The sequence below is a fragment of the Promicromonospora sp. Marseille-Q5078 genome, from assembly GCF_050315395.1.
Taxonomy (GTDB): domain Bacteria; phylum Actinomycetota; class Actinomycetes; order Actinomycetales; family Cellulomonadaceae; genus Isoptericola.
Genome location: NZ_JBNPQG010000001.1, coordinates 1,862,800 through 1,919,697, shown reverse-complemented (window position 1 = coordinate 1,919,697; position 56,898 = coordinate 1,862,800). Strand labels below are relative to the sequence as shown.

48 protein-coding genes and 1 pseudogene (2 of these 49 cut by a window edge) are annotated in these 56,898 nt (G+C 75.7%); 22 read left to right on the top strand and 27 right to left on the bottom strand.

Annotation, left to right across the window (positions count from 1 at the left end):
• Positions 1-1,032, top strand: the 3' portion of a protein-coding gene (locus ACQFYA_RS08885) for a hypothetical protein (protein ID WP_499123175.1). 954 nt of this gene lie to the left of the window's left edge; only the last 1,032 of its 1,986 coding nucleotides appear in the window; its start codon lies off the left edge, out of view; the stop codon is at positions 1,030-1,032.
• Between the two features lie 75 nt (positions 1,033-1,107).
• Here the strand turns inward: ACQFYA_RS08885 and ACQFYA_RS08880 are convergent, their stop codons facing one another.
• Positions 1,108-1,911 carry a hypothetical protein gene (locus ACQFYA_RS08880; protein WP_499123173.1) on the bottom strand — a complete coding sequence of 268 codons (804 nt, stop codon included), beginning with the start codon at positions 1,909-1,911 and terminating at the stop codon, positions 1,108-1,110.
• 129 nt (positions 1,912-2,040) lie between these two features.
• Here ACQFYA_RS08880 and ACQFYA_RS08875 point away from each other — a divergent pair, with 129 nt between their 5' ends.
• Both ACQFYA_RS08875 and ACQFYA_RS08870 read left to right on the top strand, forming a co-directional pair.
• Positions 2,041-2,619 (top strand): YbjN domain-containing protein, encoded by a 579-nt coding sequence (locus ACQFYA_RS08875; RefSeq protein WP_499123171.1) that lies wholly within the window; start codon positions 2,041-2,043, stop codon positions 2,617-2,619.
• The gene (locus tag ACQFYA_RS08870) at positions 2,616-3,209 is read left to right on the top strand and encodes a type III secretion system chaperone family protein (RefSeq protein ID WP_499123169.1); all 594 of its coding nucleotides are present in this window, start codon (positions 2,616-2,618) and stop codon (positions 3,207-3,209) included. Before ACQFYA_RS08875 ends, ACQFYA_RS08870 begins: the two co-directional genes overlap by 4 nt.
• A 60-nt stretch (positions 3,210-3,269) precedes the next feature.
• Here ACQFYA_RS08870 and miaB read toward each other — a convergent pair whose 3' ends face one another.
• Positions 3,270-4,913 carry a tRNA (N6-isopentenyl adenosine(37)-C2)-methylthiotransferase MiaB gene (miaB, locus tag ACQFYA_RS08865; RefSeq protein ID WP_499123167.1) on the bottom strand — a complete coding sequence of 548 codons (1,644 nt, stop codon included), beginning with the start codon at positions 4,911-4,913 and terminating at the stop codon, positions 3,270-3,272.
• Between the two features lie 180 nt (positions 4,914-5,093).
• On the opposite strand from miaB, the gene ACQFYA_RS08860 reads away from it, so the two are divergent.
• The 4 genes from ACQFYA_RS08860 to ACQFYA_RS08845 all read left to right on the top strand — a co-directional run bounded on the left by ACQFYA_RS08860 (position 5,094) and on the right by ACQFYA_RS08845 (position 8,565).
• Positions 5,094-5,888 carry an amino acid ABC transporter ATP-binding protein gene (locus ACQFYA_RS08860; RefSeq protein WP_499123165.1) on the top strand — a complete coding sequence of 265 codons (795 nt, stop codon included), beginning with the start codon at positions 5,094-5,096 and terminating at the stop codon, positions 5,886-5,888.
• Positions 5,889-6,008: 120 nt separating this feature from the next.
• Positions 6,009-6,863, top strand: coding sequence for a glutamate ABC transporter substrate-binding protein (locus ACQFYA_RS08855; protein ID WP_499123163.1), 855 nt, complete (start codon positions 6,009-6,011; stop codon positions 6,861-6,863).
• A 98-nt stretch (positions 6,864-6,961) separates the two neighbouring features.
• Positions 6,962-7,651, top strand: a complete 690-nt coding sequence (locus tag ACQFYA_RS08850) for an amino acid ABC transporter permease (RefSeq protein ID WP_499123161.1) — start codon at positions 6,962-6,964, stop codon at positions 7,649-7,651.
• The gene (locus tag ACQFYA_RS08845) at positions 7,648-8,565 is read left to right on the top strand and encodes an amino acid ABC transporter permease (protein WP_499123160.1); all 918 of its coding nucleotides are present in this window, start codon (positions 7,648-7,650) and stop codon (positions 8,563-8,565) included. Before ACQFYA_RS08850 ends, ACQFYA_RS08845 begins: the two co-directional genes overlap by 4 nt.
• 155 nt (positions 8,566-8,720) lie before the next feature.
• On the opposite strand, the gene ACQFYA_RS08840 is transcribed toward ACQFYA_RS08845, so the two are convergent.
• The 5 genes from ACQFYA_RS08840 to ACQFYA_RS08820 form a co-directional block, all read right to left on the bottom strand.
• A complete protein-coding gene (locus ACQFYA_RS08840; RefSeq protein ID WP_499123159.1) occupies positions 8,721-9,263 on the bottom strand; it encodes a regulatory protein RecX in 543 nt (180 codons plus the stop codon).
• Positions 9,264-9,453: 190 nt separating this feature from the next.
• Positions 9,454-10,575 (bottom strand): recombinase RecA, encoded by a 1,122-nt coding sequence (gene recA / locus ACQFYA_RS08835; RefSeq protein WP_499123156.1) that lies wholly within the window; start codon positions 10,573-10,575, stop codon positions 9,454-9,456.
• 157 nt (positions 10,576-10,732) lie between these two features.
• Positions 10,733-11,704, bottom strand: a complete 972-nt coding sequence (locus tag ACQFYA_RS08830) for an MBL fold metallo-hydrolase (protein ID WP_499123155.1) — start codon at positions 11,702-11,704, stop codon at positions 10,733-10,735.
• On the bottom strand, positions 11,701-13,806 hold the full coding sequence (locus ACQFYA_RS08825; protein ID WP_499123153.1) for an alkaline phosphatase family protein: 2,106 nt from the start codon (positions 13,804-13,806) through the stop codon (positions 11,701-11,703). The genes ACQFYA_RS08830 and ACQFYA_RS08825 overlap by 4 nt, the downstream gene beginning before the upstream one ends.
• Positions 13,807-13,848: 42 nt before the next feature.
• On the bottom strand, positions 13,849-14,082 hold the full coding sequence (locus ACQFYA_RS08820) for a DUF3046 domain-containing protein (RefSeq protein WP_499123152.1): 234 nt from the start codon (positions 14,080-14,082) through the stop codon (positions 13,849-13,851).
• A gap of 148 nt (positions 14,083-14,230) precedes the next feature.
• Here ACQFYA_RS08820 and ACQFYA_RS08815 point away from each other — a divergent pair, with 148 nt between their 5' ends.
• The gene (locus tag ACQFYA_RS08815) at positions 14,231-19,225 is read left to right on the top strand and encodes an Lhr family helicase (protein WP_499127485.1); all 4,995 of its coding nucleotides are present in this window, start codon (positions 14,231-14,233) and stop codon (positions 19,223-19,225) included.
• Between the two features lie 9 nt (positions 19,226-19,234).
• Positions 19,235-20,038 (top strand): DNA-formamidopyrimidine glycosylase family protein, encoded by an 804-nt coding sequence (locus tag ACQFYA_RS08810; protein WP_499123149.1) that lies wholly within the window; start codon positions 19,235-19,237, stop codon positions 20,036-20,038.
• 107 nt (positions 20,039-20,145) lie between these two features.
• On the opposite strand, the gene ACQFYA_RS08805 is transcribed toward ACQFYA_RS08810, so the two are convergent.
• From ACQFYA_RS08805 to pgsA, 3 genes are all read right to left on the bottom strand, one after another.
• Positions 20,146-20,502, bottom strand: a complete 357-nt coding sequence (locus ACQFYA_RS08805; RefSeq protein ID WP_499123147.1) for a helix-turn-helix domain-containing protein — start codon at positions 20,500-20,502, stop codon at positions 20,146-20,148.
• Positions 20,503-20,737: 235 nt separating this feature from the next.
• Entirely contained in the window at positions 20,738-21,322 is a 585-nt protein-coding gene (locus ACQFYA_RS08800; RefSeq protein ID WP_499123144.1) for a CinA family protein, read from the bottom strand.
• Positions 21,319-21,921 carry a CDP-diacylglycerol--glycerol-3-phosphate 3-phosphatidyltransferase gene (gene pgsA, locus ACQFYA_RS08795; RefSeq protein ID WP_499123142.1) on the bottom strand — a complete coding sequence of 201 codons (603 nt, stop codon included), beginning with the start codon at positions 21,919-21,921 and terminating at the stop codon, positions 21,319-21,321. The genes ACQFYA_RS08800 and pgsA overlap by 4 nt, the downstream gene beginning before the upstream one ends.
• Positions 21,922-22,048: 127 nt before the next feature.
• Here pgsA and ACQFYA_RS08790 point away from each other — a divergent pair, with 127 nt between their 5' ends.
• Positions 22,049-23,356 carry a CapA family protein gene (locus tag ACQFYA_RS08790; protein ID WP_499123139.1) on the top strand — a complete coding sequence of 436 codons (1,308 nt, stop codon included), beginning with the start codon at positions 22,049-22,051 and terminating at the stop codon, positions 23,354-23,356.
• Positions 23,357-23,387: 31 nt separating this feature from the next.
• Here ACQFYA_RS08790 and ACQFYA_RS08785 read toward each other — a convergent pair whose 3' ends face one another.
• Together ACQFYA_RS08785 and ACQFYA_RS08780 are read right to left on the bottom strand one after the other, a co-directional pair.
• Positions 23,388-25,970: an FtsK/SpoIIIE family DNA translocase gene (locus ACQFYA_RS08785; protein WP_499123138.1), complete on the bottom strand. Its 2,583-nt coding sequence runs from the start codon at positions 25,968-25,970 to the stop codon at positions 23,388-23,390.
• Between the two features lie 304 nt (positions 25,971-26,274).
• On the bottom strand, positions 26,275-26,688 hold the full coding sequence (locus tag ACQFYA_RS08780) for a hypothetical protein (RefSeq protein ID WP_499123135.1): 414 nt from the start codon (positions 26,686-26,688) through the stop codon (positions 26,275-26,277).
• A gap of 85 nt (positions 26,689-26,773) precedes the next feature.
• Between ACQFYA_RS08780 and ACQFYA_RS08775 the strand changes: the two genes are divergently transcribed.
• Complete coding sequence (locus ACQFYA_RS08775) at positions 26,774-27,355, top strand: TetR/AcrR family transcriptional regulator (protein ID WP_499123133.1); 582 nt, start codon at positions 26,774-26,776, stop codon at positions 27,353-27,355.
• 44 nt (positions 27,356-27,399) lie between these two features.
• On the opposite strand, the gene add is transcribed toward ACQFYA_RS08775, so the two are convergent.
• From add to ACQFYA_RS08750, 5 genes and pseudogenes are all read right to left on the bottom strand, one after another.
• Entirely contained in the window at positions 27,400-28,413 is a 1,014-nt protein-coding gene (gene add / locus ACQFYA_RS08770; RefSeq protein ID WP_499123130.1) for an adenosine deaminase, read from the bottom strand.
• Positions 28,414-28,444: 31 nt separating this feature from the next.
• On the bottom strand, positions 28,445-29,266 hold the full coding sequence (locus ACQFYA_RS08765; RefSeq protein ID WP_499123128.1) for a DUF4328 domain-containing protein: 822 nt from the start codon (positions 29,264-29,266) through the stop codon (positions 28,445-28,447).
• Positions 29,267-29,358: 92 nt separating this feature from the next.
• A pseudogene (locus ACQFYA_RS08760) lies at positions 29,359-31,043 on the bottom strand (ribonuclease J).
• A 22-nt stretch (positions 31,044-31,065) separates the two neighbouring features.
• On the bottom strand, positions 31,066-32,004 hold the full coding sequence (gene dapA, locus ACQFYA_RS08755; protein WP_499123126.1) for a 4-hydroxy-tetrahydrodipicolinate synthase: 939 nt from the start codon (positions 32,002-32,004) through the stop codon (positions 31,066-31,068).
• 42 nt (positions 32,005-32,046) lie between these two features.
• Complete coding sequence (locus tag ACQFYA_RS08750) at positions 32,047-32,574, bottom strand: AAA family ATPase (RefSeq protein WP_499123124.1); 528 nt, start codon at positions 32,572-32,574, stop codon at positions 32,047-32,049.
• Between the two features lie 83 nt (positions 32,575-32,657).
• Here ACQFYA_RS08750 and ACQFYA_RS08745 point away from each other — a divergent pair, with 83 nt between their 5' ends.
• The 5 genes from ACQFYA_RS08745 (at position 32,658) to ACQFYA_RS08725 (ending at position 38,234) form a co-directional block, all read left to right on the top strand.
• Positions 32,658-34,124, top strand: coding sequence for an NAD-dependent succinate-semialdehyde dehydrogenase (locus ACQFYA_RS08745; RefSeq protein ID WP_499123123.1), 1,467 nt, complete (start codon positions 32,658-32,660; stop codon positions 34,122-34,124).
• A gap of 81 nt (positions 34,125-34,205) precedes the next feature.
• Positions 34,206-34,907, top strand: a complete 702-nt coding sequence (locus ACQFYA_RS08740; protein ID WP_499123120.1) for an AzlC family ABC transporter permease — start codon at positions 34,206-34,208, stop codon at positions 34,905-34,907.
• Complete coding sequence (locus ACQFYA_RS08735) at positions 34,904-35,224, top strand: AzlD domain-containing protein (protein ID WP_499123118.1); 321 nt, start codon at positions 34,904-34,906, stop codon at positions 35,222-35,224. The genes ACQFYA_RS08740 and ACQFYA_RS08735 overlap by 4 nt, the downstream gene beginning before the upstream one ends.
• Positions 35,225-35,270: 46 nt before the next feature.
• Positions 35,271-35,780 (top strand): GNAT family N-acetyltransferase, encoded by a 510-nt coding sequence (locus ACQFYA_RS08730; RefSeq protein ID WP_499123116.1) that lies wholly within the window; start codon positions 35,271-35,273, stop codon positions 35,778-35,780.
• Between the two features lie 120 nt (positions 35,781-35,900).
• Positions 35,901-38,234 carry an aryl-beta-d-glycosidase gene (locus ACQFYA_RS08725; RefSeq protein WP_499123113.1) on the top strand — a complete coding sequence of 778 codons (2,334 nt, stop codon included), beginning with the start codon at positions 35,901-35,903 and terminating at the stop codon, positions 38,232-38,234.
• Positions 38,235-38,349: 115 nt separating this feature from the next.
• Here ACQFYA_RS08725 and ACQFYA_RS08720 read toward each other — a convergent pair whose 3' ends face one another.
• Positions 38,350-39,000 (bottom strand): TetR/AcrR family transcriptional regulator, encoded by a 651-nt coding sequence (locus ACQFYA_RS08720; protein WP_499123112.1) that lies wholly within the window; start codon positions 38,998-39,000, stop codon positions 38,350-38,352.
• A gap of 145 nt (positions 39,001-39,145) precedes the next feature.
• On the opposite strand from ACQFYA_RS08720, the gene ACQFYA_RS08715 reads away from it, so the two are divergent.
• Both ACQFYA_RS08715 and ACQFYA_RS08710 read left to right on the top strand, forming a co-directional pair.
• The gene (locus tag ACQFYA_RS08715; RefSeq protein ID WP_499123110.1) at positions 39,146-40,486 is read left to right on the top strand and encodes an MFS transporter; all 1,341 of its coding nucleotides are present in this window, start codon (positions 39,146-39,148) and stop codon (positions 40,484-40,486) included.
• Positions 40,486-42,360: a glycoside hydrolase family 3 protein gene (locus ACQFYA_RS08710; RefSeq protein ID WP_499123107.1), complete on the top strand. Its 1,875-nt coding sequence runs from the start codon at positions 40,486-40,488 to the stop codon at positions 42,358-42,360. Before ACQFYA_RS08715 ends, ACQFYA_RS08710 begins: the two co-directional genes overlap by 1 nt.
• 19 nt (positions 42,361-42,379) lie before the next feature.
• Here ACQFYA_RS08710 and ACQFYA_RS08705 read toward each other — a convergent pair whose 3' ends face one another.
• Together ACQFYA_RS08705 and ACQFYA_RS08700 are read right to left on the bottom strand one after the other, a co-directional pair.
• On the bottom strand, positions 42,380-43,003 hold the full coding sequence (locus ACQFYA_RS08705; RefSeq protein WP_499123106.1) for a response regulator transcription factor: 624 nt from the start codon (positions 43,001-43,003) through the stop codon (positions 42,380-42,382).
• Positions 43,000-44,319 (bottom strand): sensor histidine kinase, encoded by a 1,320-nt coding sequence (locus ACQFYA_RS08700; protein WP_499123103.1) that lies wholly within the window; start codon positions 44,317-44,319, stop codon positions 43,000-43,002. Before ACQFYA_RS08700 ends, ACQFYA_RS08705 begins: the two co-directional genes overlap by 4 nt.
• Before the next feature lie 158 nt (positions 44,320-44,477).
• Here ACQFYA_RS08700 and ACQFYA_RS08695 point away from each other — a divergent pair, with 158 nt between their 5' ends.
• From ACQFYA_RS08695 to ACQFYA_RS08680, 4 genes are all read left to right on the top strand, one after another.
• Positions 44,478-45,560, top strand: a complete 1,083-nt coding sequence (locus ACQFYA_RS08695; RefSeq protein WP_499123100.1) for an ABC transporter permease — start codon at positions 44,478-44,480, stop codon at positions 45,558-45,560.
• Positions 45,561-45,614: 54 nt separating this feature from the next.
• Complete coding sequence (locus ACQFYA_RS08690) at positions 45,615-46,349, top strand: ABC transporter ATP-binding protein (RefSeq protein ID WP_499123098.1); 735 nt, start codon at positions 45,615-45,617, stop codon at positions 46,347-46,349.
• Positions 46,350-46,353: 4 nt separating this feature from the next.
• Positions 46,354-47,562 (top strand): MFS transporter, encoded by a 1,209-nt coding sequence (locus ACQFYA_RS08685; RefSeq protein WP_499123096.1) that lies wholly within the window; start codon positions 46,354-46,356, stop codon positions 47,560-47,562.
• A 113-nt stretch (positions 47,563-47,675) separates the two neighbouring features.
• The gene (locus tag ACQFYA_RS08680; RefSeq protein ID WP_499123093.1) at positions 47,676-48,215 is read left to right on the top strand and encodes a hypothetical protein; all 540 of its coding nucleotides are present in this window, start codon (positions 47,676-47,678) and stop codon (positions 48,213-48,215) included.
• On the opposite strand, the gene ACQFYA_RS08675 is transcribed toward ACQFYA_RS08680, so the two are convergent.
• The 7 genes from ACQFYA_RS08675 to ACQFYA_RS08645 form a co-directional block, all read right to left on the bottom strand.
• Positions 48,193-48,669, bottom strand: coding sequence for a tetratricopeptide repeat protein (locus tag ACQFYA_RS08675; RefSeq protein ID WP_499123090.1), 477 nt, complete (start codon positions 48,667-48,669; stop codon positions 48,193-48,195). The two genes, ACQFYA_RS08680 and ACQFYA_RS08675, sit on opposite strands and share 23 nt — an antisense overlap.
• Complete coding sequence (gene dapB, locus ACQFYA_RS08670; protein ID WP_499123088.1) at positions 48,666-49,433, bottom strand: 4-hydroxy-tetrahydrodipicolinate reductase; 768 nt, start codon at positions 49,431-49,433, stop codon at positions 48,666-48,668. Before dapB ends, ACQFYA_RS08675 begins: the two co-directional genes overlap by 4 nt.
• A gap of 94 nt (positions 49,434-49,527) precedes the next feature.
• The gene (locus ACQFYA_RS08665) at positions 49,528-50,856 is read right to left on the bottom strand and encodes a M16 family metallopeptidase (RefSeq protein WP_499123085.1); all 1,329 of its coding nucleotides are present in this window, start codon (positions 50,854-50,856) and stop codon (positions 49,528-49,530) included.
• A gap of 7 nt (positions 50,857-50,863) precedes the next feature.
• Positions 50,864-53,110, bottom strand: coding sequence for a polyribonucleotide nucleotidyltransferase (locus ACQFYA_RS08660; protein WP_499123082.1), 2,247 nt, complete (start codon positions 53,108-53,110; stop codon positions 50,864-50,866).
• A gap of 236 nt (positions 53,111-53,346) precedes the next feature.
• Positions 53,347-53,616 (bottom strand): 30S ribosomal protein S15, encoded by a 270-nt coding sequence (gene rpsO, locus ACQFYA_RS08655; RefSeq protein ID WP_499123080.1) that lies wholly within the window; start codon positions 53,614-53,616, stop codon positions 53,347-53,349.
• Positions 53,617-53,787: 171 nt separating this feature from the next.
• Positions 53,788-55,764, bottom strand: coding sequence for a peroxidase family protein (locus ACQFYA_RS08650; RefSeq protein ID WP_499123077.1), 1,977 nt, complete (start codon positions 55,762-55,764; stop codon positions 53,788-53,790).
• A gap of 298 nt (positions 55,765-56,062) precedes the next feature.
• Positions 56,063-56,898 carry the 3' portion of a bifunctional riboflavin kinase/FAD synthetase gene (locus tag ACQFYA_RS08645; protein WP_499123074.1) on the bottom strand. The gene runs 139 nt beyond the window's last position, so only the last 836 of its 975 coding nucleotides appear in the window; its start codon lies off the right edge, out of view; the stop codon is at positions 56,063-56,065.

The window sequence follows — 56,898 nt, the reverse complement described above, 5'->3', positions numbered from 1 at the left end:
CTCGACGACTGGGCCCGCGCCGAGGTCGCGCCGATCGCCCGCGCCTTCGACGCGCGCAACGGCACCGACAGGCACGAGCGTCTGCTCGACGCCGCGTGGCAGCGGCGGTCCCGTCGCCTGCCCGTGGAGCTGAGCGTCCTGGCCGCGGCCGAGCGGGCCGCCGGCGCCCGCGACGACCCGGCCGCGGCTGCGGCGACGACCGCCCCGTCGGCCCCCGCGGGCGTGGACGCGCAGTCCCCCGCCGGCGTCGACGTCGACCTCGCCGCCGGGCCGGCGGCCGACCCTGTCGCCGCCGCCCTGGCGCGCGCCGAGGGGTCCCCCGACCCCGTCGAGGCGTCGGGGGCCTACCTCGAGGCCGCACGCCTCGCCGAGGAGGCCGGCCGGCTCGAGGACGCCGGTTTCGCGCTGGCCGAGGCCGCGCAGGTCGCCGCCACGCTCGGCGACGACGAGGGCGCCGCGCCCGCCTTCGCCCGCGCCACGAGCCTGCTCCGGGCGGCGGGGACCGACCCCGTGCACGTCGGCCCCGTCGTGCGCGCCGCCGCGGCGGTCGGGGCGCGCGTCGGCGACCTCGCCCCCGCGCGGGCCGCCGTCGAGCGGACCCTCGACGACCTCGGCCTGCCGGCCGGCGTCCCCGAGGCGCCCACGCCCGCCCTCGCCGAGGAGCTGGCCGGCCGCCGGGCCGCGCAGGTCGCCGCCGAGGCACGGCAGCTGCGCGACGTCCTGGCGCGGCTCGCGGCGACCGCCGGGCGGTACGCCGAGGCGGCGGCGGACGCCGAGACGGTGGCCGAGGAGTTCGGCCGGGCCGGGGAGCCCCTCGACGCCGCGCACGCGTTCTGGCTGGCCGGGAGCGCCCGCCGGGCGGGCGGCGACGCCGCCGCGGCGGTGGACCCGCTGCGGGCGGCCCTCGAGGGGCTCGCGGCGGTCGGCGCGCGCGACGCGTGGGCGGCGGTGGCGGACGAGCTCGTCGCCACCCTGCGCGGGCTCGGCCGGGGCGAGGAAGCCGACGCCCTGGCGGCGTCGCTCGTGTCCTGACGGGCCGGGCGGCCGACCCCGGCCGTCGCACCGGTCGGCCCGTTCCTGCGTCCGGGTCCGGGTCCGGGTCCGGTGTCAGGGTCCGGCGACCCCGGTGGCGACGACGTAGGCGCCCGGCAGGTGCTCGTGCCCGCCGGGGACGGCCGTCACCCTCCAGGTCCACGAGCCCGGCGCGGCGACGCCGTCCAGCGCGGCCGCCACCGCCGGGTCCAGGTCCGGGTCCTGGCCCAGGTCCTGGCCCGGGTCCTGGTCCGGGTCCTGGCCCAGGTCCGGCCGCCCCTCGGCCGTCGCGCCCGGGGTACCGGGGGCGACGCCGCCCGCCACGACGATCCCGCGCGCGTCGCGGAGGGCGGCGGCGCCGTCCGCGGCCACCGCCTCACCCCGGGCCACCTCGACCACGAGGACGTCGGGCCGTCCGGGGTGTTCCACGAGGTCGTCGACGCCACGTTCCAGGGCGGCCCGTTCCAGGGCGGCGCGGTCCAGGGCGGAGCGGTCCAGGGCGGAGCGGTCCAGGGCGGAGCGGTCCGTGACGGCCCGGTCGAGCGCCGCACGCAGGGCGACGAGCGCCACCGACGCGGGCACGTGCGCCGCGGGGTCGTCCGGGACCGGCCAGGCCGCGACGGCCGGGACCCAGCGGTCCCGGACCCCCGCACCGGCGAGCGACGGCCGCAGACGCGCCGTGCGACCTGCCGCGCCACGCGGGACCGGGGCGAGCACGACGAGAGGTCCGTCACCACCGTCACCGGGCCGGCGGCCGCGCAGCAGCCGGTCGAGCGCGTCGTCCACGACGCGACGGACCTCCCCGAGCCGGTCGGCCCCGCCGCCGGCACCGGGGACGAGCAGGGGCGTTGCGGGCAGGACGACGGCACGGGCTGGCACCCGACCAACCTACCCGCGCCCCTCCTCGCCCGTTCCTCGCCACAGCCGGGGACCCCGGCGCTCGCGCCGCGCCGCCCGCCCCGTGGCGGGTCCCGCCGCCGCCCGGGCGGCGGCGTGTAGCGTGGACGGGTGAGGTTCTTCGGTTCACGCCGGGCAAGCAGGATCCGGCCGACCACCGTCGGCCGGGAGGACGGGCTCGTCGACGACCTGCGCGACGACGAGCTCCACGACCGGATCGAGGGGCTGCTGACCGACGAGGTCGGCGGCTCGCAGGACGCGCTGTCGCCCCTGTCGCGCGACCGCGTCACCGACTGGCTCGAACGGTCCGGTTTCTCCTACTTCGTCGACTCCGACGGCGACGTCGGCGGCCTGTGGCACGGCTGGTTGTTCTACTTCCTCGTCCTCGGCGAGCGCGCCGAGGTGCTGCAGGTCCGCGGGCAGTGGCACCGCGACCTCACCATCGAGCGGCTCGGGGACATCCTCGAGCTCTGCAACGAGTGGAACGCCGAGCGCATCTGGCCCAAGACGTACGTGCGGGTGCGCGACGACGGCTCCGTCGTCGTCTGCGCCGAGGTCACGGTGGACGTGGGCAGCGTGGTCGGCGAGGCGCAGCTCGACCAGCTGCTGCAGTGCGGCCTCAGCACGGGGTCGATGTTCTTCGAGCACCTCGACACCACGTTCCGCGACCCGCTGCGGGACGCGTCGTGACGCGGGAGGACCGCGCGGGGGGCGCCGCCCGCCGCGCGCTGAAGGGCGCCCGCCGCGCGGCCGGGGCGGTCGGCCGGGCGGTGCAGGACGCCGGGACCCGGGTCGCCGCGGCGCGGGCGGAGCGGGCACCCGTGCGCCCGACGCGCTCCGCGAGGGCGTCCCTGCGGCCCTTGTCGAGCCGCCGCGTCGCCGACGACCTCTCGCGCCGCGGCTACCGGTTCCGCACGGACGACGACGGCGACGTGACCGGCACGTGGGACGGCAACCGGTTCTGGTTCCTCCTGCTCGGCGACCACGAGGAGATCCTCCAGGTGCGCGGCCGGTGGGCGGGCGCGGTGCCGGACCATGCCCGTCTGGCGGTGCTGCAGGCCGTCAACGACTGGAACCGCGAACGCGTCTGGCCCAAGGTCTACGCCCGCCCCGAGGGCGACGGCCTCGCGCTCTACGCGGAGGTGTCGGTCGACTTCGAGCACGGCGCCACGGACGAGCAGCTCGCCGCCACCGTGTCGTGCGGTCTCGTCACGTCGTCGCAGTTCTTCAGCACCGTGGGCGCCATGACGCCGGGGCCGGACCCCGACGACCACGGCTGAGACCACCCCGACCGGACGACGCGGCCGAGACGACGCGGCCGACCCGCCGGGCGGGCCCGGTCAGCCTCGCAGGGCAGGCATCCCGAGCACCACGGGGCCGCCGCCGGACGGGGCGCCGCCGTGGGAGTGCTCGTCCTCCCCGCCGCCGAGGCGCGCCGTCTCCCGCTGCGCCCACGCGTCGCCCGACCGGGTGCGGCGGACGGCGTAGGCGCCGCCGTCGAGCACCGAGTCGGCGACGAGGAAGTGCGGGGCCGAGCGCGTGACCTCCACCGTCACGACGTCGCCCGGGCGCGGCAGGCGCGGGTCGAGCGCCTCGCCGCCGGCGAGGCGCGGGTCGTCGAGCGTCACCGGCGCCCCCACGAACCGGTCGGCCCCGGTCGCGACGTCGGCGGGCAGGGCCACGTGCACGAGCCGGTTGTCGGGCGCACGGCCGGACAGGCGGTGGGTGGCGCCGTCCTTCTTCCCGGCCCCCTCCGAGACGAGCACGTCGAGGCTGCGGCCGACCTGGCGGGCGGCCTCCTCGCCGGCGATCCGCTCCTGGAGGGCCATCAGGCGCTCGAACCGCTCCTGCACGACCTCCTTCGGCAGCTGCTCGTCCATCGTCGCGGCGGGCGTGCCGGGGCGCGGCGAGTACTGGAACATGAACGCCGAGCTGAACCGGGAGGCCTCGACCACGCGCATGGTGTCGAGGAAGTCCTCCTCCGTCTCGCCCGGGAAGCCGACGATGATGTCGGTGGTGATCGCGGCGTCCGGCATGGCGGCCCGGACGCGGTCGAGGATGCCGAGGAACTTCGCGGACCGGTACGACCGGCGCATCGCGCGCAGCACCCGGTCCGACCCGGACTGCAGCGGCATGTGGAGGCTCGGCATGACGTTCGGCGTCTCCGCCATGGCCGCGATGACGTCGTCCGTGAACGCCGCCGGGTGGGGGGACGTGAAACGCACCCGCTCCAGGCCCTCGATCGCGCCGCAGGCGCGCAGCAGCTTCGCGAACGCGCCGCGGTCGCCGAACTCGACGCCGTAGCTGTTCACGTTCTGGCCCAGCAGCGTGACCTCGACCGCGCCGGCGGCGACGAGCGCCTCGACCTCGGCGAGGACCTCGCCCGGCCGGCGGTCCCGCTCCTTGCCGCGCAGGTGCGGCACGATGCAGAAGGTGCACGTGTTGTTGCAGCCCACCGAGATCGACACCCAGCCCGCGTAGACGGACTCGCGGCGCGTCGGGAGCGTCGAGGGGAAGACCTGCAGCGACTCGGCGATCTCCACCTGGGCCTCGGCGTTGTGCCGCGCCCGCTCCAGCAGGACCGGCAGGGCGTCGAGGTTGTGCGTGCCGAAGACGACGTCCACCCACGGCGCCTTCGAGACGATCTCCCCGCGGTCCTTCTGCGCCAGGCAGCCCCCGACGGCGATCTGCATCCCCGGCCGGTCGGCCTTGAGGCCCGCGAGCTGCCCCAGGTTCCCGTACAGCCGCGTCGCGGCGTTCTCGCGCACCGCGCACGTGTTGATGACGACGACGTCCGCGCGGCTCGCCGCCTCGTCCTCGGCGGTGGCGCGCGTGTAGCCGGCCTGCTCGAGCATCCCGGACATGTGCTCGGAGTCGTGCACGTTCATCTGGCAGCCCAGGGTGCGCACGAGATAGGTGCGTCGGCCGGGCGCCGTGTCCGTGGTGGGGACCGGCGCGGCGGGGCTCTGCGTGGTACTGGACATCGTCCCTAGGGTACGGTGCCGCACGGCTGGGCCCCGACGAGGCGACCCCCACCTCGGAGATCGCCGACGTCGTCGTCCGCCACGCGCCACCACCAGGCGCGGGCGCACTGTTACTGAACCGTTGCGGGAACCGGACTGCCGGTGCTGGTCGCGGAAACACCGAGTGGATAGGTTCGAGGGATGGATCACGGCGAAGCGACCACGACGACCGAGCCGGCGGGGACGTCGACGCCCCTCGGCCCCCCGCTCGTCGAGCTCAAGGACGTCAACAAGCACTTCGGCGAGCTGCACGTGCTGAAGGACATCGACCTGACGGTGCGCAAGGGCGAGGTGCTCGTCGTCATCGGCCCGTCGGGGTCCGGCAAGTCCACCCTGTGCCGGGCGATCAACCGCCTCGAGACCATCGACTCCGGCGAGATCCGCATCGACGGCCAGCCCCTCCCGGAGGAGGGTCGGGCGCTCGCGAAGCTGCGCGCCGACGTCGGGATGGTGTTCCAGGCGTTCAACCTCTTCGCCCACAAGACGATCCTCGAGAACGTCACGCTCGGGCCGGTGAAGGTCCGCAGGGAGCGCTCGGGGGCCGCGAAGGAGCGGGCGCTCGCCCTGCTCGACCGCGTCGGGGTGAAGAACCAGGCCGGCAAGATGCCCGCCCAGCTGTCGGGCGGGCAGCAGCAGCGGGTCGCGATCGCTCGCGCGCTGGCCATGCAGCCCAAGGTGATGCTCTTCGACGAGCCGACGTCCGCGCTCGACCCGGAGATGATCAACGAGGTGCTCGACGTCATGGTCGCCCTCGCCAAGGAGGGCATGACGATGATCGTCGTGACCCACGAGATGGGCTTCGCCCGCAAGGCCGCGAACCGCGTCGTCTTCATGTCGGACGGCCAGATCGTCGAGGAGGCCACGCCCGAGGAGTTCTTCACCGCGCCCACGAGCGACCGGGCGAAGGACTTCCTGTCCAAGATCCTCAGCCACTGACCCCACCCGACCCCGACAGACCCCACGGACATGGCGGGAACCCCCGCCGGCTGTGCGGCCCGGACTCCGACACCGCAGTCCCCGGGCCGCGCGGGCGACCACTCACGAAGGGTAAGAACGATGCGCACACGACACGCAGGTGTTGCCACGCTCGCCGCACTGACCGCGCTCACGCTCGCCGCCTGCGGAGGCGGCGACGTCGGCGGCGGCGACGACGAGGCGACCGGTGGTACCGGTGGCGGCGACTCCATCAAGATCGGCATCAAGTTCGACCAGCCGGGCCTCGGCTACCAGGACGGCAGCGAGTACACGGGCTTCGACACCGACGTCGCCCGCTACGTCGCGGAGAAGCTCGGCTACTCCGAGGACCAGATCGAGTGGGTCGAGGCGCCGTCGGCCAACCGCGAGACGATGCTGCAGACCGGCCAGGTCGACATGATCTTCGCGACGTACTCCATCACCGACGAGCGCAAGGAGCAGGTCGCGTTCGCCGGCCCGTACTTCATCGCCGGCCAGGACCTGCTCGTCGCCGAGGACAACACCGACATCACGGGCCCCGACGACCTCGAGGGCAAGAACCTGTGCTCGGTGACCGGCTCCACGTCGGCGCAGCGCATCAAGGACGAGTACGCCACAGGCGTGCAGCTCGTGGAGCGCCCCGGCTACGCCGAGTGCGTCACCGCGCTCACCGCGGGCCAGGTCGACGCGGTCACGACGGACGACATCATCCTGGCCGGCCTCGCGGCGCAGCCCGCCAACAAGGGCAAGGTCAAGGTGGTCGGGAACCCGTTCTCCGAGGAGAACTACGGCGTGGGCCTCCCCCAGGACAACGACACCTGCGAGGACATCAACTCTGCCATCACGTCGATGATCGACGACGGCTCGTGGGAGAAGGCCGTGGCGGCGAACACGGAGGGCACCGGCTACACGCCGAACGCCGACCTCAACCCGCCGACGCCCGACGCCTGCGCCTGACACCGACCACCGACCCCGGGGGGAGCGGCGCCCCGCGCCGCTCCCCCCGCTTGTCCACCGCGGCACCGCCGCACCACCCTCCGGGAGGCTGACACACCGTGGGTGACTTCCTGTCGCAGTTCGGGGCTCTCTTCGCCGAGTACCCGATCGCCAGCGCGTTCTGGGTCAACATCCAGCTGACGTTCTGGGCCGCGATCTTCTCGCTGATCCTCGGCACCGTCCTCGCGCTCATGCGGATCTCGCCCGTCGCGAGCCTGCAGTGGGCCGGCACCGCCTACGTGAACATCCTGCGGAACACGCCGCTGACCGTCATCATGACGTTCCTGTTCCTCGCCGTCTGGACGCAGCTGCAGGTCAGCCTGTCCGACGACTTCGCGCAGAACTTCTTCCGCTTCGGCGTGATCGGCCTGACCGTGTACCACGCGGCGTTCGTGTGCGAGGCGATCCGCTCCGGCGTCAACACCGTGCCCCTCGGCCAGGCCGAGGCGGCCCGCGCGATCGGCCTGTCGTTCCTCCCCGCGGCCCGGATCATCATCCTCCCGCAGGCGTTCCGCGGGGCGATCGCCCCGCTGGGGAACACGCTCATCGCACTCCTGAAGAACTCCACGGTCGTGGTGGCCGTCAGCGTCTCGACCGAGGTCTCCACGCTCATGCGGGAGATGATCGAGAGCAACGCCAACTTCATCTACGCGATCTTCTTCATCTTCGCGCTCGGCTTCGTGGTCCTCGTGATCCCCATCGGCCTGCTCACCACTTACCTCTCCAACCGTCTGGCGGTGCGCCGATGAGCCAGCAGTCCGTCCTCTTCGACGCCCCCGGACCGCGGGCCCGCCGACGCATCGCCGTCGGGAACGTCGTGGGCGCCCTGGTCGTGCTCGGGGTCGCAGCGCTGGTCGTGGTCGCGCTCGCTCGCAAGGGCCAGTTCGCCGCCGACCTGTGGAGCCCGATCTTCACCTCGAGCGCCTGGCAGGACTACTTCATCCCCGGGCTGCAGAACACCCTGCGCGCCGCTGGGTTCGCCGTCGTCGGGGCGGTGCTCTTCGGCCTCGTCTTCGGCTCCGGCCGGCTCGCCCGGTCGCGGACCGTGCGCTGGGTCAGCGGCGTCGTCGTGGAGTTCTTCCGGGCGGTCCCCGTGCTGCTGATGATGGTCTTCTTCTGGTTGCTGTTCGGCTTCAACCGCATCAGCGACGACCCCGCCTTCCTGGCGGTGGTCATCGCCCTCGTCCTCTACAACGGGTCCGTCATCGCCGAGCTCGTGCGGTCCGGGGTCGGCAACCTGCCCCGGGGCCAGTCCGAGGCCGGCCTCGCGATCGGCCTCACGGGCGGGCAGACGCTCCGCTCCATCCAGCTGCCGCAGGCCCTCATCGCGATGTTGCCGGCCCTGGTGTCCCAGCTGGTCGTCGTCCTCAAGGACACCGCGCTCGGCCAGATCATCACGTACAACGAGCTGCTGCGCGCCGCGCAGATCTTCGGCAACGGCAACAGCAACAACCTGCAGACGCTGACCGTCGCGGCGCTGATATTCATCGTCATCAACTGGGCCCTGACTGCCGTCGCACGGTGGCTGTCGCGATACCTCAGCGGGCGGACGTCCGGCACCACCGCCGCAGGTCCAGGCATCGGCAACCCGACCGTCGCCGCCGGCAAGCCAGGCGGTCCGGGGAACGCCATCGCCGCGACCGGGGACCCCAGCGCCACCTGACCGCCTCCACGGTGGGCGCGGGAGCTCCTCGGCCTCCGTGCAACCAGGCCCCCGGACGCCGCGGCGTCCGGGGGCCTGCACAGTGCTCCGGCTCGTTCACGCCCCGGGAAGGACGACCCGAGTCCGCGCTGCTCGACGGCCCGCGCGGCGTCACGTCAGTCCTCGGCGCCGGGGAAGTCCTCGTCGAGGTCGTCCGCGCCCTCCTCGGCGAGGGCGTCGCGCACCGCGCCGAACGAGATCCCGGGCGGGTAGCCCTTGCGCCCGAGCGACCCGACGGCGCGACGCAGGCGCACGTCCCGCTCCAGACCGCGGGTCCGCGCGACGTGCTTGCGCGCCAGGGCCATGGCGGCCTCGCGCTCGTCGTCACCGTCGATCTGCTCGAGGGCGTCGCCGGCGGTGTCCTCGTCGATCCCCCGCCGACGCAATTCCATCGCGATCGCACGACGGGACAGGCCCCGCTCGGCGTGCCGGGTCCGGACGAGCATCTCCGCGTACGAGGTGTCGTCGACCAGCCCGACCTCGTCGAAACGGTCGAGCACCGGCGTCACGACCGCCTCCGGGTACCCCTTGCGGGCGAGCGACTGCTCCAGCTCCGCGCGGCTCTTCGGCGCGGCAGTGAGGATCCGCAGCAGCGCCTCGCGCGCCTTCTCCGAGGCGTCCTCGGCCGTCAGCTCGCCCGCCTCGAGGCGCTCGGCCACGGTGGGGCGAGGTCGCCGCGTGCGCGCGCCGCCGCCCTCCGACCCGTCATCCGATCCGTGCGGGCGCGAGCCCTGCCGGCGGCCGCGACGCTTCCCCACGCCGCGACCGCCCGGAGAAGTATCCGTCGTCACGCGACCACTCCCGCAGCGACGTCGCTCAGAGCGACGCGGATCAGAGCAGCGCCGCCGATCAGAACGGCGCCTTCTTGCCCTTGGCGCCGGCCTTGACCGGCGCCGGGTCGACCGCCAGGCCGGTCGCGGAGCCCGCGGCGCCGTCCACCGGCGCGGCCGCCTCCTCGGCAGGGGCGTCCAGCTTCGCCCCGACGCCCAGCTTCTCCTTGACCCGCTTCTCGATCTCGTTCGCCAGGTCGGGGTTGTCGCGCAGGAAGGCGCGGGCGTTCTCCTTGCCCTGGCCGAGCTGGTCACCCTCGTAGGTGAACCACGACCCGGACTTGCGCACGAACCCGTGCTCGACGCCCATGTCGATGAGCCCGCCCTCGCGGGAGATGCCCACGCCGTACAGGATGTCGAACTCCGCCTGCTTGAACGGCGGCGCCATCTTGTTCTTGACGACCTTCACGCGGGTGCGGTTGCCCACCGCGTCCGTGCCCTCCTTGAGGGTCTCGATGCGGCGGATGTCCATGCGCACCGAGGCGTAGAACTTCAGCGCCTTGCCACCGGTGGTGGTTTCCGGGGAGCCGAAGAAGACGCCGATCTTCTCGCGGAGCTGGTTGATGAAGATCGCCGTGGTGCCCGACGAGCTCAGCGCACCCGTGATCTTGCGCAGGGCCTGCGACATCAGCCGGGCCTGCAGGCCCACGTGGCTGTCACCCATCTCGCCCTCGATCTCGGCCTTCGGCACCAGCGCCGCGACGGAGTCGATGACGATGATGTCCAGCGCGCCGGAGCGGATCAGCATGTCCGTGATCTCCAGGGCCTGCTCGCCGGTGTCCGGCTGCGAGACCAGCAGGGCGTCGGTGTCGACGCCGAGCTTCTTGGCGTACTCCGGGTCGAGCGCGTGCTCGGCGTCCACGAACGCCGCGATGCCGCCGGCCCGCTGGGCGCTGGCCACGGCGTGCAGCGCGACCGTCGTCTTGCCGGAGGACTCCGGGCCGTAGATCTCGACGACGCGGCCGCGCGGGAGACCGCCGATGCCGAGCGCGATGTCGAGCGCGATGGAGCCCGTGGGGATGACCTCGACGGGCGCGCGTCCCTCGTCGCCGAGGCGCATGACCGAGCCCTTGCCGAAGCTGCGGTCGATCTGGGCGAGCGCGGCCTCGAGTGCCTTCTCGCGGTCTGCCGTTGCGGGCATGTCGGTCACCTTTGCGTTCTGGGCGCGGCGGCTGCGCGCCGGCGTTCGTGGCTGCGTGCTCATGTTGTTGCCGACCGTACGGGCCGCCACCGACACGGTCGGGGCGATCCGTCGCGAGTGTGGACAACGACGTTCGAGGACCTCCTGGGGGCAGACTCTACCCGAACGTGTGTTCGACGCCGTCGTCGCCCCCCGGCGTGTCGGCCCACGACGTGCCGGGCTCCAGGACGACCACCCGCACCCCTGGCGCCACCCGGCGCGCAGCCGCCGCGAACGCCGCTCCGGCATGGTCCATCCACCCCCGCGGCAGGTTCCGCCCGCCCGGCACGTGCAGCGTGCCCCAGTGCACCGGGATCGCCACCCGCGGCCGCACCTCGGCGCACACCTCGGCCGCCCCCATCGGACCCAGGTGGCCGCCGGAGAGCCGCGGCCCCCAGCCCGAGACGGGCACCAGCGCCACGTCGACGCGCCCGCCGGCCAGCTCCCGCACCCGGCCGATGCCCGGGTAGTGCTCCGTGTCGCCGACCGCCCACACCGTCGCTCCGCGCCCGGAGCCCGCGGCCGGCAGCCGCACCAGATGCCCGGTCGCCGCGTTCGGCCGGTGCGGCATCGGGCGGTCGCCGTGCACCGCGGTGGTCAGGCGCACCCGGACACCCGCCACCCCGTGCCACGCCGCGTCCGACCCGCCGTCCGCCCTCCCCTGCGCGACGCCGTGCGCGACGCCGTGCGCGCCCGCGCCGTCGTGGCCGGGCGCCGCGGCCGGCGGCTCCAGGCCCACCCCGCGCAGTCCCTTGCCGCGCAGCCAGCGGGCGTTGGCGCCCGCGGTGAGCACCGGCACGTCGCCGAGCAGCCGCAGGGAGCCGAGCTCGGCGTGGTCGTGGTGCAGGTGCGACAGCAGCGCGGCGTCGGCGCCACGCCACGCCACCTCCTCCGGCCGGCCCCCCCGCCGGCGCAGCACCCCCGCGTGCCGCCGCAGCAGCGGGTCGGTCACCAGGCGGGTGGTGCGGCCGTCGGGCCCCGCGAGGTCCAGCACGACGGTCGAGTGCCCGAGCCACGTGACCCGGACCGACGCCCCCTCCGCCGCGCCCTCCCGCCCACCACCCCGCTCGGCGACCCCGGCCCCGCTCATGCGTCCTCCCGCAGGCCGAGCTCGGCGAGCCAGGCGACGAGCCGCCGGTGCACCGCCTCGGCGCCCACGAGCAGGCGCGTCCCGTCCACGTCCTCGCGCTCGGCGTCCGGGACGACGAGGCCCGCCGGGTGCAGCAGGAGCGCCTCGTTCTGCGCCCCGCCGAGCCCACCGTGCGAGCCCACCAGCCCCTCGAGCGCGTGCACGCGCCCCAGCGGCCCGACCGCGGAGACGACCACGAGGTCCCCCGCGTCCTCCAGGCCCGCGACACGCTCCAGGTCGGCGCGTGCCCGGGAGCCGTACCCCGCCAGCGGGTCCCGCCCGGTCACCCTGCCGTTCCCCAGGTGGTGCGTGCCGCCCGGCCCGTGCGCGACCGGTCCGTCGTCGTCGTGCACGACCACGACGCCGACCGCGGGGCACGCCACCAGGCCCGGCACCAGGGCCGGCCACCGCGCGTCCATCTCGCCCGCCCGGACCCGGCGCGGCTCGCGGCAGAACCAGACCATGCCGAGGTTCCCCGAGCCGATCACGGCGACCTCGGGGACCTCCGAGGGGGCCTCGGGCGCCGGCCCCTCGCCGGCCCGGTCCGGGCCCACGAAGAGCCGCCCGGCGTCGTCCGGCTCCCGGCGCAGGGCGTGGAGCGCGGTGTTCGCCGGGCCCCACGCCTCGCCCTCGGACGACGACCGGTCGGCACGCCCCCGTGGCCCCGGGTCCGCCCCGAGCCCCACGAGCCGGCGCACCTCGTCGCCGAAGGACCGCCCGACCGCCTGCTCGAAGGTGGCGCCGAGCGACTGGCCGTGGTCGGACACGACCACCACCTGGTAGGCGCGCGGCGCCCCGCGGGCGATCTCCTCCCACAGCCCGACGACGCGGTCGAGCCCCTCGAGCGCCCGCAGGGCCTCCGGGCGCAGCGGGCCCGCGTGGTGCGCGATCTCGTCGTAGTCCACGAGGTCCACGCACACCACCGGCGCCCCGCGCACGAGCTGCTCGGCCACGAGCGCGGTGTTGAGGTCGCGCAGCAGCACGTTGGTCACCGCCCGCAGCACCGGGTACCAGCCCCGCCGGCGCACCCGCGGGCGCACGCCGCGCACCACCTGCTGCCAGCCCTGGTACACCTCCTTCAGCGCCTCGCCGACCGTGCCGGCCAGGGCCCGCACCAGCACGAACGGGCTGGAGAAGAAGCGGACGAACAGCGGCCCCGGGCCGAGGCCCTCGGCCGCGCGGCTCATCACGAGCAGGCTGGTCGGGGCGTCACCGGAGAACATCGTCGAGACGGCCACCCCGCCGTCGGCCAGCAGGCCACGGCCGTCCGACGCCCCCCGTTCGACCTCGGCGGCGTCCGCGGGGCGGTTCGTCACGACCAGGCGGCCGAGCCGACGCGACCACCAGCGGAACGCGGGCACCGCGGCGGTCGTGCCGTGCAGCAGCCCGAGCGTGCTGGCCGGGGTGGTGCACGGCACGCGCGCCCACCACGACTCCAGCCGGTGGCTGCCCGACCCGAGCCAGCGCTCGAGGGTGGGGGCCAGCCCCGCCTCCAGCGCGTGCTCGAGCGTCGGGCGGGCGACGCCGTCGAGCATGACGACGAGCACGCCCGGCGGGCGGTCGTCGGCACCGCCCGCGCCCTCGCCGGCCCCCGGGGCGGTGGCGCCCTGCGGCGCACGGCGCGGGACGCCGGCCAGCCGCCGGGACCGCCGCAGCAGGTCGCCGACGACGTACGCGTTGTCCCGCGCACCGACCACCCAGTGCCCGCACGCCATCACCACCGCGGCGACGAGCAGCACGGCGAGGACGTCGGGCCACGAGTCGCTCGTGACGCCCGGCAGGAACGACAGCGCCGCCCAGACGACCAGCACCTGCGCGCCCAGCCCGAGCAGGAGGGCGCCGACCGCGCCCCCGGCCCGGGCCAGCCGTCGCAGCGGGGCCCGCAGGAGCGCGTCGCCGACACCGACCACGAGCGCGGCCAGGACGACGGACCAGCTCGTGGCGACCCGCACGCCGTCGACGAGCCCGATCGCGATCCCGAGCCCGGCGGCGGTCGACAGGAGCGACCACAGCGCCGCGCGGACGTCGGCCACCGTCACGAGCGGGGGGCGGTCGCGGCGCATGGCGCCATGATGCCCCGACCGGCCGGCGTCGGCGCGGGCGGCTCAGCGGGCGGGGGGCGCCTGCCGGCGGTCGTCGCGGCCCCAGCGCTCCGGCTCGGGCACGTCGAGCGCGTCGCAGAGCGCGTGCCAGACGTCGCGCGGCTCCACGCCCGCCTCGAGGGCCTCCGCGGGCGTGCGCCCGTCGAGGCGCGGCAGCACCTGCTCGCGCACGAGGGCGCGCCCGTAGGCGGCCCCGAAGACCTCGTCGACCAGCTCGGTGAACTCGCGATAACGCACCCGCCCAGCCTCGCACGCCCTGCCGGGTGGTCGGGTTCCCCTGCGGGCTGTCGGTGGAGGCTGCCAGGATGACGGGGTGGTCGCCTCCCTGCCCCCCGTCGGCCCCGGCACCGCCGGCGCGCCCGACGGCGGCCCGGCGCCCGCCGACGTGCTCGCCCGGTTCGGCCCCGCCACGCGCTCGTGGTTCGCCGGCGCCTTCGCCGCGCCGACGGCGGCCCAGGCGGGCGCCTGGGAGGCCATCAGCTCCGACCGGCACGCGCTCGTCGTCGCGCCGACCGGCTCCGGCAAGACGCTCGCCGCCTTCCTCTGGGCCATCGACCGCCTCACCACCGAGCCGCCGCCCGAGCGGGCGCGCCGCTGCCGCGTGCTGTACGTGTCGCCCCTGAAGGCGCTGGCCGCCGACGTCCAGCGCAACCTCCGCTCGCCGCTCGCCGGCATCCGGCAGGCCGCCGCCCGCGACGGCCTGACCGTCGAGGAGGTGACGGTCGGCGCCCGCACCGGCGACACCCCGACCTCCGAGCGGCGGGCCTTCGCCACCCGGCCGCCGGACGTGCTGGTCACCACCCCGGAGTCGCTGTTCCTGGTGCTCACCTCCCAGGCCCGCGCCGGGCTCGCGGGCGTGCAGACGGTCGTCCTGGACGAGATCCACGCGGTGGCCGGCACCAAGCGCGGCGCGCACCTCGCGCTGAGCCTGGAGCGCCTCGACGAGCTGCTCGACCGGCCGGCGCAGCGGATCGGGCTGTCCGCCACCGTCCGTCCGGTGGAGACGGTCGCCGCGTTCCTGGGCGGCCATCGCGCGCCGGCCGAGGGCGGGCGCGAGACCGTCGTCGTGCAGCCCGAGGCCACCAAGAAGTGGGACATCCAGGTGGTCGTCCCCGTGCCCGACCTGGCCGACCTGGACTCCGCCCAGGGCGTGCCGGACCCGACCGCGCCCGGCCCGGCGGCCACCGCGCCGGAGGGCTCCCGGCCCGGCGGCGGGCTCGGCGACGAGGAGCTGGACCTCACCGGCGACGCGACGGCGCCCCTGCGGCGCGCGTCGGTGTGGCCGCACGTGGAGGAGCGGGTGGTGGACCTGGTCGCCGGGCACCGCTCGACGCTGGTGTTCACCAACTCCCGCCGCGGCGCCGAGCGGCTCACCGCGCGGGTGAACGAGATCTGGGCGGAGCGCTCCGGCGTCGAGCTCCCCGAGCCGGGCACGCAGTGGCCCGCGCAGGCCCAGGCGCAGTCCGGCGCGTCCGTCGGCCTGCCGCCCGCGGACGCCGGCGGGGCGGAGGTGCTCGCGCGCGCCCACCACGGCTCGATGAGCCGCGTGGAGCGCACCCGCACCGAGTCCGACCTCAAGGCGGGTCGCCTGCCGGCCGTGGTCGCCACGTCGTCGCTCGAGCTCGGCATCGACATGGGCGCCGTCGACCTGGTGGTGCAGGTCGGGGCGCCGCCCTCGGTGGCGAGCGGGCTGCAGCGCATCGGCCGCGCCGGGCACCAGGTGGGCGCGGTCTCGCACGGCGTCGTCTTCCCGACGTTCCGCGGCGACCTCGTGCCCGCCACCGTGGTGGCGCAGCGGATGCGCGCGGGCGAGATCGAGCACCTGCACGTGCCGGCGAACCCGCTCGACGTGCTCGCGCAGCAGGTGGTGGCGGCGCTCGCCACCGACGACTGGCCGGCCGACGACCTCCTCGCCACGTTCCGCCGCGCGCACCCGTTCCGCGCGCTCGGCGACGGGACCTGGCGCGCCGTGCTGGACATGCTCGCCGGGCGCTACCCGAGCGAGGACTTCGCGGAGCTGCGCGCGCGGATCGTCTGGGACCGCGCCACCGGACTCCTCTCGGGCCGGCCCGGCGCGCTGCGGCTCGCCGCCACCAGCGGCGGCACCATCCCGGACCGCGGGCTGTACGGCGTCTACCTGGCCACCGAGCCGCCCGCCTCGGGCTCGCCCGCCGACGACGGCGCCGGCGCAGCCGCGCGGCCCCGGGGCGGCAAGCGCGTGGGCGAGCTGGACGAGGAGATGGTCTACGAGTCGCGGGTCGGCGACACGTTCACCCTCGGCTCCTCCACGTGGCGCATCGAGGAGATCACCCCCGACCGGGTGCTCGTGACCCCGGCCCCCGGCCTCCCCGGACGGCTGCCGTTCTGGAAGGGCGACTCCCCCGGCCGCCCGGCGGAGCTCGGCCGCGCCGTCGGCGCGTTCGTCCGCGAGACCGACGCGCTCCTGGCCGACGACGAGGCACGCGGGACCGGGCGGGGCCGTGCCGGCCTGCGGGACGCGGGCCTCGACGCCTGGGCGGCGGACAACCTCGCGTCGTACCTCGGCGAGCAACGCCGCGCGACCGGCCGGCTCCCCGACGACCGGACGGTGGTCGTGGAGCGCTTCCGCGACGAGCTGGGCGACTGGCGCGTGGTGATCCACTCCCCGTTCGGCGCGCCGGTGCACGCACCGTGGGCGCTGGTCGTGGCGGCGCGCCTGCGGGCGCGCTACGGCACGGACGTGGCCGCGATGCACGCCGACGACGGGATCGTGCTGCGCCTGCCGGACGCCGGCGACGCGGGCTGGGACCTCGGCGGCCCGGGGTGGGACCTCGGCGGGGACGGCGCGGCCGGGGACGGCGCGCGCGACAGCGGCGACGGGCCGGCCGTGACCGCGGAGGACCTGCTCGTCGACCCCGACGAGGTACTCGGCGCGGTGCGCGACGAGCTGGGCGGCTCGGTGATGTTCGCGGCCCGCTTCCGCGAGGCCGCCGCCCGAGCGCTGCTGCTGCCGCGCCGCCGTCCCGACCGGCGCCAGCCCCTGTGGCAGCAGCGCCAGCGGGCGTCGCAGCTGCTGCAGGTGGCGTCGCAGTTCCCGGACTTCCCGATCATGCTCGAGGCGGCGCGCGAGTGCCTGCGCGACGACTTCGACGTCGCCGCGCTCACCGAGCTCATGGGCGACCTGCAGGCGGGCCGCGTGCGCCTCGTCGAGGTCACGACGCCGTCGCCGTCACCCTTCGCCCAGGCGCTCCTGTTCGGGTACACCGCGCAGTTCCTCTACGACGGCGACGCCCCGCTCGCCGAGCGGCGCGCGGCGGCCCTCTCCCTGGACCCCGACCTGCTGTCCGAGCTGCTGGGCGAGCAGGGCGCGACCGCGCTGGCCGACCTGCTCGACCCGGGCGCGGTCGAGCGGACCCAGGCCGAGCTGCAGGCCCTCGCCGCGGAGCGCCACGCCCGCGACGCCGAGGGGCTGTGGGACGTCCTGCGACGCACCGGCCCGCACCCCGCCTCGGCGCTGCGGGCCCGGGCGCGCGAGGACGTCCGTGACCAGGTCGACGCCTGGCTCGCCGACCTCGAGGCCTCCCGGCGGGTGATCCGGGTGCGGCTCGGGGGGCTGCAGGGCGACGACGCCGAGCAGTGGGCCGTCGTGGAGGACGCCGGCCGGCTGCGGGACGCCCTCGGCGTCGCCCTGCCGGTCGGCGTGCCGGAGACGTTCACGGAGCCCGTCGCCGACCCGCTGGGCGACCTGGTGCGCCGGCACGCACGCACGCACGGACCGTTCGCCGCGGCCGACGTCGCGCGCCGGTTCGGGCTCGGGATCGCGGTCGTGGCGCAGGTGCTGGCCCGCCTGGAGGCTCGCGGGACCGTGGTCCGCGGCGCCCTGCTCCCCTCGTCGCTGGGCGGCACGGGCGACGAGTGGTGCGACCCCGAGGTGCTGCGCACCCTGCGGCGCCGGTCGCTCGCCGCGCTGCGGGCCGAGGTCGAGCCGGTGGAGCCGGAGGCCCTGGGCGTCTTCCTCCCGCGCTGGCAGGGCATCGGGCTGCGCGTGGGCGGCACGGGCGGCAGCGGCGGCACCCTGCGCGGCCCCGACGGCGTGCTGCGCGCGGTCGAGCAGCTCTCCGGCGCGGCGGTGCCGGCGTCGGCGCTCGAGACGCTCGTGCTCCCCGCCCGCGTGGCGGACTACTCCCCCGCCGTCCTCGACGAGCTCACCACCGCCGGCGAGGTGCTGTGGTGCGGCCACGGCCGGCTGCCGGGCTCCGGCGGCGGGGACGGCATGGTCAGCCTGCACCTGGCGGACGGCGCGCCGCTGACCCTGCGCGACCCGGACCCCGTGGCCGAGAGCGGCCCGCTCGACAGCGACCTGCACCGGGCGGTGCTCGACCTGCTCACGGGCTCCGGCGGGTTCTTCCTGCCCCGGCTGGCCGAGCTCGCCGACGCGAGCCAGACCACGACGCTCGAGGCGCTGTGGGACCTCGCCTGGGCGGGCTGGGTCACGAACGACCGCCTCGGGCCGCTGCGCGAGGCGCTGGGCGGCTCGACGCGGCGCGGCGGCGGCGCCCACCGCGCGCCTGCCGCCCCGGGCCGGGCACGCCCGGTGCGGGCGTCCCGGTTCGGGCTGGCGCGGCCGACGTCCGCCGCCGCGGTGCCCCGCACCGGCGGGGGGCGGTGGTCGGCGCTGCCCGCGGTGGAGCAGGACCCCACCGTCCGCGCGCACGCGCTCACCCAGGTGCTCCTGGAGCGGCACGGCGTGCTGACCCGCGCCGCTGCCCCGGCGGAGGGCGTGACGTCACGGTTCCGGGACGTCTACCGCGTGCTCCGCGGGCTCGAGGAGCGGGGCGCCGCGCGGCGGGGCTACTTCGTCGAGGGGCTCGGCGGCTCCCAGTTCGCGCTGCCCGGCGCGGTCGACCAGCTGCGCACCGACGCCGCCGACCGCGCGCGCGCCCTCGACGCGCTCGTCGAGGGCGCGGAGGGGACGCGGGCCGATCCCGGCGCCGTGCTGCTCGCCGCGACCGACCCGGCCAACCCCTACGGCGCGGCGGTCGCGTGGCCCCGCACGCCGGCGGGCGGAGGCTCGGCCGACGACGGCGCGGGCGCCCACCGCCCGGGCCGCAAGGCCGGGGCCGTCGTCGTCCTCGTGGACGGCGAGCTGGTGCTCTTCGTCGAGCGAGGCGGTCGCACCGTGCTGTCGTTCGGCCGGGGCGACGCCGGCGACGGCGCGCGCCTCGCCGCGGCGGCGCGGCTGCTCACGGCGGACACCCGCGCGGGGCGGCTCGGCCGCGTCACGGTGCAGCGGGTCGACGGGGTGCCGGCGCTCTCCGCGGCCCGGGACCGCACCCCCGCCGCGGCGGCGCTGCTCGACTCCGGCTTCGGCGTGACCCCGCGCGGGCTGCGCCCGGCGTAGGCGGCGACCGTGCCCGAGGGAGACGTGCTGCGCCTGACGGCTGAGCGGCTGGGCGTCGCGCTCGGCGGCTCGCCGCTGGTCCGCGCAGAGCTGCGCTGGCCGTCCGCGGCGGGCGTCGACCTCGTGGGCGCCACCGTGCGCACGTCGGTGGCGTACGGCAAGCACCTCCTGCTGCGCCTCGACGACGGTCGCACGCTGCACACGCACCTGCGCATGGACGGCTCGTGGCGGGTGTACCGCACGGGCACGCGCGAGGCCGCCGGCCGTTCGCCCGCCGTCCGCGCCGTGCTGGCCACCGCGTCGTGGACGTGCGTCGGCCTCCAGCTCGGCATGCTCGACGTGCTGCGCACCCGCGACGAGCCCCGGCTGCTGGGCCACCTCGGGCCCGACGTGCTGGCCGACGACTTCCCGGACCGCCTCGACGAGGCCGCCGGCCGGGTCGCCGCGGCTCCCGGTCGCCCGCTCTGCGTCGCCCTGCTCGACCAGCGGACGGTGGCGGGCCTCGGCACGATCTGGACCGCGGAGTCGCTGTTCGCCACGCGCCGTTGGCCGTGGACCCCCGCGGGCGCGCTGGGCGACGACGCCCGCCGCGCGCTGCTCGGCACCGCACGACGGCTCATGACGCGCAGCGTCGAGGTCGGCCGCCGTGCCGGGCTGGGTGCCGTCGAGCTCGCGGTGCACGGCCGGCACCGGGCGCCGTGCCGTCGCTGCCGCACGCCCGTCGCGCTCGGCAGCACCGCCGGGCCGGGGGCACGCCCCGACGGCGGCGAGCGCGCGATCTACTGGTGCCCCACCTGCCAGGCGGGGCCCTGACCGGGCACGGCACGTGCAGGACAGGCGCGGACAGAGCAAAGGATCCGGCCCCCCGAGCTGAGCTCGCGGGACCGGATCCTTGTGCTGCTCGGGGCGACCCGGTCGGGTCAGCCCACCGGCGCGAGGTCTCCGCGGACCGCCTGGTCGGCGTCGGCGTCGCGCGTCTCGCAGCCCTTGCTGAGCATGCCGGCGAAGACGTCCGCCGGGATCGTGTCGGGGATGTGCAGGCCCTCCGCCACCGCGATGCGGTCGCTCACCTCACGCAGCACGAGGGACATCGGCACGTCGAGCGCGTCGCAGATCGAGGCCAGCAGCTCCGACGACGCCTCCTTCTGCCCACGCTCCACCTCGCTCAGGTACCCGAGCGAGACTCTCGCAGCGGACGACACCTCACGCAGGGTGCGCCCCTGGCGCTGCCGCGCGTCACGCAGCACGTCGCCGATCTCACGTCGCAGTACGACCATCTCGCGCCCCCTCTCCGTGGCCGATCGTCCCGGCTCAGGACCGGTCATGACCGGTTTCCTCGTCCGTCCTGTCGTTCCCCTGGCTCCAGGGGTGGCACTACCGTACCGCGCGCCCGGCCCGCCCGGCTTGGCGTGGCGCGTATCGAGACGGCTTCGTGCCCTGTCACTGATCACACCTGCCGCAACGCGCGCACCCGGGTGCTTGTTCCCGCGGTCACGACCTCCGACAGCCTCGTCACGCGTCCTTCACAGGCGCGCGCGGCCCGGGACGCCCCGGGCGCGCCGTCCCCTCGCGGGGCGCCGCGGCCCCGGTCCGCTCGAGCGCGAGCGCCAGCACCGCACGGACGGCGGCCGCGCGCACGGCGCCTCGGTCGCCCGCCAGGTCCAGCCGCCGCACCGCGTCGCCGGCCGGCGTGCTGACGGCGACGTAGACCTCGCCCGGCGGATGTCCGTCCTGCGGGTCGGGGCCGGCCACGCCGGTCGTCGCGAGGCCGACGTCGGCGGCGACGACGCGCCGGACGCCCACCGCCATCTGGCGCGCGACGTCCGGGTCCACCGGCCCGCGCTCCGCGAGCAGGTCCTCGTCGACCCCCAGGGCCGATGCCTTGACGTCCGTCGCGTACGCGACGACCCCGCCGCGGACCACGGCGGACGCCCCCGGCACGTCGACGAGCGTCGCGACCACGAGTCCGCCGGTCAGGGACTCCGCGGCGGCCAGCGTCCAGCCGCGCGCGCGGGCGGCGTCGAGCACCGCCGGCGCGAGCAGCTCCGCGGCCGGAGGGCCGCCCCGGCCGGCCGCGCCGCCGGTGCCGCCGGTCATGGCGCCGGACGCGGCCCGGCCTCGCGCCGGCCCGCGGCGAGGAGCCGCCACCCCTGCACGAAGTAGTCGACGCCCGTCACGACGGTCACGACGATCGCCAGCCAGAGCACGACCCACGCCACGACGTGCACCGCCTCGGGCAGGGCCGCCAGGGGCAGGAGGAAGAGCGTGATCGCCACGGCCTGCAGCACCGTCTTCAGCTTGCCGCCGCGCGAGGCCGGCATGACGGCGTACCGCAGCACGACCATGCGCAGCGCGGTGACGCCCAGCTCGCGGACGAGGATGATCGTGGGCACCCACCAGGGCAGCTCCCCCAGCGGCCAGCAGAGCAGGATGAGGGCGGCACCGACGAGCGCCTTGTCCGCGATCGGGTCGAGGATCTTGCCGACGTCGGTGACCAGGTTGCGCGACCGCGCGAGGTAGCCGTCCACGCGGTCGCTGATGGCGGCCACCACGAAGACGCCGGTGGCGACGAGCCGCCAGGTCACGGAGTCGCCCCCGTCCATCAGCAAGGTCCAGGCGAACACCGGCACGAGCGCGATGCGCACGAGGGTCACCGCGTTGGCGACGTTCCAGGGCGAGGGCGCTTCATTGACCACCGGGCCACCCTATCGGGGCGCCGCCCGCTCCCGGACGCCGCCGGGCCGGCACGTGACCGGCACGCATCGGCGGCCTGCGTGCGCGGCGACCTGCCGCGCACGGGCCCCGGCGCAGTACTCTCCTGCCGTGCCCCGCCACGCGTCCGACGACGGACGGCCAGCGCGACGACGACGCCTCGCCGTCCTCGCGGCGCTGTCCGGCGCCGTCGTCGGGGTGGCAGCGACCCTCGCCCTCGGCGGCTCGCTCGACCGGGCGGCACCGCCCCCGGCACCGGAGGCCGGCGCCCCCGCCGGCACCGGCGCCCCGTCCGGCCCCGGAGAGCCCAGCCCGTCGCCGAGCCCGACCCCCCTGCCGGCGGTGTTCACCCTGCTCGCGGGCGGGGACCTCCTCCCCCACTCACCGGTCGTCACCTCCGCGGGCGGGCCCGACGACGCCGACTTCACGCCGCTGCTCGCGGGCCTCGACGCCTGGGTGCAGGGCGCCGACCTCGCGCTGTGCCACCTCGAGGTGCCGGTGGCGCCGAAGGGCACACCACCGGGCGGCTATCCCCTGTTCGCCGCCCCGCCCGGGCTCGTGCGGGACCTGGCAGAGCAGGGCTGGGACGGCTGCTCCACCGCGTCCAACCACGCGGTCGACCGCGGGTACGACGGCGTGCGGGCCACCATCCGCCGCCTGGAGGCCGCGGGGATGGGGCACGCGGGGACGGCACGCAGCGAGGCCGAGCAGGACGAGCCGCAGCGGTACGTGCTCGAGCGCGAGGGGCGCGGCATCACCGTCGCCCACCTCTCCGCCACCTACGGGCTCAACGGCCTGCCGATGCCGGCGGACGCCCCGTGGGCGGTCGACCTCATCGACGCCGGCCGCCTGGTGGACCAGGCGCGGGCCGCCCGCGAGGACGGGGCCGACATCGTGGTGGTCAGCCTGCACGCCGGGGTCGAGTACACCGAGGTGCTCACGGACCAGCAGGAGGACGTCGTGAAGCGCCTCGCCCGGTCGCGGGCGGTCGACCTCGTCATCGGGCACCACGCGCACGTGCCGCAGCGGATCGACCGCGTGGGCAAGGGGCCGGACGGCCACGGGATGTGGGTCGCGTACGGGCTGGGCAACCTGCTGTCCAACCAGAGCGCCGACTGCTGCGACGCCCGCACCAGCAACGGCGTGCTGCTCTCCGCCACGTTCACGCAGGACGCGCCGGACGACCCGACCCGCGTGACGGGCGTGCGCTGGACCGGGACCTCGGTGGACATCGGCGCCGGGCACGAGGTGCACGCGCTGCCCGACGTCCTCGGCGACCCGGGGAGCACGTCGCTCTCCGGGGCCGAGCTCGCGGCCCGCGAAGAGCACGTGCGCGAGGCCGTGGGCGGCGCCGCGCCCGAGCGGGAGAGGCCGCCGACCACCACGGGCCCGCCCCCGCGGGTGCTCCCGCGGGACTGACGGCCGACGGTCGACCGCGGCGCCCGACGGGTCAGCGCCAGCCGTGCTCCGGGTCGGTGTCGGCGTCGTCGTGGTAGTCCGTCGCCACCGGCGGTGCGTGCCCGTCCGTGCCGTCGGCGTAGGCGTCCGCCGGGGCGGCGCCCGACGAGGCGCCGTCGTCCGCGTCCTGGTCGTACGCCTGCGGCGTCTCGCCGCGGATCAGCGCCAGCGCCGAGGGCAGCTCGTCCGGGGCGACCAGCACCTCGCGCGCCTTCGACCCCTCCGACGGCCCGACGATCTCGCGCGACTCCAGCAGGTCCATGAGGCGGCCCGCCTTCGCGAAGCCGACGCGGAGCTTGCGCTGCAGCATCGACGTGGACCCGAACTGCGTGGTCACCACGAGCTCGGTCGCCTGCAGCAGCAGGTCGAGGTCGTCGCCGATGTCCTCGTCCACCTGCTTCTTGGCCGCGGCCGGCGCGGTGACGTCCTCGCGGTAGACGGGCTTGAGCTGCGCCTTCACGTGCTCGACGACGCTGTGCACCTCGGACTCCGTGACCCAGGCGCCCTGCACGCGCATCGGCTTCGCCGCGCCCATGGGCAGGAAGAGCGCGTCGCCCTGCCCGATCAGCTTCTCGGCGCCGGGCTGGTCGAGGACCACGCGGGAGTCCGCGAGCGACGACGTCGCGAAGGCGAGGCGGGAGGGCACGTTCGCCTTGATGAGGCCCGTGACGACGTCGACCGACGGCCGCTGCGTGGCGAGCACCAGGTGGATGCCGGCCGCGCGGGCGAGCTGCGTGATGCGCTGGATCGATGCCTCGACGTCGCGCGGGGCGACCATCATGAGGTCCGCGAGCTCGTCGACCACGACCAGCAGGTACGGGTACGGCGCGATCTTGCGCTCGGAGCCCGGCAGCGGCTTCACCTTGCCCGCCCGGACGGCGGTGTTGAAGTCGTCGACGTGCTTGTACCCGAACGTCGCCAGGTCGTCGTAGCGGGCGTCCATCTCGCGCACCACCCAGTCGAGGGCCTCCGCGGCCTTCTTGGGGCTGGTGATGATGGGCGTGATGAGGTGCGGGATGCCCTCGTAGATGGTCAGCTCGACGCGCTTGGGGTCGACGAGGACCAGCCGCACCTGCTCCGGCGTGGCCCGCATGAGGATCGAGGTGATGAGCGAGTTGATGAAGCTCGACTTGCCGGCGCCGGTCGCACCCGCCACGAGGATGTGCGGCATCTTCGCGAGGTTCGCGACGACGTAGCCGCCCTCGACGTCCTTGCCCACGCCCATGACCATGGGGTGCTCGGTGCGGCGGGCCGCCGACGAGCGCAGCACGTCGCCGAGCACGACCGTCTCGCGGTCGGAGTTCGGGATCTCGATGCCGATCGCCGACTTGCCCGGGATCGGCGACAGGATCCGCACGTCCGCGCTGGCCACCGCGTACGCGATGTTGTTGGACAGCGAGGTGATGCGCTCGACCTTGGTCTTCGCGCCCACCTCGACCTCGTAGCGCGTGACCGTGGGGCCGCGGGTGAAGCCCGTGACCTGGGCGTCGACGCCGAAGTCCTCGAAGACCTTGGTGAGCGACTCGACCACCCGGTCGTTCGCCGCCGAGCGCGTCTTGTGCGGCGCGCCCTTGCCCAGGGACTCCTCGCTCGGCAGCAGGTAGACGATGTCGCCGTCCAGCATCGGCTGCTCGGCGCGCCCCATCGGGGGCAGGTCGCCGGCGGGCGTCTTCGGGTCGGCCGGCGGCTCCGGCACGGCGTCGACGGGCGCCGTCGCGGCGGCCGCGCCGACGCGCTGCGTCGCGGCGGCCTTGCCGGCCTTCGGCGTGCCCCCGGTCCGGGCGGCGGCGGCCTCCTTCTCCAGCGTCGCCGCCTTCTCGAACGCCTCGTCGCCGACGTACTCCTCGAGGCCGGCGGCCTCGGCCGCCTCGGCCGCGCGCTGGGCCTTCGTCTTGCGCGTGCGCTTCGTGCGCGGCGCCGGGTCCGTGCCGTCGTGCCGCGAGACGCCCTCGGCGAGGGCGAGCCCGTCGTCGGCCGCGGCCTCGTCGGGGCGGTGGTTCCCGGTCAGCCGGTCGTAGAGCCCGCGCACGCGCTCGGGGATGCGGTGCACCGGCGTGGCCGTGACCACGAGGAGCCCGAAGAACCCGAGCAGCAGGAACAGCGGGACGGCCACCCACTGGGTCAGGCCGGTCACCACGGGGGTGGCGGCGAGGTAGCCGATGATGCCGCCGGCGTCCTGCAGCGCGGCGAAGCCGTCGCTGGGCGCGGGCGTGCCCTCGGCGATCGCGACGAGGGCGCACACGGACAGCACGATGAAGGTGAGTCCGATGGCGACGCGGGAGTTGGCCTGGGCCCGTTCGGGGTGCCGCATGACGCGGAACCCGAGCCACAGCAGCAGCACGGGGACCGCGACGCCGGCCAGGCCGACGGTCCCGGCGACGACGGCGTGCACGACGGTGCCGAAGGTGCCGGAGATCCCCCACCACTCGCGCGCGGCCACGACCAGCGCGAGGGCGACGAGAAAGAAGGCGACGCCGTCTCGGCGGTGCTCGGGTTCCAGGTCTCTTGCTCCCTTGGTGATGCTGCGGGTCAGGCTGCCGACCCCGTGCGCGACGCCGAGGTACAGGCCGCGCACGGCCCGCACGGGCCACGACGGGCCCGACCTCGCCGGCCGGCGAGCGGGCGCCCGGCGCCCGCTCCCCTTGCCGGAACCCTTGCCAGATCCCTTGCCCGATCGGGCGGAGGTCGAGGCACGGGACGACGAGGTGCGTGCGGGCGCACGCTTGGTCGGAGCGGCCACGGATGCGGTCCGCCCCGTTCTCGCCGTACCCCGCGGAGTCCCGGTGATCCTGCGGGCGGGTGTCCGGGTCGCCATGATGCTCCCACGGTACCCGGGGGGCGGGTCACGACGCCGCAGGTCCCGGGCGCGTGTTGCCGGGTCAGCCCGCGACGAGCAGGCCGACGGCCAGCGTCACGACGCCCGCCGCGAGCACGGCGGCCCCGGCGGGCAGGAGCAGGACGGCGCGGTTCGGCGAGGTCCGGCCCGCGCCCATGGCGGACAGGAAGAACCCTGCCGGCATGAGGATCGCGGCCACCAGCACGCCGGTCGCTGCGAGCCAGAGCCAGGCACCGGCGAGGTCCGTGGCCTCGGCCAGGAGGACGCAGAGCAGGCCCAGGATCACGAGCACGCCGGCGTGCGCGTGGCCGGCGCGGAAGAACGAGGTCTGGAAGGGTGTCGCGGCGACCTTGCCGGTGACCACGGTGACGAGGAAGTACCCGCCGGACTCGATGGCGACGACCGTCAGCAGCACGACGCCCGCGGTGATGCGGGCGGCGTCGGTGAGCTCGAGCACGGGGACCTCCGGGAGCCGGAACGTTTGCGAACACTGTTATAGAACATCGTTCGCAAACCCACGTCAAGGGGTCTACGCTCGGCGCATGCCGCGACCTCGACTCCACGACGACGCCCTGCGCACCCGCCTGCTGGAGGTCACGTCCGAGGCGCTGTCCGCGGGCGGGGAGCAGGCCGTCACCGTGCGCGGCGTCGCGGCGACCGCGGGGACCAGCGCGTCGGCGGTGTACGCGCTCTTCGGCTCGCGCGAGGAGCTCCTCGCCGCCGTGAGCGCCGAGGGGTTCCGGCGCTTCGCCGTCCACCTCGCCGCCGTGCCGGCCACGGACGACCCCGCGGGCGACCTGCGCGCGCTGGGGGTCGCGTACCGCCGCAGCGCGCTCGCCGACCCGCACTTCTACCGGGCGATGTTCGACCGCGCCGTCCGGCCGGGCGCCGACGCGCCGCCCGCCGTCGACCAGCCCACGTTCCGCGTCCTCCGCGACGCCGTGGCCCGCGTGCTCGGCGCCCCGCCGGCGCAGGTGGAGCCCGTCGCGATCGGGCTGTGGGGCCTGGTGCACGGCCTCGTCTCGCTCGAGCTGGCCGGGCTGCTGCCGGGCGACGAGGCCGCGCGCGCCGCGCGGTACGACGCCGCGACGGGCGCCGTCGGGCCCGCGCTGCTCGCGCGCTGACCGCCTCGCGGACGGTCGCCCCGCGTCCGGAGGGCGGAGCCGGATCAGGCCCCGGCGCGCCACTCCTCCACGGCCGCCACGTGCGTCGCGACCTGCGCGGGCGGCAGGAAGGACCCCCGGAACGACGCGGCGGCGAGGTCGGCGCGCTGGTCGCGCGTCAGGCCGAACGCGGCGGTCACGGCGTCGTCGACCTCGTCGACGTAGCCGCCGAAGTACGACGGGTCGTCGGAGTTCAGGGACACGTTCAGGCCCGCCTCGAGCATGGCCGGCAACGGGTGCGCGTCGAGGGACGACACCGCGCGCAGGCGGACGTTGGAGACCGGGCACACCGTGAGCGGCACCCGGTCCCGCACGAGCCGGGCGACGACGTCGGCGTCCTCCATCGCGCGGATGCCGTGGTCCACGCGCTCGACGCCCAGCACGTCCAGCACCTCCGTGACGTGCCATGCCGGGCCCTCCTCGGCGGCGTGGGCCGTGCGGCGCAGCCCGTGCGCCGCGGCCTTGGCGAACGCGGGCGCGAACGGGGCGGCCGGGAACCCGACCTCGGTGGAGGCGAGGCCGACGCCCGCGACCGGCGCGCCCAGGGCCAGCAGGTCGTCGAGGAGCTCGTCCGCCTCCGCGGCGGGGCGGTGCCGCAGGAAGGCGGCGATCATCAGGCCCGAGACGCCGAGCTCCGCCTCGCCGTCGGACAGGCCGCGGGCGACGCCCGTCACGACCTCCTGGAGGGGGACCCCGCGCGCGAGGTGGGTCTGCAGGTCGACCATGAGCTCCGCGTGCCGCACGCCGCCGGCCGCCGCGCGGCGCATGTACGCGACCGTCAGGTCCGCGAAGTCCTCGGCCGTGCGCAGCACCTGCGACGTCGCGTGGTAGAGGTCGAGGAACGACTGCAGGTCGGTGAAGTCGTACGCCGCGCGCAGCGCCTGCGGGTCCGCGAAGGGCAGCCGCACCCGGTTCCGCTCGGCGAGGGCGAACGCCAGCTCGGGCTCGAGGGTCCCTTCCAGGTGCAGGTGCAGCTCGGCGCGCGGCGGGCGCGCCAGGGGCGTCGCGGAGGAAGTCATGCCTGGCAGGTTACGTGGCGCGCCGGCCCGCTCAGGCGCCCGGCGCGAGCCGTGCCCGCAGCGCCCCGGTGATCTCGCGCACCAGCCCGACCCAGAGCACGACGCCCGCCACGGCCGCGACCGCCGCGAGGCCCTCGAACGCCGGGACGGCCGCGGGGTCGCCGAACCCCAGGCCCGACGACGCGAAGGCCGCCTGGTTCGACGCCCACAGGCCCACGAGCCAGCAGGCCCACCACCCGCCGAGCCCTCTCGATGCCGTCGACGCCGTCGATGCCGTCGATGCCGGCGTGCCCACGGCGGCCGCACGCACGTCGCGCACCACCTGGAACGGGAACCACAGGGACACGACGGGGACCACCCAGCCCAGCCAGACCCACACGGGCCGGCGGACCTGACGGACCGACGGCGACAGGGCCGTGGCCGTCGCGCGGCACTGCTGGAGCCACAGGCACGCGACGACGAACGTGGCGACCTGGACGGGGACGGTGACCGAGCCGAGCACGTCGTAGGCCGTCCGGACCGCCGCCGAGGACCCGCCCGACGCGAGCGCCCCGTCGTCGGGCGCGACCGCCCCGAGGGACGTCGCCAGGAGGGCGAGCTGCAGCACCGTCCAGACCGCGGCCATGGCGATCGTCGCCGTCGCGAGCCCGGTCGGCACCGTCCGCACCGCCGGCGCTGTCGGCGCCGTCGTGCCCGGCACGCCCGCGACGGGCGGGGCGAGCGGGCTCCCCGGCGGCGCGTACGCGCCGTACCGCGGCTCCGCCGCCGGCGGCGGTGCGGGCCGCTCGACCGGGGGCGTCGTCGCGGGCGGGACGGCGCCGGACGGCGGGGCGAACGGGTCGGGGTGCGTCATCGAGACCTCCGGGAACGCAGACGGGCGGCGTGGCCGCGCCAGCATAGTGGCGCGGCCACGCCGCCCGGAGCCTCGCCCGGTGCGCGGAGCCGTCAGGCCTCCACGACCACCGGCACGATCATCGGGCGACGGCGCAGGCGCCGGTTCACCCACTGGCCGATGACGCGGCGCATCACCTGCTGCAGCTGGTAGGTGTCGGTGGCGCCCCCCGCGATGGCGGTCTCGAGCGCGGCGACGACGTCCGGCTGGACCTCCTCGAAGACCGCCGCGTCCTCGGCCATGCCGCGCGCCAGGATCTGCGGGCCCGCGAGCACCTTGCCCGTGGCGGTGTCGACGACGGCGAAGACCGAGACGAAGCCCTCCTCCGCGAGCGTCCGGCGGTCCTTGAGCTCGTTCTCCGTCACGGCGCCGACGGTCGAGCCGTCGACGAAGACGTAGCCGCACGGCACCGCGCCCACGACGGACGCCTTGCCGTCCACGAGGTCGACGACGACGCCGTCCTCGGCGAGCACGACGCGGTCGGCGGGCACGCCCGTACGGACGGCGAGCGCCCCGTTGGCCACGAGGTGGCGGACCTCGCCGTGCACCGGCATGACGTTGCGCGGCTTGAGCACGTTGTAGCAGTACAGGAGCTCGCCGGCGCTGGCGTGCCCGGAGACGTGCACCTTGGCGTTGCCGGAGTGCACGACGCGCGCGCCGAGGCGGGTGAGCCCGTTGATGACCCGGAACACGGAGTTCTCGTTGCCCGGGATGAGCGACGAGGCGAGGATCACCGTGTCGCCGTGCCCGACCTGGACCTTGTGGTCGCCGTTCGCCATCCGGCTGAGGGCGGCCATCGGCTCGCCCTGGGACCCGGTGGACATGTAGACGATGCGGTCGTCGGGCAGGCTCGCGGCCTGCCTGAGCTCGACGAGGACCCCCGGCGGGACGTCGAGGTAGCCCAGCTCGGAGGCGATGCCCATGTTGCGCACCATCGAGCGGCCGACGAGCGCGACCTTGCGGCCGTGCGCGTGCGCGGCGTTGAGCACCTGCTGCACGCGGTGCACGTGCGAGGAGAACGACGCGACGACGATCCGCTTCTCCGCCTGCGCGAACGCGGCGTCCAGCGCCGGGCCGATCTCGACCTCGTTGGTGACGAACCCGGGCACCTCGGCGTTGGTGGAGTCGACCATGAACAGGTCGACGCCCTTCTCCCCCAGCCGGGCGAACGCGCGCAGGTCGGTGATCCGGCCGTCGAGCGGCAGCTGGTCCATCTTGAAGTCGCCGGTGTGCAGCACCGTGCCGGCGCCGGTCGTGACGGCGACGGCGAGCGCGTCCGGGATCGAGTGGTTGACGGCCACGAACTCGCAGTCGAAGGGGCCGAACCGCTCGGTCTGGTCCTCCGCCACGACGCGCAGCACCGGCCGGATGCGGTGCTCCTTGAGCTTGGCCTCGACGAACGCGAGGGTGAGCCGCGAGCCGACGAGCGGGATGTCCCGGCGCAGCCGCAGCAGGTAGGGCACGGCGCCGATGTGGTCCTCGTGCCCGTGGGTGAGGACGATCGCCTCGATGTCGTCGAGACGGTCCTTGATGTACTCGAAGTCCGGCAGGATCAGGTCCACGCCGGGCTGGTGGTCCTCGGGGAAGAGGACGCCGCAGTCGATGACCAGCAGGCGCCCCTCGTACTCGAGGACGGCCATGTTGCGACCCACCTCGCCCAGGCCGCCGAGGGCCACGATGCGCAGCCCCTTCGACGGCAGGGCGGGGGCAGGGGAAGTTCGGGGTGAGGGTGGCTCACGGGGCCTCCAGGCCGATCGGTCTTACGGAAGTGTGGTGGCGCCCGCGCGGACGCCGTCGTTCAGGTAGCCCGCCGTGGCGAGGGCGTCGCGCACCAGCGCGACGTCGTCCTCGGAGGCGGCCACGTTCGGGAGCCGCAGCTCGCGGTTGTCGAGGACGCCGAGCGCCTCGAGCGCGGCCTTGACCATGACGGCCTGCGCGCCGGCGCCGTTCATCGCCTCGATCACGGGCACGGTGGGCAGGAACGCCTCGAGGGCGCCGGCCGTGTCGCCCGCGTCCCAGCGGCGCACGACCTCGGCGAACGCCCCGCCCACGACGTGTGCGGAGACGGAGACGATGCCGGCGCCGCCGACGGACAGGAAGGGCAGCAGCAGGCTGTCGTCGCCCGAGTACCAGGCGAGCCCGGTCTCGGCGCGCAGGCGGGCGGCGGACGCCACGTCGCCGGTGGCGTCCTTGGTGGCGACGACCTTCGGGTGCGTCGCGATGCGCTGGTACGTCGACGCGGCGATCCGCACGCAGGTGCGGCCGGGGACGTCGTACAGCATGACGGGCAGGTCGGTGGCGTCCGCCACCGTGGCGAAGTGCCGGTAGAGGCCCTCCTGGGAGGGACGCGAGTAGTAGGGCGAGACGACGAGCAGCCCGTGCGCGCCGGCCTCCGCCGCCTGCTCGGCCATGCGGACCGCGTGCACCGTGTCGTTCGAGCCGGCGCCCGCGAGGACGAACGCGCGGTCGCCCACGGCGGCCACGACGGCGGCCACGAGGTCGGCCTTCTCGGGGGTGTGCGTCGCCGGCGACTCGCCGGTGGTACCCGACAGCACGAGCCCGTCGTTGCCCTCGTCCACCAGGCGCTTCGCCACGCGCACCGCCGCGTCGAGGTCCAGGTCGCCCGACGGCGTCATGGGCGTGGCCATCGCGGTGAGGACTGCGCCGAACGGGCGCGCGGCGGTGGGGGCGAGCGTCATGAGGTCAACCGTACCGGGCGCGACCGCCCGGGACGGACGGGCTCACCCGGCGAGCAGCGCGCGCACGCGCCGGGCGACGGCGGACGCGTCGCCCGCGTCGGCGTCGACGCGGGTCACCCCGGGCAGGCGCGCCACGCCCCGCAGACCGGCCGCGTAGGCGGCGACCGCGTCCGCGTCGAGGCCGCGGCGGTGCGCCGCGCCGTCGTCCGCCACCCGCCGTGCGACCGTCGCCGGCTCGGCCTCCAGGAGCGCGTGCGCGAAGCGCGCTCCCCCGTCGGCCGCGGCCCGCTCGAACCGGGCCACCTGGTCGGGGCGCGCCACCAGCTGCGGCACGACGACGTCGGCGCCCGCGCGCAGGTGCGAGCGCGCCATGTCCAGGGCGAGGCGGCGCGCCGGCTCCGCGGTGGCGGCCGGGTCGCCCGAGATCAGGGCGCGGACCAGGTCGACGTCGAGCACGAGCGTCCCCGGCCGCCCCGCCGCGAGCGCCGCCGCGACGCTCGACTTGCCGACGCCCGGCAGCCCGTTGAGGAGCAGCAGCGTCACCCAGCCCCCGGCCCGTGCCTCGTCCATCCGACGATCCTAGGGAGCGCCCCGGGACGACGTGCGAGCGCTTCCCGTGTCGAGCGGACCGCGCGCTGTGCATACTCGGGTGCATGAGCTCGCTGTCCCCCGCGCTGGTGGCACACCTGCCGACCGGCATGCTCGCCGACGGCCAGTGGACCGCGGCCTCCGGCGGCCGGACCTTCGAGGTCACCGACCCGGCGACCGGCGAGGTCCTGTTCGACGTCGCCGACGCGTCCCCCGAGGACGGCCGACGGGCGCTCGCGTCTGCCGCGGACGCCGCGGCCGCGTGGCGCGCCGTCGCCCCCCGCGAGCGCTCCGAGGTGCTCCGCGCCGTGTACGAGCGGATCGTCGCGCGCAGCGACGCGTTCGCCTCCCTCATCACGGCCGAGTGCGGCAAGCCACTGCCCGAGGCGCGTGCCGAGGTGGCGTACGGCGCCGACTTCCTGCGTTGGTACGCCGAGCAGGCGGTCCGCGCGGACGGGCTGGTCCGCACCGCGCCCGCCGGGGCGAACCGGCAGCTCGTGCACCGGCGGCCCGTCGGGCCGGCGCTGCTCGTCACCCCCTGGAACTTCCCCATCGCGATGGCGACCCGCAAGATCGGGCCCGCGCTCGCCGCCGGCTGCACGGTCGTCGTCAAGCCGGCCCACCTGACGCCGCTGACCACCATGCTGGTGGCCGAGGTGATCCGCTCCGAGCTGGCCGACCGCGGGCTGCCGCGCTCCGTCGTGAACGTCGTGCCGACGGCGTCCTCCTCCGACCTGGTGGCGCCCCTGCTCGGCGACGACCGGCTGCGCAAGCTCTCCTTCACCGGCTCCACGGCCGTGGGCCGCACCCTGCTCAAGCAGTCCGCCGACCAGGTGCTGCGCACGTCGATGGAGCTGGGCGGCAACGCGCCGTTCGTCGTCTTCGGGGACGCCGACCTCGACGCCGCCGTCGAGGGCGCCGTCGTCGCCAAGCTGCGCAACGCCGGGCAGTCGTGCGTCGCGGCCAACCGCTTCCTCGTGCACGACTCCGTGGCGCGGACGTTCGCGCAGCGCCTCGCCGACCGCTTCGCCGCCCTGCGCGTGGGCCCGGGCGACCACGACGGCGTCGACGTCGGGCCCCTCATCGACGCGAAGGCCGTCGCCAAGGTGGCCGAGCTCGTGGACGACGCGTCCGACCACGGCGCGCAGGTGCTCACCGGGGGCCGACGGCTCGACGGACCCGGCACGTTCTTCGAGCCGACCGTGCTCTCCGGCGTCGGAGCGGACGCGCGGGTCGTGCGCGAGGAGATCTTCGGGCCCGTGGCGCCCGTCGTGGCGTTCGCCGACGACGACGAGGCGTTCGCCCTCGCCAACGACACCGAGTACGGTCTCGCCGCCTACGCGTACACGACCTCCCTGGACCGTGCGCTGCGGGTCGGCTCCGAGATCGACGCCGGGATGATCGGGATCAACCGCGGCATGGTGTCGGACGCGAGCGCGCCGTTCGGCGGGGTCAAGCAGTCCGGGCTGGGGCGCGAGGGCGGCGAGGCGGGGCTCGAGGAGTACCTGGAGACCGTGTACGTGGCCCTCTGAGCACACTGCACCCCCGGCCCGTGCGGCCCGTCCTCCGGGACCCGTTTCCCGCGTCCCGGCGGGCCGTGGTCAACTACCGGCGTGACACGTGAAGAGGGGCGGGACCCGGCGGTGCGGTCCGCCGTCCGCCAGGGGGCGAGCGTGGCGCTCGCCACCGGCCTGTACGGGATCTCGTTCGGGGCGCTGTCGGTCGTGGCGGGCGTGAGCGTGCCGCAGACCATGGCGCTGAGCCTGCTGCTCTTCTCCGGCGGGTCGCAGTTCGCCCTCATCGGCGTCGTCGCCGCGGGCGGGTCCCCCGTGGCGGCCGTCGCCACGTCCACCCTGCTGGGCGTGCGCAACGCCCTGTACGGCGCCGTCGTCGCCCCCCTGCTCGACGTGCGGGGCTGGCGCCGGCTGGCCGCCGCCCAGCTCACGATCGACGAGTCGACGGCGGTGGCCGTGGGCCAGCGGGAGCCCGCCGCCACCCGGGCTGGGTTCTGGGCCACGGGGATCGGCGTCTTCGTGCTCTGGAACGCGTTCACGCTGCTCGGCGCTCTCGCGGGCGACGCGCTCGGCGACCCCCGCGCGTGGGGGCTGGACGCCGCCGCCGGGGCCGCGTTCCTCGCGCTCGTGTGGCCGCGCCTCGCCGCGCGCCGGGCCCAGGTCGTCGCCGCGCTCGCCGTGGCCGTCACGGCGGCCCTGATCCCCGTGGTCCCCGCGGGCGTGCCCGTGCTCGCGGCCGCCGCAGTGGCGATCGTCGTCGGGCTCGTCGCGACGCCGCGTCCCGGGGGTGCGGCCGCATGACCACCACCGTGCTGTGGGTCACCGTGCTCGTCGCGTCCCTGCTCAGCTTCGCCCTCAAGCTCGCCGGCCACCTGATCCCCGAGCACTGGCTCGCGACCGACCGGGTGCAGCGCACGTCGACGCTCGTCACCGTGGCCCTGCTCGTCTCGCTCGTCGTGGTGCAGACCTTCGCGGACGGCCAGTCGCTCGTCGTCGACGCGCGTGTGCCCGCGCTGGCCGTCGCCGCGGTCGCGCTCGCGCTGCGCGCGCCGTTCATCCTGGTGGTCGTGCTCGCCGCCGCCACCGCGGCGGGGCTGCGCGCGCTCGGCTGGGGCTAGCGCCACCCTGCGTCCGGCGGGCCCGCGCACTCACTAGGGTGGCCGGATGGCACTCTTCCGCGAGACGGCCGACGTCTCGGTCCGCCCGGCCGTCCCCGGCGACGAGGACGCGGTCACCCGCGTCCAGGTCTCCGCCTGGCGGTCGACGCACGAGACCGCACTGGGCGACGGCGTCGTCGACCAGCTCGACACGGACACCATGCGCGAGCGCTGGGCGCGGGCGATCTCCGCGCCGCCGGGCCCGGGCTTCGCCGTCCTCGTCGCCCTCGACGGGCCGGAGGTGGTCGGCTTCGCCGCCGTCGCCCCGGGCCAGCTGGTCGCGCTCGAGGTCGAGCCGCGGCACCAGCGGGGCGGTCACGGCTCCCGCCTGCTCTCGGCCGCGGTCGACCGGCTGCGCACGGACGGCGCCGAGCAGGTCGTCACGTGGGTGCTCGACGACGACGCGGCACGCGAACGGTTCCTGTCGTCGGCAGGGCTCGGCCCGGACGGCACCGAGCGCACGCTGGCGACCGGCGTGCGGGACGTCGTCGAGCGGCGCTGGTCCGCCGGCATCTGACCCGCACCGCTCCCCCTCGACGTCCTCCGTCGTCACGCGCGCCGCTGATTTCCCTACCGCACGGTAGGTTTCTTGCTACGCTGCTCGGGTTGCACCGTCGCCGACCCCTGGAGCGCCCCCGTGACCCTCGACCAGACCCTGCCCGCCGCCACCGCGGACGGCACCACCGAGCACCCCGCCCCGGCGTTCGACGTCGAGCGGGTGCTCGCGTCGCTCTCCCTCGAGGAGAAGGCGTCGCTGCTGTCCGGCCTCGACTTCTGGCACACCCAGCCGGTCGAGCGCGACGGCGCGACCGTCGTCCCGTCCGTCATGGTCACCGACGGGCCGCACGGCCTGCGCAAGCAGGACGAGACCGCGGACCACCTCGGCCTCGGCAACAGCGTCCCGGCCACCTGCTTTCCGACGGCCGCCGCGCTCGGGTCCAGCTGGGACACCGACCTCCTGCGGCGCGTCGGCGAGGCGCTCGGCCGCGAGACGCGCGCGAACGACGTCGCCGTCCTCCTCGGCCCCGGCGTGAACATCAAGCGCTCGCCCCTGTGCGGCCGCAACTTCGAGTACTTCTCCGAGGACCCGGTGGTCGCGGGCGACCTGGCCACGGCGCTGGTCGACGGCATCCAGGCGCTCGGCGTGGGCACGTCGCTCAAGCACTTCGCCGCCAACAACCAGGAGGCGGACCGCATGCGCGTGTCGGCCGACGTCGACGAGCGCACGCTGCGCGAGATCTACCTGCCGGCGTTCGAGCGGGTCGTGACGCGGGCGCAGCCGTGGACCGTCATGTGCTCATACAACAAGGTCAACGGGGTCTACGCCTCCCAGCACGACTGGCTGCTGACGACCGTGCTGCGTGACGAGTGGGGCTTCGAGGGCCTCGTCGTCTCCGACTGGGGCGCCGTGCGCGACCGGGTCGCCGGTGTCGCGGCCGGCCTCGACCTGGAGATGCCGTCCTCCGGCGGTCGGACCGACGCCGAGGTCGTCGCCGCCGTGCGCGCCGGCACCCTCGACGAGGCCCTGGTGGACGCCGCCGCGCGGCGCGTGCTGCACCTCGTGGCGCGCTCGCTCCCGGCGGCGGGCGACCCCGGGTCGTTCGACGTCGACGCCCACCACGCGCTGGCCCGCGAGGCCGCCGCCGCCGGCACCGTCCTTCTGAGGAACGACCCCGTCGAGGGCCCGACCGGCGATGCCCCGCTCCTGCCCCTCGCCGCGCCGGCGGAGGTCGCCGTGATCGGCGAGCTCGCCCGCACCCCGCGCTACCAGGGCGCCGGCTCGTCGCAGGTCAACCCGACCCGGCTCGACGACGCCCTCACCGCGCTGCGGGCCGCCGCGGGTGCGGACGTGCCGTTCGCCGCCGGGTACACCCTCGACGAGGGCCCCGACGACGACCGCCCCCTCGAGGCCCTCGTCGCCGAGGCCGTCGAGACCGCGCGCGGGGCGGGCACCGTCCTGCTGTTCCTCGGCCTGCCCGCGGCCTACGAGTCCGAGGGGTACGACCGCGAGCACCTCGACCTGCCCGCCGACCAGGTGGCGCTGCTGCGGGCGGTCGCCGCGGCGAACCCGCGCGTCGTCGTGGTCCTCGCCGGCGGCTCCGCGATCTCCGTGTCGCCCTGGCAGGACGCCGCCCCCGCGCTGCTCACCGGCTGGCTGGGCGGCCAGGCGGGCGGGTCCGCCGTGGTCGACGTCCTCACGGGCGCGGTCACGCCGTCCGGCAAGCTCACCGAGACGCTGCCGCTGCGGCTCGAGGACACCCCCGCGTTCGGGAACTTCCCGGGCGAGCTCGGGCACGTGCGCTACGGCGAGGGGGTGCTGGTCGGCTACCGCTGGTACGACGCCCGCCGGGCGGAGGTCGCCTACCCGTTCGGCCACGGCCTGTCGTACTCGACCTTCGCCTACGACGACGCGTCGGCGCAGGTCTCCGGAGCGGGCACGGACGCGCGGGTGCGCGTCACGGTGCGCGTGACCAACACCGGTGAGGTCGCGGGGGCCGAGGTCGTCCAGCTGTACGTCGGGGACCCGCAGGCCCAGGTCCAGCGCCCGGAGCGCGAGCTCAAGGCGTTCGCCAAGGTGCGCCTCGAGCCCGGCGAGTCGCAGGTCGTGACGCTGGACCTCGACGCCCGCGACCTGTCGTACTGGCACCCGGTGCTGCGCCGCTGGGTGCTCGAGGGCGGCGAGTTCCGCCTCGGCGTCGGCGCGTCGTCGCGCGACCTGCGCGCCGAGCTGACGGTCGACGTCGCCGGCGAGGACGTCACGCTCCCCCTGCACGAGCTGTCGACGCTCGGCGAGGCCCTGGCGCACCCCGTCGCGGGCCCGATGATCCGGCCCGCGCTCGACGCCTCGCCGATCGACCCGTCGATGCTCGCCATGGCCACCGACATGCCGCTCGCGGTGATCGCCGACTTCGGCCTCGCCGGGTTCGACCGGTCGACCCTCGCGCAGCTCGTCGAGGCCGCGAACGCCTGACCCACCGCTGGTCGAGCCTGTCGACACCCGGATCGGCACGGACCTGGGTGTCGACAGGCTCAACCAACGCACCCGGTGTCGACAGGCTCGACCAACGAACCCGGTGTCGGCAGGCTCAGCCGGAGATCGGGTCGAGCAGGATCAGGCCGAGGTACGCCCGGAGGTCGGCCGCCATGTCGACGCGCTCGGCGCGCGGGCGTTCGAGCGAGTACAGCCACTGCACCTGCAGGCCGTCCATGAGCGCCGTGACCGTGCGCGCCGCCGTGCCGGGGTCGACGCCGGCGCGCAGGCGCCCGTCGGCCGCCAGGCGCTCCAGCTCGGCGGTGACGCGCTCGACCGTGCTCGCGTACCGGCGCGCGAAGTAGTCGTGGGCCGGGTGGTCCGTGGACGTCGCCTCGGCGGCGAGCCCGCTGAAGACCTCGACGACCGGGCGCCGCAGCGCGTTGCGCTGCACGAGCCGCACGAGGGCCTCGAACAGCGTGCGACCCTGCTGCAGGTCCGTGTCGACGTCGGCGAAGTCCACGGCGTCGCGGTGCTCCAGCACCGCCTCCAGCAGTGCCGCCTTGGTCGGGAAGTGGTGCAGCAGCCCGGGGTGCGAGATACCGACGCGCGCCGCGATCTCGCGCAGCGACGCCCCGTGGTAGCCGACCTCCCCGAACGCGACGATCGCCGCCTGCAGGATCTCCTCGCGCTTCGCCCGGCCCTTGGCATAGCCGCGCCGCGCCGGCGCGCCGTCCTCGATCGTCGTCTCGCTCACGCCCGCCATTCTCCCTCCTTCGCCGCCCGCAACCGCCTCAGCAGGGCCCTTGGCAGCAATACCTACCGTGCGGTAAGGTCCATCACCGACCACCCGGTAGGTTTTGGTCAGCGCGGGTCCGACGGCGGGCCCGGCAGAGACACAGGAGTCGTCCATGGCAGACGTGCAGGCCCCGACAGCGGCCGACCAGTCCCCCGCGTCCCCGGCCGTTCCCCCGGTGGCGCCGCCCCGCGCCCCCGGCGGCACCCCCGCCCCTGTCGCCCGTGCCGCGAGCACGGGGGTCGTGGTCGCCTACGTCCTCGCGTACTTCACGCTGTACATCGCGCTCCTCACGCCGGTCGTCAGCACGCTGGCCCTCAAGGTCGACGCCCTCTCCACCCCGGACGACCGCGCGTCCAACCTCGCGCTCGTCACCGGGGTCGGCGCGTTCTTCGCCTTCGTCGCCAACCCGCTCGCCGGCGCCCTCTCCGACCGCACGACGTCGCGCCTCGGCATGCGCCGCCCCTGGCTGCTGTGGGGCGTGCTGCTCGGCAGCGTCGGCCTGCTGCTCATCGCCTTCGCCCCCACGATCGGCGTGGTCGTGCTCGGTTGGGCCGTCGCGCAGATGGCGTTCAACGGCACCCAGGCCGCGCTCCAGGCGCTCCTGCCGGACCAGGTCGCCGAGCAGCAGCGCGCCCGGGTGTCGGGCCTGCTCGGCATGGCGCAGCAGCTCGCCCCGCTGGTCGGCATCGGGCTCGCCTTCGGGTTCACCGCCGCGGGCACGGACCAGATCTGGATCTTCCTCGTCCCGACCGCCCTCGCGCTCGTGGGCGTCCTCGCACTCGTCGCCGTCCTGAAGGACCGGCACCTGGCGAGGGCCGACGTCGGCGCGTTCAGCCTCGGCGGCTTCCTCCGGGGCTTCTGGGTCTCGCCGCGCCGGCACCCCGACTTCGCGTGGGCGTTCGCCGGCCGCTTCCTCATGCTGTTCGGCTTCGCGCTGTACAACACCTACCAGCTGTACTTCCTGGGCGACCGGTTCGGCTTCGACAGCGCGACCGCCCTGAGCTGGCAGCTGCGCCTCATGATCGTGCAGGCCGTGGTGCTCGTCATCGCCTCGACCGTCGGCGGCGCGCTCTCCGACCGCACCGGGCGCCGCAAGGTGTTCGTGGTCGTCGCCACCCTCCTCGCCGGCGCCGGGCTGGCCGTCTTCGCCGTCGCGCAGGACCCGTCGATGCTCTACGTCGGCGCATCCCTGTTCGGCGCCGGGCTCGGCGCGTACTTCGCCGTCGACCTGGCCCTGGTGACGGACGTGCTGCCGAACGCCGAGACCGAGGCCGCCAAGAACATGGGCGTGTTCAACATCGCCAACGCCCTGCCGCAGTCGGTGGCGCCCGCCCTCGCGCCCGCCTTCCTCGCCATCGGCGGGGGCGGCAACTACACCGCGATGTTCGCCATCTCCGCGGTCATCGTCGCCGTCGGCGCCGTGGCCACCATGTTCATCCGAGGAGCCCGCTGATGACCGACGCACCCGAGACGCCCGCCGTGCCCGCCGACGCCCCGTACCGGGACGCGTCGCGCCCCGTCCCTGAGCGCGTCGCCGACCTGCTCGGGCGGATGACGCTCGAGGAGAAGGCCGGCCAGCTCTTCCACACCATGATCGAGGTGGGCGAGGGCGGCACGCTGTCCGAGGGCCCGTCCGCCATGGGTGTGCCCGGCACCACCGACCTGGTGGTCGAGCGGGGCATGACGCACGTCAACGTGCTCATGGCCCCGCCCACCGCCCGCGAGCTCGCGCAGTGGCACAACCGGCTCCAGGAGCTCGCGGCGTCCACGCGGCTCGGCATCCCGGTCACGGTGTCCACCGACCCGCGGCACGCGTTCACCGACAACCCCGGGACAGCGATGCTCTCCGGGCCGTTCTCCCAGTGGCCCGAGACCCTGGGCCTCGCCGCGACCCGCGACGAGCGCCTCGTGGAGGAGCACGCCGACGCCGCCCGCCGGGAGTACCTCGCCGTCGGGATCCGCACCGCGCTGCACCCGCAGGTGGACCTCGCGACGGAGCCGCGCTGGGCACGTGCCAACGGCACGTTCGGCGAGGACGGCGAGCTCACCGGCCGGATGGGGGCCGCGTACGTGCACGGCTTCCAGGCCACCGGCGAGGTCGCCCGCGAGGCCGGCCTGCCCGGCACCTTCGGCGCCGGCTCGGTGTCGACGATGACGAAGCACTTCCCGGGCGGCGGCCCCCAGGCCGACGGCGAGGACCCGCACTTCGCGTACGGGCGCGAGCAGGTTTACCCGGGCGGCCGGTTCGCCGCGCACCTCGAGCCGTTCAAGGCCCTGCTCGCCGCCGGGACCCGCCAGATGATGCCGTACTACGGGATGCCGGTGGGCCTCGAGGCCAGCCTGGGCGACGGCCCGGAGAGCGTCGAGCCGGTCGGGTTCGGGTTCAACCGCCAGATCCTCACCCGCCTGCTGCGCGAGGAGCTCGGCTTCGACGGGATCGTCTGCACCGACTGGGGCCTGGTCACCGACGCCGACATCATGGGCCGCCCGTTCCCCGCCCGCGCCTGGGGCGTCGAGCACCTGGCCCCGATCGAGCGCGTCGAGCGGATCCTCGCCGCGGGCGCCGACCAGCTGGGCGGGGAGGCGTGCCCCGAGCTCGTCGTCGAGCTGGTGCGGTCCGGGCGCGTCGCGGAGAAGCGGATCGACGTGTCGGTGGCGCGCCTGCTGACCGAGAAGTTCGTGCTCGGCCTGTTCGACGACGCCCGGTTCGTCGACGCCGACGCCGCGGCGACCGTCGTCGGGAACCCGGAGCTGGTGGCCGCGGGCCGTCGGGCGCAGTCGCGGTCCGTGACCGTGCTCGCGTCCGCCGCCGCTGGAGCCGCCGCGCTGCCGCTCGCGCGCGGGCTGCGCGTCTACGTCGAGGGTGCGGCCGACGCCGCGGCCCCCGACGACCTCGGCGGCGCCGTCCTCGTCGCGACGCCCGCCGAGGCCGACGTCGCGCTGCTGCGCCTCAAGGCGCCGTACGAGGACCGCGGGCCGGGCTTCGAGGGCTTCTTCCACGCCGGGTCGCTCGACTTCCCCGCCGACGTGGTGACCCGCGTGGCCGAGGTCGCCGCCCAGGTGCCGACCGTCGTGGACGTCTACCTCGACCGGCCCGCGATCCTCGCGCCGGTGCTCGACGCGCTCGGCGACCGCGGCTCCCTCGTGGTGGACTTCGGCGCGTCCACGCCCGCGCTGCTCGACGCGCTCACCGGCGTCGTGCCGCCCGAGGGCCGGCTCCCGTTCGACCTGCCGCGCTCCATGTCCGCCGTGGAGGCCTCCCGGGAGGACGTCCCCTTCGACACCGCCGACCCGCTGTTCCGGTTCGGCCACGGCCGCACCCTCTGAGGTCTCCCGCCCGACGCTCTCAGCCGAGGATGCCGCGGCGGCGGGCCTCCGCGACGGCGGCGGTGCGCGAGGCGACGCCGAGCTTGTCGTAGACGTGCGCCAGGTGCGACTTCACGGTGGCGCGGGTGAGGAACAGCTCGCGCGCGATCTCGTCGTTGCTGCGCCCCGCGGCGACCAGCCGCAGCACCTCGATCTCGCGGAGCGTCGGCGCCACCCCGGGCGCGCGCATGCGGCCCAGCAGCCGGCGCTGCACGGCCGGCCCGAGCACGGCCTGCCCCCTCGCCGCCGCGCGGACCGCGGCCACGAGCTCGTCCGTCGGCGCGTCCTTGAGGAGGTACCCGGTGGCACCCGCCTCGACGGCGGCGAGGATGTCCGCGTCGGAGTCGTACGTGGTGAGGATGAGCACGGGCGGCCCGCCCAGCGCGACGACCTCGCGCGTCGCCTCGACGCCGCCGGTCCGGCCGTCGCCGAAGCGCAGGTCGAGGAGGAGGACGTCGGCCGGCTCCCCGCGGCGCACGCGCGCCACCAGGTCCTCGGCCCGGCCGAGCTCGGCGACCACGCGCACGTCCGGCTGGGCGTCCAGGACGGCGCGCAGCCCGGCGCGTACGACCGGGTGGTCGTCGGTCAGCACGACGTCGATCACGGCGCCCCCTCCCCGGCCCTCGCGTCCGGCGCGGCCGGCAGCTCCACCGCGAGCGCCGTCCCCCGGCCGGGCGCGGACTCGACGCTCAGCGTGCCGCCCAGCTCGCGCGCCCGCGACCGCATCGCGACCAGCCCGAACCCGCCGCCGCCCGGCGACGCCCCCAGGGTCTCCGCGAGCTCGGGGTCGAAACCCACGCCGTCGTCCACGACGTCGAGCGCGACGGCGTCGTCCAGGTAGCTGAGGGTCACGGCCGCGGTGACCGCCCGCGCATGCTGGGCGACGTTCGCCAGCGCGGACTGGGCCACGCGCAGCAGGGCGGCCTCGACCGGGGTGCCGACGGGGCGCGGCGTGCCGGTGACCGTGACGGTGACGGCAGGGCCGCCGCGGTCCGCGGCACGGTCGGCGACCCGGCGCAGCGCGGCCGCGAGCGCCGTCCCCCCGGCGCCCGACAGGTCGGCGGGGGCGAGGTCGCGCACGAACCGCCGGGCCTCGCCGAGGTTCTCCCGGGCGACGTCCCGCGCCCGGTCGACGCCGGCGCGGGCGGCGTCGTCGTCCACGCCCACCCGGTCGCGGGCGGCGCGCAGCAGCAGCTCGATCGCCGAGTACCCCTGCGCGAGGGTGTCGTGGATCTCGCGGGCGAGCCGCTCGCGCTCGCCCGCGACCGCGCGGGCCCGCTCGGCGTCCGCCAGGTGCTCCCGCACGGCCTGCAGCTCAGCGAGCATGCGCTGGCGCTCCTGCGTCTCGCGCACGAGCGCCTCGAGCCCCAGCACGACGCCGACCGCGACGCACCCGCCCAGCAGCGGGCCGAGCACGCCCCCGACGACGAGGGCCCCGGACCACCACGCCCAGGCGGCGATCGCGACGACCGCCGTGAGCGCCACCGCCACCACCCCGCCGTGCGGTCCGAGCACGTGCATCTGCAGCAGCATGAGCGGGAACGCGACCCACAGGGCGCCGGGCGCCACCGCCGCCAGCGCCAGCCAGAGGACTCCGAGGCCGAGCATCCACGCCCCGCCGGGCCACCACGCGCCGCGCGGCTCGTCGATGGGGCGCGCCGCCACGCGCACGCGGGCGCGGCCGAGCGCGTACACGGCGAGCGTCGCCGCCCCGAGCAGCACGACGACCAGCGGGCCGCCGCGCGAGCCCCCGGTCGCCAGCACCTGGCCGACCGCGAACAGCACGAGGCCCACCACGAGCACGTCGAGGCCCACCTGGAGCACCCGCGTCGTGGCGAGCACCGGGTGGGAGTGCTCGGGGCGGGAGTGCTCCCCGCGGTCGGCCGTCCCACCGGTCGCGGGGGCGGGTGCGGCAGGCATGGCTTCACCGTAGCCACGGCCGGGCGCCGCGCATCGGCCGAAAGGTGGAGCCGTGCCTCCGCCTCGCGGCCGCGACGGACCCGCCCGGGGCCCGATCCGGCGGACGCGCCCCGGCGAGAGCCTCGAGGGGTACTCGTCCGAGTCTCCTGGAGGTCCTCGTGTTCGTCGCCCTGCGCGACCTGCGCCACGCCCGTGGCCGGTTCGCCCTCGTGTCCGTCGTCGTCGTGCTCGTCACGTTCCTCGTGACGTTCCTCGCGTCCCTCACCGCGGGGCTCGCGCGGGAGTCGACGTCCGCGGTCACGGACCTGCCCGTCGACCACCTCGCGCTCTCCGTGCCCGACGGCGCCACGGTCGACTTCAGCGCCTCCCAGGTGGACGGCGACGACGTCGCCGCCTGGACCGCGCGGGACGGCGTCGCCGACGCCGTGCCCCTCGGGATCGCCACGACCCGCGCGACGCTCGACGGCGCCGCCGGCGGCACGTCGGTGACCGTGCTGGGCGTGCCGCCCGGCTCCGGCCTCGTGCCGGCCGGCGCCGACGTCGCCGCGGGCCAGGTCGTGCTGTCCGCCGGCGCGGCCGACGACCTCGGCGCGCGGGCCGGGGACACCCTCGTCGTCGCATCGCAGGACCTGCGGGTGGCGGACGTCGTGGCCTCCGACGCCTCCTACGCGCACACGCCCGTCGTCTGGACGACGCTCGACGACTGGCAGGCGGTCGGCGCCCCCGGCGAGGACGCCGTCGCGACCGCCGTCGCGCTCACCGACGACCTCGACGAGGACGCCGTCGCGGCCGCGGCGGCCGCGACCGGCAGCACCGTGCTCACCCCGCGCGACGCGCGGTCGGCCGTCGGCTCCTTCGCCGCGGAGAACGGCTCGCTGACCACCATGCAGGCCTTCCTGCTCGCGATCTCCGCCCTCGTGGTGGGCGCGTTCTTCACCGTGTGGACCGTCGGGCGCAGCGGCGACGTCGCGGTCCTCAAGGCCCTGGGCGCGTCGACCGGCTACCTGCTGCGGGACGCGATCGGCCAGGCCCTGGTCGTGCTCGTCGGCGGGGTGGCCCTGGGCGCCCTGCTCGCCGCCGGGTCGGCGGCGCTGCTGTCCGGGGCCGTGCCCGTCGTGGTCTCCGCCGCGACCACCGTGCTCCCCGCGGCGCTGCTCGTCGTGCTCGGCGTCGCCGGCGCCGCCCTCGCCGTCGCGCGCATCACGCGCGTGGACCCGCACGCCGCGCTCGCCGCCCGCTGACCCCGTCCCCTCCGCACACCCTGCCGCACACCCCGCACCACCCTGGAGCCCCCGATGGACCTGCACCTCGACCGCATCACCCTCGTCTACCCCGACGGCGCCTCGACGCTCACCGCGGTCGACGACGTCTCGCTCACCGTCCCCGCCGGCACGACGACCGCGCTCGTCGGGCCGTCCGGGTCCGGCAAGTCCAGCCTGCTGGCCGTGGCCGGCGGCCTCACCCGCCCGACGTCGGGCACCGTGACGATCGGCTCCGGCCCGGACGCCCCGGTGCTCTCCCCCACGACCGGCGTCGCCGAGGCCACCCGGGTGCGGCGCGAGCACGTCGGGATCGTGTTCCAGCAGCCGCAGCTGCTGGCGTCCCTCACGGCCGTCGAGCAGGTCGAGCTGCTCGCGCACCTGCGGGGCCGCCGGCCCGCGAGCCTGCGGGCCCGCGCCCTCGAGCTGCTCGACGCCGTGGGCCTCGCCGACCAGGCGCACCGGCGGCCCGCGGCCCTGTCCGGCGGGCAGCGCCAGCGCGTCGCGATCGCGCGGGCGCTCGCCACGCGCCCCGACGTCCTGCTCGTCGACGAGCCCACCTCGGCGCTCGACCACGAGCGCGGCCTCGCCGTCGTCGGGCTCGTCACCTCTCTCGCCCGCGAGTGCGGCGCCGCGACGGTGCTGGTCACGCACGACGAGTCCACCCTCGGGCCGGTGGACGCCGTCGCGCGGCTGGTGGACGGCCGCCTCGAGGCCGGCGACCACCCCACGGGCGCGCCGCTCTCCCTCGGGGCTCCGATGGCAGGATGAGGCGGTGACCCACCCCGCCGACCCGGCCCCCGACCCCGCCCGCGCGCCCACGCGCACCGTCCGGGACGCCGCGGCGGGGATCGCGGTGCTCGGCGTCGCCAACTTCGTCGCCATCACCACCGAGGTGCTGCCGGTGGGCCTGCTGCCGCAGGTCGCGCGCGGCGTCGGCGTCACGGAGTCGACGGCGGGGCTGCTGGTCACGGTGTACGCGTTCGTGGTGGCCGCCTGCGCGGTGCCCCTCACCGTCGCCACCCGGTCGGTGGCCCGCAAGCCGCTGCTGCTCGCGACGCTCGCGACCTATGCGGCCAGCAACCTGATCGTCGCGGTGGCCCCCTCGTACGCGGTGGTGGCGGGCGCCCGCGTGCTGGGCGGGCTCGGGCACGCGGTGTTCTTCTCCGTGTCGATCGCGTACGCCGCGCGGCTCGTCAGCCCCCTGTACACCGGGCGCGCGCTCACCCTCGTGACGGCCGGCGGCACGCTCGGGTTCGTGCTCGGGGTGCCGCTGTCGACGTCGCTCGGCGCCGCGGTGGGGTGGCGCTGGTCGTTCGGCGTCCTCGCCGCCGTCTGCGCGGTCACCGCGCTGCTCGTGGCACGCCTGCTGCCGTCGGTCGCCGTGGAGCAGGCCGGCCCGCGCGACGCCGAGGCCGCCCGCCGGGGCCGCGCCCGGCTGGGCCTCGTCGTCGGCACCAACACCGTCCTGTTCGGCGGGCAGTACACCGTCTACACCTACATCTCGGTGCTGCTGCTGGCCGCCGGGCTGTCGGAGGCCGCCGTCGGCCCCGCGCTGCTGGTGTTCGGCGCGCTGGGACTGATCGGCCTGTGGGGCGCGGCCCGGTACCTCGACCGCAGCCCGCGCGCCCTGACGATCGCCGCGATGGCGGCGATAGCCCTCGCGCTGGTCGCGGTGGCGGTGGCGCTGCCGGGCACCGCCGGGGTGCTCGTCGCGGCCGGCGTGTGGCTCGCGGCCTTCGGCGCGATCCCCGCCACGTTCCAGGCCGCGGCGCTGCGCACCCAGGGCGCGACGCCCGACGTGGCGGGCGCCTTCGTCAACGCGACCTCGAACTTCGGCATCGGGCTCGGCGCCGCCGTCGGGGCCGTCGTCGTGGCGGGCCCCGGGCCCGGCGTCCTCGCGCTCACCGGCGCCGCGATCGTCGCCGTCGCGCTCGTCGCGGTGCTCGTCGCCCGGCAGGCGTTCCCGCGCCACGCGTCGTAGCGCCGCGGGGCGAACGCAACGAATCTCAGGGCACCGCGCGCTCCGGGCGAACCGTTCCCGGCCCGTCACGACGCCGTGACGCGCCCGTAGCACCGCGGTGTCACCGTGTCCCCATGGACCACCCGGGGGCAACGCGGACCCACCACGCGGCACCGATCGTGACGGACTACTTCGCGGCGCCCACCGACGCGGTCGCCGCGACCGTGGTCCACCAGGAGGACGGTCCGTCCGTGCTCGCGCGCGGCTCCGGCCAGCCGCTCTTCGATACGGTGCGCCTGCCGGCGGTCGAGCCGTTCGTGATGCTGGGCCGGCTCGCGGAGGTGCTCTGCGCCCGCCCCTACGCCGAGGTGACGTCGCACCCGCGGCACGGCGCGCTCGTCGACGGCACGGACGAGGGCCCGTGGGTGGTGGCCGTCTCGGAGGAGCTCTGCCGCGCGCTCGCCGCCACGGCCCCCGAGCGGCTGGCCGCGGTGGCGCTGACCTGGTCGGCGGCGCCGGGGGTCGCCGCGCCGGACCGGCTCGTCCCCGCCCTGGTAGCGCTCGGCGAGCTCGCGGACCGGGCGCGGCAGGTGCGGCACGCCCTCTACTGCTGGACGCAGCTCACGCCGGTCCCGCTCGACACCCCGCCGCTCAGGACGACGCGCCGGGCCTGAACATCGACGAGGCCTTCCGCAGCGTCTCGCGGGCCCGCCGGCGGTCGCCCGCCGCGTCGTAGGCGAAGGCGAGGTGGTACCAGGTCTTCCAGTCGTCCGGGTCCTGCTCCACCGCGGCGCGACGCTCCTCGAAGGCCGCGTCGGCCGCCGACCGGTCGATGCGCCCGCCGGGCGACCGCGGCAGGTCGTCCACCGGCAGGTCGCCCGTGGCCGCGAGCGTGTCGGCCATCTGCTGCACGCGCGTGGCGAGGCGGAACTCCCGGACGATCAGCGCGATGACGAGCAGCGGGATGACCAGCACGGCCACGCCGATCGCGACCAGCACCGGCGCGCCGTCGCGGATCATCGCGATCCCGCGCCCGGCGATCGCCCAGACGTACAGCGCGAGCAGCGCGGTGACGGCGAGCGCCCCCGCGAGCCCGCGCGGCAGCCGCCGGCGCGGCGCGTCGGTCACGACAGGTCCAGCACGTTCTCGAGCCCCACCGTCAGGCCCGGCCGGGAGACGACCTCGCGCACCGCGAGCAGCACGCCCGGCATGAACGACACCCGGTCGAACGAGTCCTGCCGGATCACCAGCTGCTCGCCGACGTTCCCGAACAGGACCTCCTCGTGCGCCACCAGGCCGCGCAGCCGCACGGCGTGCACGCGCACCCCGTCGACGTCGGCACCGCGCGCCTCGAGGCCGGACTCGGTGGCGTCCGGCATCGCCGCCAGCCCGGCGTCGGCCCGCGCCCGCGCGATCGCGGCGGCGGTGTGCCGCGCGGTCCCCGACGGGGCGTCCACCTTGTCGGGGTGGTGCAGCTCGATCACCTCGGCCGACTCGAAGTACCGCGCCGCCTTGGCCGCGAACGTCATCGCGAGCACGGCGGACAGGCCGAAGTTCGGCGCGATGAGGACGCCCTGGCCGTCCTGCCGCCCGGCGTTGACGCTCGCCAGGTGCTCCGCGACCCGGCCGCGGGACGCGTCGTCCCAGCCCGTGGTGCCGACCACGGCGTGCGCACCGGCGTCCAGCACCGCGTGCACGTTCGCCTCCGTGGCCGCCGGGACGGTGAAGTCGACGGCGACGTCCGCGCCCGCCAGCGCGGCCGCGTCCACCGTGTCGCCGGCGTCGAGGCGCGCGACCAGCTCGAGGTCCGGCGCGTCCTCGACGGCCCGGCACACCGTGGCGCCCATGCGCCCCGCCGCGCCGAGCACGGCCACCTTGAGTGTCTTGCTCATAGAGATCTGGTCTCCGATCTGGTAGTTCGTCGGCCTTGGTCGAGCCTGCCGAGACCCCGGTCCGCGGGTCCCGGCAGGCTCGACCAGCGGGAGGTCAGTCGCCGAACGGCCCGACGCGGACCAGCGACCGCGGGCGCGACGCCAGGTCGGCGGCGAGCTCGCGCACGTCGTCGGCCGTGACCGCGCGGACCCGCTCGAGCGACTCCTCCAGGCTGAGCAGCTCGCCGTAGACCAGCTCGGCCTTGCCGAGGCGGCTCATGCGCGACCCCGAGTCCTCGAGGCCCAGCACGAGCCCGCCCGAGAGCTGGCCGATGCTGCGCGTCAGCTCGGCGTCGGTGATGTTCTCGCCCGCCATGCGCTCCAGCTCGGCCACCAGCAGCTCGGTGACCTGGTCGACCTTCGCGGGCGAGCAGCCCGCGTAGAGCCCGAACGTGCCGAGCCCGCCGTGCCCGGAGGCGAAGGAGTACGTGGTGTACGCCAGGCCGCGGCGCTCGCGCACCTCCTGGAACAGGCGCGACGACATGCCGCCGCCCAGGACGGCGTTGAGCACCGACAGGGTGAAGCGGCGGTCGTCCGTGGCGGCGAGCCCGGTGGACCCGATGATGACGTTGGCCTGCTCCACCTGGCGGCGGACGGTCAGCTCGACGCCGTCGACGGGGACGCCCGCGGCGTCGGCCGCGGTGGCACGGCGGTCCCGCGGCACCGCGCCCGCGGGGAGGTCCCAGCCGCCCGCGGCGAGGGCGTCCGTCACCTGCGCGACGAGCGCGTCGTGGTCGACGCCGCCGGCCGCGGACACCACGAGGGTCTCGGGCCGGTAGTGCCAGCGGTAGTGCTCCCAGACGGCGCCGCGGGGCACGGCGCGGATCGTGTCCGGCGTGCCGCCGATCGGCCGGCCGAGCGGGTGCGTGCCCAGCACGGCGGCGGAGAACTCCTCGTGCACGACGTCGCCCGGGTCGTCGTCGTTCATCGCGAGCTCTTCGAGGATGACGCCGCGCTCGGTCTCGAGCTCGCCCTCGTCGAGGCGGGCGGAGGTGACCATGTCGGCGATGACGTCGACCGCCATCGGCAGGTCGGCGTCGAGCACGCGGGCGTAGTAGCAGGTGTGCTCCTTGCCGGTGGCGGCGTTGGCCTCGCCGCCGACGGCGTCGAACGCCTCGGCGATGTCCATCGCCGTGCGCCGGCCGGTGCCCTTGAACAGCAGGTGCTCGAGGAAGTGGGTGGAGCCGAAGTGACCGTCGGTCTCGTCGCGCGAGCCCACGCCGACCCAGGCGCCCACCGTCGCCGAGCGCAGGCCCGGCATCTGCTCGGTGAGCACACGAACACCGCCGGGCAGGACGGTGCGACGGATCGTCGCACCGTCCTGCCCGGCGGTCAGGTCGGCACCGGGCTCGCCCGTGGGGACGAGCGGGAGGTGCCAGGTCATCGGAGCGTCAGGCCTCCACCTGGTCCGACGCCGCGGCGTCGGCGGCGGGCGCGTCGGCCTCGTCGGCCTTGTCGTCCTCGGTGACCGCGACCAGCGAGAGCTTGCCGCGCGGGTCGATCTCACCGATCTCGACCTGGACCTTCTGGCCCACGGACAGCACGTCGTCGACGTTCTCGACGCGCTTGCCGCCCACGAGCTTGCGGATCTGGCTGATGTGCAGCAGACCGTCCTTGCCCGGCGAGAGGGAGATGAACGCGCCGAACGACGTCGTCTTGACGACGGTGCCGACGAAGCGCTCGCCCACCTCGGGGACGTGCGGGTTGGCGATCGCGTTGATCGCCGCGCGGGCGGCCTCGGCCGAGGGGCCGTCGGTGGCGCCGATGTAGACGGTGCCGTCGTCCTCGATGGAGATGTCCGCGCCCGTCTCCTCCTGGATCTGGTTGATCATCTTGCCCTTGGGCCCGATGACCTCGCCGATCTTGTCGACCGGCACCTTCACGGAGATGACGCGCGGGGCGTTCGGGGACATCTCGTCGGGCACGTCGATCGCCTCGGCGAGCACCTCGAGGATGGTCAGGCGCGCGTCGCGGGCCTGGGTCAGCGCGCCGGCCAGGACCGACGCCGGGATGCCGTCGAGCTTGGTGTCGAGCTGGATGGCCGTGACGAACTCGCTGGTGCCGGCGACCTTGAAGTCCATGTCGCCGAACGCGTCCTCGGCGCCCAGGATGTCGGTCAGGGCGGCGTAGCGGGTCTCACCGTCGACGGTGTCGGAGATGAGGCCCATCGCGATGCCGGCGACCGGAGCCTTCAGCGGGACGCCCGCGTTGAGCAGCGACAGCGTCGAGGCGCAGACCGAGCCCATCGAGGTCGAGCCGTTGGAGCCGAGGGCCTCGGACACCTGGCGGATCGCGTAGGGGAAGTCCTCGCGGCTCGGCAGCACGGGCACGAGCGCCCGCTCGGCCAGCGCGCCGTGACCGATCTCGCGGCGCTTCGGGCTGCCGACGCGGCCCGTCTCGCCCGTGGAGAACGGCGGGAAGTTGTAGTTGTGCATGTAGCGCTTGCGCGTGACCGGCCCGAGCGAGTCGATCTGCTGCTCCATGCGCAGCATGTTCAGCGTGGTGACGCCCATGATCTGGGTCTCGCCGCGCTCGAACAGGGCGGAGCCGTGCACGCGCGGGATGACCTCGACCTCGGCCGACAGGGTGCGGATGTCCGCGAGCCCACGACCGTCGATGCGCACGCCGTCGGTGAGGACGCGCTGGCGGATGAGCTTCTTCTGCAGCGCGCGGTACGCGGCCGACAGCTCCTTCTCGCGGCCCTCGAAGCGCTCGCCGAGCGCGCCGAGCAGGCCCTCCTTGAGCTCGTCCAGGCGGTTCTCGCGGTCCTGCTTGTCCGCGATCGCGAGCGCGTCGCGCAGGGTCGTGGCGACCTCGTCCTCGACGGCGGCGAACGCGTCGTCCTGGTAGTCCAGGAAGACCGGGTACTGCTTGACCTCCTTGGCCGCCTGGGCGGCGAGCGAGGCCTGCGCCTCGCAGAGGGCCTTGAGGAACGGCTTCGACGCCTCGATGCCCTGGGCGACGACCTCCTCGGTCGGCGCGGCGACGCCCTCGCTCTTGATGAGCTTCCAGGCGTCGTCCGTCGCCTCGGCCTCGATCATCGCGATCGCGACGTCGTCACCGACGACACGGCCGGCCACGACCATGTTGAACACGGCGCGCTCGAGGTCCGAGTACTTCGGGAACGCGACCCACTGGCCGTCGATCAGCGCGACGCGCACGCCGGCGACCGGGCCGGAGAACGGCAGGCCGGAGATCTGCGTGGACGCCGACGCGGCGTTGATCGCCAGCACGTCGTAGGCGTCGTCGGGGTGGATGGACAGGACGTCGATGACGACCTGGACCTCGTTGCGCAGGCCCTTGACGAACAGGGGGCGCAGCGGGCGGTCGATGAGGCGGCAGGCGAGGATCGCCTCCGTCGAGGGACGGCCCTCGCGGCGGAAGAACGAGCCGGGGATGCGGCCCGCGGCGTACATGCGCTCCTCGACGTCCACCGTCAGCGGGAAGAAGTCGAACTGCTCCTTGGGGTGCTTGCCGGCCGTCGTGGCCGACAGCAGCATCGTCTCGCCGTCCAGGTACGCGGCGACGGAGCCGGCGGCCTGGCGGGCGAGGCGGCCCGTCTCGAAGCGGACGGTGCGGGTGCCGAAGCGGCCGTTGTCGATGACGGCCTCGGCGAACTGGATCTCGGGACCCTCCACGGGTGCCCTCCTTGATCTCGAGGGCGCCGCCGCGGCTCGGCGGTCTTCGATCGAGGCCCACGGAGCCGTGCCCGGCCCGTGGGCCGGACGGTTCGGGGGGCCACTACCGAGGACCGGACGAGAATCCGGCGGCGCGGTGTGGTGTGACGAGCGAGAGCCCGTCACCGTTCAGTCATGGTGACATCACACCAGACCAGCCCGGCCCCTGCGAGAGGTGACCGGGCTGGCGGGCGGTGTCAGCGGCGCAGGCCGAGCCGCGCGATGAGGCTGCGGTAGCGCTCGATGTCGACCTTCTGCAGGTAGCCCTGCAGGCGGCGGCGCTGGCCGACGAGGAGGAGCAGGCCACGACGCGAGTGGTGGTCGTGCTTGTGCTCCTTGAGGTGCTCGTTCAGGTCGTTGATCCGCTGGGTCAGCAGAGCGATCTGCACCTCGGGCGAGCCGGTGTCGCCCTCGTGGGTCGCGTACTCGGTGATGATGGACTGCTTGGTGGCAGCGTCGAGCGGCATGGCTCTCCTTCGGTGTGTCGTTGCGCGGTGCTCCGGGACTCGTTCACCGGGGCGCTCTGGATCCGCGGCCGTTCAGACGGCCTCACCATGCTACCAGCGCGCCGCCCGCCGGAGTCCGGCGGGCGGCGCGACGTGGGCCACGACACATCGGGGGCGCACCGGGCGGCGGGGTCAGTCGCCGTCCTGCCCTGCCGGGTGCCCGTCGACCTGGCGGAACGTCGTGCCGTCGTCGACGGACAGGACGCCCGCGAACCGCAGCAGGTCGCTGATCGTCGTGATCATCTTCCCGCCGTCCACCCGCACGCCCTGCGCCGGGGTCCACTCCTGGCTCAGGTAGGACCCGGGGTCCGCCCGCAGGAGGTAGACGAAGGTCTCGCACAGGATCCGGCTGCCGACGTCGCCGAGGAAGTTGCCGTTCCCCTGCACCTCGGCCTCCTTGAGCACGTAGTACCAGAGCGGGGTGCCGCCGAGCTCCGCCAGGGCGTCCTTGACGTCCTGCGTGGCGCCGCGCGTGAGCTGTTCCGCGGTCAGGGCGGGGACGTGCAGGGCCCGGGCCACCTCCTCGCCGGTGGGCAGGGAGAGCCAGTACCCCCGCAGCAGGTTGCGCTGCGCGAGCTGCTTGAGCAGGGCGCTGACGCCGGGGTCGAGCCCCGCGTCGTTGCCCTCCTTGAGCATGGTCGACAGGCCGTTGGCCAGGAACGGGTCGATCTTCGCCGCGGAGCGCCGGCGGTCGGGGTCGCCCTTGTCGACGAACCGCGCCCAGTCGATCGGCCAGTTCGACGGCAGCACCTCCCCGGGCGGGGCACCGCTCGGGACGAGGCCTCCGCCGCCGGTGAACTCGAAGAGCTGCACGAGGCTCGCGAAGGCGGCGCGGGGCGGCCCGGCCGGCGGCACGACCTTGCCGAAGTTGAGGTTGAAGTCGTAGCCGTTGCGGATCATGGAGTGCCCGAACCGGAACGCGGCGACCGCGAACTCGAGCGGCATGGCGGCCTTGCGCCGGGGCCGGAACAGCAGCGACGGCTCGACCAGCACCTCGTCGAGCACCCCCGGCTTCGTGAGCGTGCGGAGGTAGTCGTTGACGACGAGCCACTGGTAGTGGTGCTGCGTGAGCTGCTGGGCACGGTCGAAGACCGCCCGGTCGTCGACCGTGAGCCACGGCTCGATCTGGCGCACCCGGTCCACGACGGCGTTGTGGAACCGGATGACGCCCAGGTGGAGCTGGGCCACGACGAGGTTCTCGTCGTTGCGCCCGTCGGGGATCTTCGCCGACCCGGGCGCCGGGCGGTCCTCCTCCGGCACGGGGAGCGCCGCGACCTCGGCGGCCGAGAACCGCGGCAGGTCGCGCTGCGGGTCCTCCCCCGGGGGCACGAGCACGAACCCCGGCACCGGGGTCGTCGCCACCCGGCCCAGCGCGAGCTTGGCCGGGTCGGTCGTCGCGTAGGCGGCCTCGCTGCGCGTGGTCCGCCGGCCCGGCTCGCCCGGGAACCGCGGCCCGCTGCCGTACAGGCTGTCCAGGTTGAGGAAGGGGTGCCGGCCGTTGTGCAGGCTCCGGACCACCGCCTCCGGCGGGAACGCCGTGAACGGGTCGGCGACGATGTCGCCCAGGACGAGGTCGCCCGGCCGCGGGCGCTCGCCGTCCTGCGGCCGCGTGTCCGGCCCGTTGGTGTTCAGGGTGATGTCGTGGTCGATGAACTGGCCCCAGTACGTGTAGATCGCGGGGACCGTGGAGTCGAGCGCCGGGTCGGGCGGGCCAGCGGGCTCGATCATCGCGGCCCCGAGCTTCTTCAGCGCCTCGACGACCGCGTCGACGGTCGGGTTGGCGATCGGTCCCGCCGGCGGCTCGGCCCCGTCGGCGACCGGCAGGTGCGCCGCCGGGAACCGGCCGCGCAGGTCGCGGAAGAGGTAGTCGAACGACGTGGTCGCGTCGAACCGCTCCTCGACGATGTCGCGCAGGACGGCGAGCTCCGTCTCGTGGAGCAGCGGCGCGGGCGACGACCCCGGGTCCTTGTCGGGCCGGGGTCGAGGGCGCGGGCGCGGCACGACCTGACCGCCGTGCCGCACGCTGCGCACGGTGCGGCCGACGGGGTCCGAGTGGACGTCGGGTCCGGGCTCGGGCGCCTCCTGCTCGATGGTGTGCTGAGCCGCCATGGCTCTGCCCCTCTCGGGAGTGGGCGGGCGCCGGGCACGCTCGGTCCGGCGCGCGAGGCACGTCCCGGGCCGCCCAGCCGGACGACCCGGGACCGCGCGCTGCGACGCGGCACCGCAGTGGAACAGGGAGTGCGGTGCACACGCCGTGACCGGGCCGCAGGTCCCCCGCGGCCCACGGGCCGGGCACCGCCCGGTCCGTCACGTCAGGAAGGAGCGGCGGCCTCGGGTCCCGTGACCGCCCGCGCGCGGTTTCACCCGGTGGCGCGGCCGGCGGCCCGCCGGTGGTCAGCGCAGAAGGTCAGCGCAGGAGGTCGCGCGCGCGGTCGACGTCGGCGTGCATCTGCGCCACCAGCGGCTCGATGCCGTCGAAGCGGAGGGTCGGGCGGAGGCGCTCGACGAGCTCCAGCACCACCGTCTCGCCGTACAGGTCCAGGTCGTCGCGGTCGAGCACGTACGCCTCGACGCGGCGCTCCACGCCGTCGAACGTGGGGTTGGTGCCCACCGAGATCGCGGCGGGAAGGTCGGCGTCGGGGTCGCGCGGGTCGGCCTCGGCGAGCTGCGGGCGCAGGAGCCGCCCGGCGTAGACGCCGTCCGCCGGCACCATGCCCTCCGCGTGCCCGAGGTTCGCCGTCGGGAAGCCCAGCTCGCGGCCGCGGGCGTCGCCGTGCACCACGGTGCCGCGCACCCGGTGGGGCCGTCCGAGCACGTCCGCCGCCTGCGCGACGTCCCCCTCCGCCAGCAGGGCCCGGGCCGCCGACGACGACCAGCGCTCGCGCGCGCCGCCGGCGCCCGGCGCGCACTCGCCGACGTCGTCCACGGCCACGACCTCGAAGCCGTGCGTGCCGCCGAGCTCGACCATCGTGGCGAGCGTGCCCGCGTTCCCCTTGCCGAACCGCACGTCGTGCCCCACGACCACGCTGCGCGCCCCCAGCCCCTCCACGAGGTACCGGGTGACGAACTCCTCCGGCGTCTGCGCGGCGAGGTCGAGCGTGTACGGGACCACGAGGACGGCGTCCAGGCCGGTGCGCCCGAGCAGGTCGAGGCGGTCGCGCAGCCCGGTCAGCAGCTCGGGCGCCGTCTCGGGGCGGTGCACCCGGGCGGGGTGCGGGTCGAAGGTCAGCGCCACCGCGAGGC

What these genes read in the sequence shown, in the direction of transcription:
- ACQFYA_RS08700 (WP_499123103.1), bottom strand. Translation starts at nt 44,319, where the DNA reads ATGCCTGCCGCACCCGCCCCCGCGACCGGTGGGACGGCCGACCGCGGG.
- ACQFYA_RS08830 (WP_499123155.1), bottom strand. Translation starts at nt 11,704, where the DNA reads ATGAGCGGGGCCGGGGTCGCCGAGCGGGGTGGTGGGCGGGAGGGCGCG.
- ACQFYA_RS08650 (WP_499123077.1), bottom strand. Translation starts at nt 55,764, where the DNA reads ATGGCGGCTCAGCACACCATCGAGCAGGAGGCGCCCGAGCCCGGACCC.
- add (WP_499123130.1), bottom strand. Translation starts at nt 28,413, where the DNA reads ATGACTTCCTCCGCGACGCCCCTGGCGCGCCCGCCGCGCGCCGAGCTG.
- dapB (WP_499123088.1), bottom strand. Translation starts at nt 49,433, where the DNA reads ATGAGCAAGACACTCAAGGTGGCCGTGCTCGGCGCGGCGGGGCGCATG.
- dapA (WP_499123126.1), bottom strand. Translation starts at nt 32,004, where the DNA reads ATGACGCTCGCCCCCACCGCCGCGCGCCCGTTCGGCGCAGTCCTCACC.
- ACQFYA_RS08730 (WP_499123116.1), top strand. Translation starts at nt 35,271, where the DNA reads ATGGCACTCTTCCGCGAGACGGCCGACGTCTCGGTCCGCCCGGCCGTC.
- ACQFYA_RS08745 (WP_499123123.1), top strand. Translation starts at nt 32,658, where the DNA reads ATGAGCTCGCTGTCCCCCGCGCTGGTGGCACACCTGCCGACCGGCATG.
- ACQFYA_RS08735 (WP_499123118.1), top strand. Translation starts at nt 34,904, where the DNA reads ATGACCACCACCGTGCTGTGGGTCACCGTGCTCGTCGCGTCCCTGCTC.
- ACQFYA_RS08800 (WP_499123144.1), bottom strand. Translation starts at nt 21,322, where the DNA reads ATGACCGGCGGCACCGGCGGCGCGGCCGGCCGGGGCGGCCCTCCGGCC.
- ACQFYA_RS08720 (WP_499123112.1), bottom strand. Translation starts at nt 39,000, where the DNA reads ATGGCGGGCGTGAGCGAGACGACGATCGAGGACGGCGCGCCGGCGCGG.
- ACQFYA_RS08715 (WP_499123110.1), top strand. Translation starts at nt 39,146, where the DNA reads ATGGCAGACGTGCAGGCCCCGACAGCGGCCGACCAGTCCCCCGCGTCC.
- ACQFYA_RS08665 (WP_499123085.1), bottom strand. Translation starts at nt 50,856, where the DNA reads ATGACCTGGCACCTCCCGCTCGTCCCCACGGGCGAGCCCGGTGCCGAC.
- ACQFYA_RS08805 (WP_499123147.1), bottom strand. Translation starts at nt 20,502, where the DNA reads ATGGTCGTACTGCGACGTGAGATCGGCGACGTGCTGCGTGACGCGCGG.
- ACQFYA_RS08750 (WP_499123124.1), bottom strand. Translation starts at nt 32,574, where the DNA reads ATGGACGAGGCACGGGCCGGGGGCTGGGTGACGCTGCTGCTCCTCAAC.
- ACQFYA_RS08710 (WP_499123107.1), top strand. Translation starts at nt 40,486, where the DNA reads ATGACCGACGCACCCGAGACGCCCGCCGTGCCCGCCGACGCCCCGTAC.
- ACQFYA_RS08860 (WP_499123165.1), top strand. Translation starts at nt 5,094, where the DNA reads ATGGATCACGGCGAAGCGACCACGACGACCGAGCCGGCGGGGACGTCG.
- recA (WP_499123156.1), bottom strand. Translation starts at nt 10,575, where the DNA reads ATGCCCGCAACGGCAGACCGCGAGAAGGCACTCGAGGCCGCGCTCGCC.
- miaB (WP_499123167.1), bottom strand. Translation starts at nt 4,913, where the DNA reads ATGTCCAGTACCACGCAGAGCCCCGCCGCGCCGGTCCCCACCACGGAC.
- ACQFYA_RS08765 (WP_499123128.1), bottom strand. Translation starts at nt 29,266, where the DNA reads ATGACGCACCCCGACCCGTTCGCCCCGCCGTCCGGCGCCGTCCCGCCC.
- ACQFYA_RS08775 (WP_499123133.1), top strand. Translation starts at nt 26,774, where the DNA reads ATGCCGCGACCTCGACTCCACGACGACGCCCTGCGCACCCGCCTGCTG.
- rpsO (WP_499123080.1), bottom strand. Translation starts at nt 53,616, where the DNA reads ATGCCGCTCGACGCTGCCACCAAGCAGTCCATCATCACCGAGTACGCG.
- ACQFYA_RS08680 (WP_499123093.1), top strand. Translation starts at nt 47,676, where the DNA reads ATGGACCACCCGGGGGCAACGCGGACCCACCACGCGGCACCGATCGTG.
- ACQFYA_RS08825 (WP_499123153.1), bottom strand. Translation starts at nt 13,806, where the DNA reads ATGCGCCGCGACCGCCCCCCGCTCGTGACGGTGGCCGACGTCCGCGCG.
- ACQFYA_RS08690 (WP_499123098.1), top strand. Translation starts at nt 45,615, where the DNA reads ATGGACCTGCACCTCGACCGCATCACCCTCGTCTACCCCGACGGCGCC.
- ACQFYA_RS08855 (WP_499123163.1), top strand. Translation starts at nt 6,009, where the DNA reads ATGCGCACACGACACGCAGGTGTTGCCACGCTCGCCGCACTGACCGCG.
- ACQFYA_RS08845 (WP_499123160.1), top strand. Translation starts at nt 7,648, where the DNA reads ATGAGCCAGCAGTCCGTCCTCTTCGACGCCCCCGGACCGCGGGCCCGC.